The sequence below is a fragment of the Prosthecobacter sp. genome (assembly GCF_044222345.1).
Lineage (GTDB): Bacteria > Verrucomicrobiota > Verrucomicrobiia > Verrucomicrobiales > Verrucomicrobiaceae > Prosthecobacter.
Genome location: NZ_JBGANL010000026.1, coordinates 1 through 55939 on the forward strand (window position 1 = coordinate 1; position 55939 = coordinate 55939).

The 55939-nt window shown below is 60.8% G+C and carries 53 protein-coding genes and 1 pseudogene (1 of these 54 cut by a window edge); 26 read left to right on the forward strand and 28 right to left on the reverse strand.

Annotated features, from left to right (window positions below):
- Positions 1–1293 (forward strand): acetyl-CoA carboxylase biotin carboxylase subunit (accC, locus tag ACILSL_RS14740; protein ID WP_395732807.1); only part of this gene is annotated, 1293 nt, incomplete at its 5' end.
- A 112-nt stretch (positions 1294–1405) separates the two neighbouring features.
- On the opposite strand, the gene lepB is transcribed toward accC, so the two are convergent.
- The 4 genes from lepB to lepA form a co-directional block, all read right to left on the reverse strand.
- On the reverse strand, positions 1406–2626 hold the full coding sequence (gene lepB, locus ACILSL_RS14745) for a signal peptidase I (RefSeq protein ID WP_395732808.1): 1221 nt from the start codon (positions 2624–2626) through the stop codon (positions 1406–1408).
- A 74-nt stretch (positions 2627–2700) separates the two neighbouring features.
- On the reverse strand, positions 2701–3105 hold the full coding sequence (locus ACILSL_RS14750) for an ACT domain-containing protein (protein ID WP_395732809.1): 405 nt from the start codon (positions 3103–3105) through the stop codon (positions 2701–2703).
- A gap of 16 nt (positions 3106–3121) precedes the next feature.
- Entirely contained in the window at positions 3122–4249 is a 1128-nt protein-coding gene (locus ACILSL_RS14755) for a histidine decarboxylase (protein ID WP_395732810.1), read from the reverse strand.
- 49 nt (positions 4250–4298) lie between these two features.
- Positions 4299–6095 (reverse strand): translation elongation factor 4, encoded by a 1797-nt coding sequence (gene lepA, locus ACILSL_RS14760; protein WP_395732811.1) that lies wholly within the window; start codon positions 6093–6095, stop codon positions 4299–4301.
- A 101-nt stretch (positions 6096–6196) separates the two neighbouring features.
- On the opposite strand from lepA, the gene ACILSL_RS14765 reads away from it, so the two are divergent.
- Entirely contained in the window at positions 6197–6502 is a 306-nt protein-coding gene (locus tag ACILSL_RS14765) for a 4a-hydroxytetrahydrobiopterin dehydratase (RefSeq protein WP_395732812.1), read from the forward strand.
- A gap of 7 nt (positions 6503–6509) precedes the next feature.
- Here the strand turns inward: ACILSL_RS14765 and ACILSL_RS14770 are convergent, their stop codons facing one another.
- The gene (locus tag ACILSL_RS14770; protein WP_395732813.1) at positions 6510–9056 is read right to left on the reverse strand and encodes an Amuc_1098 family type IV pilus outer membrane protein; all 2547 of its coding nucleotides are present in this window, start codon (positions 9054–9056) and stop codon (positions 6510–6512) included.
- Between the two features lie 166 nt (positions 9057–9222).
- Between ACILSL_RS14770 and ACILSL_RS14775 the strand changes: the two genes are divergently transcribed.
- The 4 genes from ACILSL_RS14775 to ACILSL_RS14790 all read left to right on the forward strand — a co-directional run bounded on the left by ACILSL_RS14775 (position 9223) and on the right by ACILSL_RS14790 (position 16211).
- Positions 9223–10206: a malate dehydrogenase gene (locus ACILSL_RS14775; protein WP_395732814.1), complete on the forward strand. Its 984-nt coding sequence runs from the start codon at positions 9223–9225 to the stop codon at positions 10204–10206.
- Between the two features lie 93 nt (positions 10207–10299).
- Positions 10300–11712 carry a DUF1501 domain-containing protein gene (locus ACILSL_RS14780; RefSeq protein ID WP_395732815.1) on the forward strand — a complete coding sequence of 471 codons (1413 nt, stop codon included), beginning with the start codon at positions 10300–10302 and terminating at the stop codon, positions 11710–11712.
- Positions 11713–11757: 45 nt separating this feature from the next.
- On the forward strand, positions 11758–14808 hold the full coding sequence (locus ACILSL_RS14785) for a DUF1553 domain-containing protein (protein ID WP_395732816.1): 3051 nt from the start codon (positions 11758–11760) through the stop codon (positions 14806–14808).
- A complete protein-coding gene (locus ACILSL_RS14790) occupies positions 14805–16211 on the forward strand; it encodes a DUF1501 domain-containing protein (protein ID WP_395732817.1) in 1407 nt (468 codons plus the stop codon). Before ACILSL_RS14785 ends, ACILSL_RS14790 begins: the two co-directional genes overlap by 4 nt.
- 130 nt (positions 16212–16341) lie before the next feature.
- Here ACILSL_RS14790 and ACILSL_RS14795 read toward each other — a convergent pair whose 3' ends face one another.
- Positions 16342–17469, reverse strand: a complete 1128-nt coding sequence (locus ACILSL_RS14795; protein WP_395732818.1) for an Lrp/AsnC family transcriptional regulator — start codon at positions 17467–17469, stop codon at positions 16342–16344.
- 102 nt (positions 17470–17571) lie between these two features.
- On the opposite strand from ACILSL_RS14795, the gene ACILSL_RS14800 reads away from it, so the two are divergent.
- Positions 17572–17949: a DUF721 domain-containing protein gene (locus ACILSL_RS14800; protein ID WP_395732819.1), complete on the forward strand. Its 378-nt coding sequence runs from the start codon at positions 17572–17574 to the stop codon at positions 17947–17949.
- Between the two features lie 99 nt (positions 17950–18048).
- Complete coding sequence (locus tag ACILSL_RS14805; protein WP_395732820.1) at positions 18049–19530, forward strand: CbiX/SirB N-terminal domain-containing protein; 1482 nt, start codon at positions 18049–18051, stop codon at positions 19528–19530.
- 272 nt (positions 19531–19802) lie between these two features.
- Here the strand turns inward: ACILSL_RS14805 and tnpA are convergent, their stop codons facing one another.
- A complete protein-coding gene (gene tnpA, locus ACILSL_RS14810) occupies positions 19803–20249 on the reverse strand; it encodes an IS200/IS605 family transposase (protein WP_395732821.1) in 447 nt (148 codons plus the stop codon).
- A 231-nt stretch (positions 20250–20480) separates the two neighbouring features.
- Between tnpA and ACILSL_RS14815 the strand changes: the two genes are divergently transcribed.
- Complete coding sequence (locus tag ACILSL_RS14815) at positions 20481–21716, forward strand: DUF1015 domain-containing protein (RefSeq protein ID WP_395732822.1); 1236 nt, start codon at positions 20481–20483, stop codon at positions 21714–21716.
- A gap of 166 nt (positions 21717–21882) precedes the next feature.
- Here ACILSL_RS14815 and tilS read toward each other — a convergent pair whose 3' ends face one another.
- The gene (tilS, locus tag ACILSL_RS14820) at positions 21883–22845 is read right to left on the reverse strand and encodes a tRNA lysidine(34) synthetase TilS (protein WP_395732823.1); all 963 of its coding nucleotides are present in this window, start codon (positions 22843–22845) and stop codon (positions 21883–21885) included.
- A gap of 110 nt (positions 22846–22955) precedes the next feature.
- Between tilS and cobA the strand changes: the two genes are divergently transcribed.
- From cobA to ACILSL_RS14840, 4 genes are all read left to right on the forward strand, one after another.
- A complete protein-coding gene (gene cobA, locus ACILSL_RS14825; protein ID WP_395732824.1) occupies positions 22956–24482 on the forward strand; it encodes a uroporphyrinogen-III C-methyltransferase in 1527 nt (508 codons plus the stop codon).
- Positions 24483–24547: 65 nt separating this feature from the next.
- Positions 24548–26713, forward strand: a complete 2166-nt coding sequence (locus ACILSL_RS14830) for an ATP-binding protein (RefSeq protein ID WP_395732825.1) — start codon at positions 24548–24550, stop codon at positions 26711–26713.
- A 3-nt stretch (positions 26714–26716) separates the two neighbouring features.
- Positions 26717–27109, forward strand: a complete 393-nt coding sequence (locus tag ACILSL_RS14835; RefSeq protein ID WP_395732826.1) for a response regulator — start codon at positions 26717–26719, stop codon at positions 27107–27109.
- Positions 27106–29517, forward strand: a complete 2412-nt coding sequence (locus ACILSL_RS14840) for a response regulator (protein ID WP_395732827.1) — start codon at positions 27106–27108, stop codon at positions 29515–29517. The genes ACILSL_RS14835 and ACILSL_RS14840 overlap by 4 nt, the downstream gene beginning before the upstream one ends.
- Positions 29518–29580: 63 nt before the next feature.
- Here ACILSL_RS14840 and ACILSL_RS14845 read toward each other — a convergent pair whose 3' ends face one another.
- Entirely contained in the window at positions 29581–30012 is a 432-nt protein-coding gene (locus ACILSL_RS14845; protein WP_395732828.1) for a MarR family winged helix-turn-helix transcriptional regulator, read from the reverse strand.
- Positions 30013–30096: 84 nt separating this feature from the next.
- Between ACILSL_RS14845 and ACILSL_RS14850 the strand changes: the two genes are divergently transcribed.
- Genes ACILSL_RS14850 through ACILSL_RS14865 form a run of 4 tightly spaced genes read left to right on the forward strand, consistent with a single transcriptional unit; the run spans position 30097 to position 31650 of the window.
- Positions 30097–30324 (forward strand): hypothetical protein, encoded by a 228-nt coding sequence (locus ACILSL_RS14850; protein ID WP_395732829.1) that lies wholly within the window; start codon positions 30097–30099, stop codon positions 30322–30324.
- 1 nt (position 30325) lies between these two features.
- On the forward strand, positions 30326–30748 hold the full coding sequence (locus ACILSL_RS14855; RefSeq protein WP_395732830.1) for a hypothetical protein: 423 nt from the start codon (positions 30326–30328) through the stop codon (positions 30746–30748).
- Positions 30745–30942, forward strand: coding sequence for a hypothetical protein (locus ACILSL_RS14860; RefSeq protein ID WP_395732831.1), 198 nt, complete (start codon positions 30745–30747; stop codon positions 30940–30942). The genes ACILSL_RS14855 and ACILSL_RS14860 overlap by 4 nt, the downstream gene beginning before the upstream one ends.
- A 15-nt stretch (positions 30943–30957) precedes the next feature.
- On the forward strand, positions 30958–31650 hold the full coding sequence (locus ACILSL_RS14865; protein WP_395732832.1) for an HPP family protein: 693 nt from the start codon (positions 30958–30960) through the stop codon (positions 31648–31650).
- 6 nt (positions 31651–31656) lie between these two features.
- Here the strand turns inward: ACILSL_RS14865 and ACILSL_RS14870 are convergent, their stop codons facing one another.
- The 4 genes from ACILSL_RS14870 to ACILSL_RS14885 all read right to left on the reverse strand — a co-directional run bounded on the left by ACILSL_RS14870 (position 31657) and on the right by ACILSL_RS14885 (position 34306).
- On the reverse strand, positions 31657–32076 hold the full coding sequence (locus tag ACILSL_RS14870) for an HNH endonuclease (protein ID WP_395732833.1): 420 nt from the start codon (positions 32074–32076) through the stop codon (positions 31657–31659).
- Positions 32077–32080: 4 nt separating this feature from the next.
- On the reverse strand, positions 32081–32302 hold the full coding sequence (locus ACILSL_RS14875; RefSeq protein ID WP_395732834.1) for a hypothetical protein: 222 nt from the start codon (positions 32300–32302) through the stop codon (positions 32081–32083).
- Between the two features lie 75 nt (positions 32303–32377).
- Positions 32378–33061 (reverse strand): hypothetical protein, encoded by a 684-nt coding sequence (locus ACILSL_RS14880; RefSeq protein WP_395732835.1) that lies wholly within the window; start codon positions 33059–33061, stop codon positions 32378–32380.
- Between the two features lie 132 nt (positions 33062–33193).
- Positions 33194–34306: a transporter substrate-binding domain-containing protein gene (locus ACILSL_RS14885; protein ID WP_395732836.1), complete on the reverse strand. Its 1113-nt coding sequence runs from the start codon at positions 34304–34306 to the stop codon at positions 33194–33196.
- 98 nt (positions 34307–34404) lie between these two features.
- Here ACILSL_RS14885 and ACILSL_RS14890 point away from each other — a divergent pair, with 98 nt between their 5' ends.
- Complete coding sequence (locus tag ACILSL_RS14890; protein WP_395732837.1) at positions 34405–35292, forward strand: YgfZ/GcvT domain-containing protein; 888 nt, start codon at positions 34405–34407, stop codon at positions 35290–35292.
- 108 nt (positions 35293–35400) lie between these two features.
- On the opposite strand, the gene ACILSL_RS14895 is transcribed toward ACILSL_RS14890, so the two are convergent.
- On the reverse strand, positions 35401–36711 hold the full coding sequence (locus ACILSL_RS14895; RefSeq protein ID WP_395732838.1) for a hypothetical protein: 1311 nt from the start codon (positions 36709–36711) through the stop codon (positions 35401–35403).
- A gap of 115 nt (positions 36712–36826) precedes the next feature.
- Positions 36827–38122 carry an acetylxylan esterase gene (locus tag ACILSL_RS14900; protein WP_395732839.1) on the reverse strand — a complete coding sequence of 432 codons (1296 nt, stop codon included), beginning with the start codon at positions 38120–38122 and terminating at the stop codon, positions 36827–36829.
- A gap of 103 nt (positions 38123–38225) precedes the next feature.
- On the opposite strand from ACILSL_RS14900, the gene ACILSL_RS14905 reads away from it, so the two are divergent.
- Complete coding sequence (locus ACILSL_RS14905) at positions 38226–39248, forward strand: phosphodiester glycosidase family protein (protein WP_395732840.1); 1023 nt, start codon at positions 38226–38228, stop codon at positions 39246–39248.
- On the opposite strand, the gene ACILSL_RS14910 is transcribed toward ACILSL_RS14905, so the two are convergent.
- From ACILSL_RS14910 to ACILSL_RS14950, 9 genes are all read right to left on the reverse strand, one after another.
- Positions 39232–41055: an FAD-dependent oxidoreductase gene (locus tag ACILSL_RS14910; RefSeq protein WP_395732841.1), complete on the reverse strand. Its 1824-nt coding sequence runs from the start codon at positions 41053–41055 to the stop codon at positions 39232–39234. The two genes, ACILSL_RS14905 and ACILSL_RS14910, sit on opposite strands and share 17 nt — an antisense overlap.
- A 51-nt stretch (positions 41056–41106) precedes the next feature.
- Positions 41107–41559: a DUF2726 domain-containing protein gene (locus ACILSL_RS14915; RefSeq protein WP_395732842.1), complete on the reverse strand. Its 453-nt coding sequence runs from the start codon at positions 41557–41559 to the stop codon at positions 41107–41109.
- Between the two features lie 98 nt (positions 41560–41657).
- The gene (locus ACILSL_RS14920) at positions 41658–42506 is read right to left on the reverse strand and encodes an SMP-30/gluconolactonase/LRE family protein (RefSeq protein ID WP_395732843.1); all 849 of its coding nucleotides are present in this window, start codon (positions 42504–42506) and stop codon (positions 41658–41660) included.
- Positions 42503–43135 (reverse strand): tRNA (adenosine(37)-N6)-threonylcarbamoyltransferase complex dimerization subunit type 1 TsaB, encoded by a 633-nt coding sequence (tsaB, locus tag ACILSL_RS14925; protein WP_395732844.1) that lies wholly within the window; start codon positions 43133–43135, stop codon positions 42503–42505. The genes ACILSL_RS14920 and tsaB overlap by 4 nt, the downstream gene beginning before the upstream one ends.
- 133 nt (positions 43136–43268) lie before the next feature.
- Complete coding sequence (tsaE, locus tag ACILSL_RS14930) at positions 43269–43682, reverse strand: tRNA (adenosine(37)-N6)-threonylcarbamoyltransferase complex ATPase subunit type 1 TsaE (RefSeq protein WP_395732845.1); 414 nt, start codon at positions 43680–43682, stop codon at positions 43269–43271.
- Positions 43679–43957, reverse strand: a complete 279-nt coding sequence (locus ACILSL_RS14935; protein ID WP_395732846.1) for a hypothetical protein — start codon at positions 43955–43957, stop codon at positions 43679–43681. Before ACILSL_RS14935 ends, tsaE begins: the two co-directional genes overlap by 4 nt.
- A 128-nt stretch (positions 43958–44085) precedes the next feature.
- Complete coding sequence (locus ACILSL_RS14940; protein ID WP_395732847.1) at positions 44086–44991, reverse strand: thiamine-monophosphate kinase; 906 nt, start codon at positions 44989–44991, stop codon at positions 44086–44088.
- Positions 44992–45085: 94 nt separating this feature from the next.
- Positions 45086–45403: a hypothetical protein gene (locus ACILSL_RS14945; RefSeq protein ID WP_395732848.1), complete on the reverse strand. Its 318-nt coding sequence runs from the start codon at positions 45401–45403 to the stop codon at positions 45086–45088.
- 80 nt (positions 45404–45483) lie between these two features.
- Positions 45484–46098, reverse strand: a complete 615-nt coding sequence (locus ACILSL_RS14950; RefSeq protein ID WP_395732849.1) for a superoxide dismutase — start codon at positions 46096–46098, stop codon at positions 45484–45486.
- A gap of 304 nt (positions 46099–46402) precedes the next feature.
- On the opposite strand from ACILSL_RS14950, the gene ACILSL_RS14955 reads away from it, so the two are divergent.
- Complete coding sequence (locus tag ACILSL_RS14955; RefSeq protein WP_395732850.1) at positions 46403–46891, forward strand: hypothetical protein; 489 nt, start codon at positions 46403–46405, stop codon at positions 46889–46891.
- A gap of 217 nt (positions 46892–47108) precedes the next feature.
- Positions 47109–47231, forward strand: a complete 123-nt coding sequence (locus tag ACILSL_RS14960; protein ID WP_395732851.1) for a hypothetical protein — start codon at positions 47109–47111, stop codon at positions 47229–47231.
- Positions 47232–47276: 45 nt separating this feature from the next.
- Here the strand turns inward: ACILSL_RS14960 and ACILSL_RS14965 are convergent, their stop codons facing one another.
- Positions 47277–48041, reverse strand: a complete 765-nt coding sequence (locus tag ACILSL_RS14965; protein WP_395732852.1) for a hypothetical protein — start codon at positions 48039–48041, stop codon at positions 47277–47279.
- A 325-nt stretch (positions 48042–48366) separates the two neighbouring features.
- Between ACILSL_RS14965 and ACILSL_RS14970 the strand changes: the two are divergent.
- Positions 48367–49233 (forward strand): annotated as a pseudogene (locus tag ACILSL_RS14970) (UvrB/UvrC motif-containing protein); the annotation flags it as partial.
- A 121-nt stretch (positions 49234–49354) separates the two neighbouring features.
- A complete protein-coding gene (locus ACILSL_RS14975; protein WP_395732853.1) occupies positions 49355–49903 on the forward strand; it encodes a helix-hairpin-helix domain-containing protein in 549 nt (182 codons plus the stop codon).
- A 167-nt stretch (positions 49904–50070) separates the two neighbouring features.
- On the opposite strand, the gene ACILSL_RS14980 is transcribed toward ACILSL_RS14975, so the two are convergent.
- Both ACILSL_RS14980 and ACILSL_RS14985 read right to left on the reverse strand, forming a co-directional pair.
- Positions 50071–50457 (reverse strand): DUF2237 family protein, encoded by a 387-nt coding sequence (locus ACILSL_RS14980; RefSeq protein WP_395732854.1) that lies wholly within the window; start codon positions 50455–50457, stop codon positions 50071–50073.
- Between the two features lie 248 nt (positions 50458–50705).
- Positions 50706–51923, reverse strand: a complete 1218-nt coding sequence (locus tag ACILSL_RS14985) for a polysaccharide lyase 6 family protein (protein ID WP_395732855.1) — start codon at positions 51921–51923, stop codon at positions 50706–50708.
- A gap of 109 nt (positions 51924–52032) precedes the next feature.
- Here ACILSL_RS14985 and ACILSL_RS14990 point away from each other — a divergent pair, with 109 nt between their 5' ends.
- Together ACILSL_RS14990 and ACILSL_RS14995 are read left to right on the forward strand one after the other, a co-directional pair.
- On the forward strand, positions 52033–52404 hold the full coding sequence (locus ACILSL_RS14990; RefSeq protein WP_395732856.1) for a VOC family protein: 372 nt from the start codon (positions 52033–52035) through the stop codon (positions 52402–52404).
- A gap of 88 nt (positions 52405–52492) precedes the next feature.
- Entirely contained in the window at positions 52493–52864 is a 372-nt protein-coding gene (locus tag ACILSL_RS14995; protein WP_395732857.1) for a hypothetical protein, read from the forward strand.
- A gap of 42 nt (positions 52865–52906) precedes the next feature.
- On the opposite strand, the gene ACILSL_RS15000 is transcribed toward ACILSL_RS14995, so the two are convergent.
- Entirely contained in the window at positions 52907–54556 is a 1650-nt protein-coding gene (locus ACILSL_RS15000) for a UxaA family hydrolase (RefSeq protein WP_395732858.1), read from the reverse strand.
- Between the two features lie 88 nt (positions 54557–54644).
- Between ACILSL_RS15000 and ACILSL_RS15005 the strand changes: the two genes are divergently transcribed.
- On the forward strand, positions 54645–55939 hold the 5' portion of the coding sequence (locus tag ACILSL_RS15005) for an ATP-binding cassette domain-containing protein (protein WP_395732859.1). 475 nt of this gene lie beyond the right edge of the window; 1295 of the gene's 1770 nt are visible here — the first part of the coding sequence; the start codon lies at positions 54645–54647; the stop codon falls past the right edge of the window.

Genomic DNA, 55939 nt, shown 5'->3' on the forward strand with positions numbered 1-55939 from the left:
AAAGAACTCGACGTCAAAACCGTCGCTGTTTATTCCGAAGCCGATGTCGATTCGATGCACGTTCACCTGGCCGATGAAGCCATCTGCATTGGCCCAGGCCCCAGCTCCGAGAGCTACCTGAAAATGAGCCGCATCATCAGCGCGGCGGAAATTGCCAACGTGGACGCCATCCACCCCGGCTACGGCTTCCTCTCTGAGAAGGCTGAATTCGCCGAAGTGTGTGCGCAGTGCAAAATCAAGTTCATTGGCCCTTCCGCCCGCGTCATCAGCATGATGGGCGACAAGAACGTGGCGCGTGAAACGGCCCTGAAGGCAGGCATGCCCATCACGCCCGGCTCTGACGGCATCATTCAGACTGAAGAGGAGGCTCTCGAGTGGGCCCGCAAGATCGGCTACCCCGTCATGGTCAAGGCAAGCGCCGGTGGCGGCGGCCGCGGCATGCGCCCGGTGCTCAATGAAGCCACTCTGCGGTCCAGCTTTCAGGCGGCCTCCCTGGAAGCCATGAAGTGCTTTGGCGACGGCTCCATGTACATGGAAAAGCTCGTCGAAAAGCCCCACCACATCGAGTTTCAGGTCGTGGCCGATTCCCATGGCAACGTCGTTCACCTCGGCGAGCGCGACTGCTCCATGCAGCGCCGCAATCAAAAGATCATCGAAGAGTGCCCTTCCCCAAAAATCTCCCCAGAGATGCGCAAGCGCATGGGGGATGCCACGGTGAAGCTCTGCAAGGAGATCGGCTACGAGAACTGCGGCACCATCGAGTTCCTCGTCGATAACACCTGCGAGAACTTCTACTTCATGGAGATGAACACCCGTATCCAGGTGGAGCATCCCATCACGGAAGAAGTGTATGGCTGTGATCTGATCAAGGAGCAGATCCGCATCGCCGCCGGCCTGCCGCTGAGCGAGCACGTGGTGGACGCCCAGCCCCGTGGCCATGCCATCGAGTGCCGCATCAACGCTGAAGATCCGGCCCGCAACTTCGCCCCCAGCCCCGGCAAGATCAATCTCTGGTACACCTCCGGTGGCCGTGGCGTCCGCGTGGACACCCACGTCTATTCCGGCTATTCCGTGCCGCCCTATTATGATTCGATGATCGCCAAGCTCATCGTCACCGGCGCCACGCGCGAGATCGCCATCCGCCGCATGCGCCGTGCACTTGGCGAGTTCACGGTCGAAGGCATCAAGACCACGATCCCGCTGCAAAGCCAGATCATGACCACCTCCGACTTCCAGAACGGCCAGTACGACATCACCTGGGTGGAGAGCTTCCTTCGCCAGGAAGGTCTGTAAGGGTAGAGCGAGCCTCCGGCTTGCGCTCAGGGCACTCGTAGCCCACGCCAGTTCAGAATTCCCACATCAACAGCGGCTTGGATTCCAAGCCGCTGTTTTTTTTGGTAACTCCTTACCGGATCAGCCCCCAGTTCCGCCCCAGCGGGAAGTAGCAGAATAATCCGGGCCCGACGAGATTGCGCTCCGGCACAGCGCCCCAGTAGCGGCTGTCGGAACTGTTGTAGCTGTTGTCGCCCATGGCCCAGTACTCGCGGGCGTTGTCACGGTTGCTCAGCTCGCGCACGGTGCCATTCGAGAGGAAGCCGAAGTTGCCGTAGCCTTTGTACAGGCCTTCCATGGACCCCACACGCTTCATGCCGAACTCTTCCGCAGGCTTGCCGTTCACCCACAGCACGGGCGATTTCACTTCGAGCCGGTCTCCTGGCACCCCGACGAGCCTCTTGATGTAATGCTGCGAGCCCTCTTCCACGCTCACCCGCATGTAGGGGCTGCGGATGTTTTTCGTGGTGAAGACAAACACCTCGCCACGGGTCGGACGGCGGAAGTTGTAGGCGAATTTGTTCACCAGCACATGGTCCCCAGTGTCCAGAGTGCCACGCGCCAGCAGCTGCCCCTCGGTGACATAAGTCCCGCCTGATTCCCCGAGCTTTTGCTCCACCCGCGCATCCGGGGTGATGTTCTGGCCGTCTTCCTTGACGGGAAGATTCAGGTAGCGCTGCATGCCCAGATTAAAGCCATCCGGGTCGGTGGCGAGCTGACGCATGGGTGCCCAGATCCACTGTGTGCCGCCATCTTCAAAATGCAGGCGGCAATGCGCGAAAAAGCCGAGGTAGCTGTGCTCCGTCAGAGGAGGACCGTCCTTACGCAGGAAACCCGAACGAGAGGCCAGGACATTGTAGTAGCTGCGCCCAGCCACCCAGTCCTTGCAGCGGACAAACAGATTGGGCGTCACATCATGCTCCGTATGATTCGCTACCAGACCATACAGCGTCGGCTGCATGGAGCCGGTGGGAATCTTGAACGGCTGCGCGATGTAGCTGCGGATGCCCAGCGCGATGACGATGGCGACAAAGAACACCTCCACATTTTCGCCGATGTCCGAATGCTCCACATGCGGCAGCGCCTTTTCGCAGGCCTTGTTGATCTCATCGTTCAAGGCGCTGATGCGGGCCTTGTCCCTGGCGCGCATGGCGTCTTCCAGGCTGCTGCGCAAAGCCGTGATCTCTTCCAGCTTGGCCGGCGGCAGGATGTCGCGCTTGTAGTTGATGAAGCGCGTCACGCCCTTGTGCAGGAGCTTGGCATGCTTGAGGTAGCGGGGGGTGAGGAAAAACATGGGGGACGAATGCGTGATACTAGGAGGCGGCAGGCAATGCTCAAGTGCTGTGATCGCCCCAAACCGGATTTGATTCAGCTCCGGGGCTCCACCACAATCACATCTTTCAGCACCTCGGCGGCACGCGCATTGTCAGAACAAACGAGGCTGGCGGTGGTGCAGGATGCCTCGCGGCGCAGGATGTGCATGGAGCGCAGGTCCAGCCCGGCGTCCCTCAAACGCAGGGCCACGGCCGCCAGCGCGCCCGGCTTGTCCTCCAGCCGCACCAGCAAGGTGTCCTGGGTGATGACACGGAAACCATGATCGCTGAGCGCCCTCAGCGCCTCGTCATAACGGTCCACGCTGAGCACGACAATGCCGTGGTCCGCCACGCTCTCGACATCGATCTCCTCGATGTTGATGCCTCGTTCGGCAAGGCATGCGGTGAGTCTGGCAGCTATGCCGAGCTCATTGGGCACAAGGACGGCGAGCTGTTTCATGGGGTTCGTTGCAGGTTCACGGTTGCAGTGCGGCGGCGTAGTCAGCGACAAAGGCATCAATGGTCGCCCGGGCCACATGCGGCATGACGATCAAGTGGCCGATGTTTTTGCGTGGCGCGATGATCCACTTCTCCATCATGGACGGCGGCGGCTTGGGAAACACGACGGTGACGGAATTCGGGTGCCGCCAGGAGGCGATGCCATGGGCGCACAATTGCTGCACGGCATATTCCGCATTCCCCAGACATGCTTGCACCATGTTCCGCAATCCGGCTTCCCCCAGCGTGCGCAGGCGGTACCAGAGCAGCAGTGGAGAAAAGGCGCTGCGGGAGCCGGCGATGGTCGTGTCCAGCGCGCCGATGTATTCGATCGACCGCGCGATGCGATCCACATGCGCCTTGCGGGCGATCACCACACCGCAGGGTACCGGAGCCCCCAGCATCTTGTGCCCGCTGATGGAGATGCTGTCCGCACCATCCGCGAAGTTCCATGGCTGCGGGTTGTCGACGAAGGGCAAAATCATGCCGCTGAGCGCCGCATCGGCATGGATGTAGGCATTGGGGATGGCGAGATCGTCCAGGATGGCCCGGATCTGCGCCAGATCATCCACGGCCCCCTTCATCGTGGTGCCGATATTGGCGAAAATGATGGGCGGCACATCGCGGTGAATGCGCAGCGTCTCACGCAGGTCCGCGTAGTCCATCTGCCCGTCCGGCTGGCTCTTGATCATGATGTTGCGCGTGTGCTGAAGGCGCAAAACCTTGGCCACGCTGTAGTGCGTGTCCTCGCTGAAGTAGCAGATGCCATCTGGAAACAGCTCTCGTGCCACGTAAAGGCCGTACATGTTGCCCTCCGTGCCCCCGCTGGTCACGTAGCCCCACCATTCATCCGCAGGTGCGCGGGTGAAGCGGGCAAAGTCCGCCAGCACCTCACGCTCAAACTCCATCGTGTTGAGGCGGTAGTTCGTGCTGTGGAAGGGGTCCCCCACGTTGTTTGCGCTGAATTGCAGAAAGCGGAACAGCTCCGAGTAATCAAACGCCTGGTTCGTCGGATAGCCGACGTTGCGCACACTGAAGGCGCTCAGGCGTTCGTAAAGACCATCAAGCCGCAGCTGGTCTGCGGGACTGAGATTGGAGGGAGTCACAGCGAGGGTATTCTCTCTGAATCCCCTCCGCGATGCAAGCTTCTCCGGCTCAGTCGTTCTTCAACACCTCAATGAAGGCTTCCTGTGGGATATTCACCCGGCCGATGGCTTTCATCTTCTTCTTACCTTCCTTCTGCTTGTCCAGAAGCTTGCGCTTACGGGAAATGTCACCGCCGTAGCATTTGGCGGTCACGTCCTTGCGCATGGCGCTGATGCTCTCACGGGCAATGATCTTGCCACCAATGGCAGCCTGAATGGCGACGACGAAGAGCTGCTGGGGGATAACTTCCTTGAGCTTGGCACAGAGCTGGCGGCCACGGCTCTCAGCCTTGCTGCGGTGAACAATGCAGGAGAAGGCATCCACGGGCTCGCTGGCGATGAGGATGTCCATCTTGACGAGTTCTGCCGGCTGCGTGCCAGCGTGTTCATACTCCATGCTGCCGTAACCACGGGTCATGGACTTGAGCTTGTCATTGAAGTCCACGAGGATTTCGTTCAGCGGCAGGACGGTGTGCAGAAGCACGCGGCGGTCATCGAGGGTCTCCGTGTTGTTCACCACGCCGCGCTTGTCCATGACGAGCTGCATGATGTCACCAATGTTCTCGTTCGGGATCATGACGTTCACCTTCACGATCGGCTCGCGGATCTCCTCGATCTCCGCCTGCGGCGGCAGGAAGGTGGGATTGTCCACCTTGAGCTCGGTGCCGTCGGTCTTCTTCACATCGTAAATGACGGACGGATAGGTGGAGATGACATCCATGTCGAACTCACGGCGCAGGCGCTCCTGAATGATCTCCATGTGCAACAGTCCGAGGAAGCCGCAGCGGAAGCCGAAGCCGAGAGCAGCGGAGCTTTCCGCCATGAAGGTGAAGGCGGCGTCGTTGATCTGGAGCTTGCCGACGGCGAGCTTCAGCGCCTCAAAGTCGTCGGTGCTGACGGGATAGATGCCGCTGAAAACGAGCGGGTGGATCTCCTTGAAGCCGGGCAGAGGCTCGGGGGCAGGCTTGCGGCTCTCAGTGAGCGTGTCGCCGATCTTGACGTCAGCGGTCGTTTTGACGTTGGCAATGATGTAGCCGACGTCACCAGCCTCCAGCTTTTCACAGGGGACCATCTTCGGGCGGAAGGTGCCGAGATCCTTGATTTCGGAATCGTTGCCCGAGGCCATCAGCCTCACCTTTTGCCCACGTGTGATGGTGCCGGAAACGACGCGCACATAACTGACCACCCCGCGATAGGGATCAAAGATTGAATCAAACACCGAGGCCCTCAGGTAGCCATCTCCAGGATCCGTCGGTGGTGGGATGAAGGCGACGACGGCCTCCAAAATGTCCTCAATGCCGATGCCCATCTTCGCACTGGCAGGCACGGCCTCATCCGCAGAGAGCTGCAGGATGTCCTCAAGCTGGCGCTTCACCTTCTCGACATCGGCGCTCGGGAGGTCGATCTTGTTGATGATGGGGACCACATGCAGGTTCTGCTGCATGGCGAGGTTCAAATTCGCGACGGTCTGCGCTTCGACGCCCTGCGAAGCATCCACCAGCAGCAGCGCGCCTTCGCAGGCAGCCAGGGAACGGCTGACTTCATAGCTGAAATCAACGTGTCCGGGTGTGTCGAGCAGGTTGAGCTTGTACATCTGCCCATCCTTCGCCTTGTAGTTCATGCACACCGGGTGCGCCTTGATGGTGATCCCGCGCTCGCGCTCCAGATCCATCGAATCGAGCAGCTGGTCCTGCTGCTGGCGTACGGTGATGGTTTGCGTGAACTCCAGCAGACGGTCAGAGAGCGTGGTCTTCCCATGGTCGATATGGGCGATGATGGAGAAATTGCGGGTGCGGGAGATGGACATTCAGTTGGCTTGGCAGGGAGGGCGGATTATTTAATCCAGCGGCGGGAAGAAAGCAATTCCGATGCTTGATGCCATTGACCTGCCGCCGGATGCTCGCGCCCATGAAACCTGAGCTTTTGAGCGCATCCACCGTCCAGCATCATTTGATCCCCCTCCCCGGCTGGCAGGTGGAAGGCGCGGAACTGGTGAAAGAGTTCCGCTTTACGAGTTACCTGGCCGGCATCGAATTCGTCCGGCGAGTCGCGGTTTTGGCCGAGGAGATGAATCACCATCCGGATCTGCTCGTCGGCTGGCGCAAAGTCACCGTCCGTCTCACCACTCACAGTGTAGGAGGCCTGACCCTGCTGGACTTCTCACTGGCCGGTCAGATCTCAGCGGTCGAAGCCGCCCCCTCAAACCTCACCTGAAACAGAATCACTGCGCCACGGCTGCGGTGTCACGGTTGACCCTGCGGCCGGAAGGATCCACCACCTCGACGGTGACGAAGATGATGACGTTCTTCGTGTCTGTCTGCTTGGTGTTGCTCTTGAAAAGCCTCCCCACAAAAGGAAGATCTCCCAAGATAGGGACCTTGTCCTCAACCATGGTGCGGTTTTCAATTTTGACTCCACCCAGCACCACCGTTGCACCGTCATACACCTTGACCGCCGTTGTCACTTTCTGTACTTTGAAAATCGGCTGCAGAATCATGTTGGTGGTGATCAATTCATCCGGTGAGCTCAGAGGGACGTAGCTTGTGCTACCGAGGACCGATTGGATTGGCAGGACACTCAAGCTCGCAGGCACGAAAATAGGCGAGCCGTAATTCACAAAACCTTCAAATGCAGTCATTTCAGGCGCAATCGTGAGCTCCACAGTGCGACCATCTTCTGAAATCACAGGTTCGACCTCAACTCGCACCCCGGTTTTTCTCATTTCGAAAGCCGTGGGGGTTGTTGGCGTGGCGATCTGCTGCGGCTGAGCCGCACCGACGCGAACACGCCCCCCACCCTGAGGCAGCCTTGGCGGATCAAACTCAGTCGGGTAAATGAACTCCTGCGTCACTTCTGCGATCGCTTTGAGACCGCTCTTGGTTGTCACGCTGGGGGAAGCATTGACATCGATTCCTTTTTTCTGGGAAAGCGCCCGCAGCACAGTTTGAAATTGAGGATCGGTAAAGACTCCGGCAATGGAGAGAACGCCCGGCGCAACGTTCTTGGTTGCCGAGACGGAGCCAGTATTAAGCAGGTTGTCGAGGGAGTTGGCTGACGTCGCATAGTCGCCAGATCTGAGTCCCGAAGTGATAGGCCCGCCTCCATAGGGAAACGGTGCCGTGGTGCCCTGTGGCAATGCACCGGCAAAACCGCCAGCAGCAGGAAGCGCAGGAAATGCCTGGGCGCCGTTGAGGGTGACCGCAGGAATGACGTAGGGCGTGTTGAAAGGATAGTTGCCGGCATTGTCGGGCGTTCCATTTCCTGGTGTGCCGCCGCCAATGAAGACATTGCCATTGGTCCCGGAGCTTCCCATGAGCCAGTCAAAGCCCATCTCTTCAAGGTTCTTCTGGTTCACTTCCAGCATTCGCACATGAATGACGGCCATTTTCGGCGTGGCCTTCGTCGACTGCTCGACAATCATTTCGACCGTCTCCATGTTGGCGATCGTGTTGCGAACGGTCAGCGTGTTGCTTGATGCGCTGTAGTTGGCGCTCGTTCCGTCCGGGAAAGTCACTCCACGCGCTTCAAGAAACTCCTTGGCCCCCAGCCGGCGGATGATCAGCCCCCCGCCTGCGGGAGCCTGCTTGGCAAAAGGATCCGTTAGCGGAGCCGCTGCCGGGTCAGCTCCGGGAGAATTCTGAATGAAATCCGGCGGCACCCGGAAAGTACGCGTGACGATCGCATTGTTGCGCTCGCTGATGGACACAAAGGTCACCGCATGCTCATCCACCTTGTAGGAGACTCCGCACATCTCGCTCACATAGCGCAGCAGCTCCTCCATCGGCACATTGAGAAGATTCAGGCTGACCTGCTTGTCGCGCGCCTCAGGCGGCACACTGAGCACAAAGCTGATCCCTCGGCCCTCGGGATCCAGGTCGCGGCTGCGAACTCGCAGCAGTTCCACCACCTCGGCCAGCGTGGCCCCGTCGAACTCCACCTTGGGAAAGGTGATGGTGCGCAGCTTTTGTGTGATTTTGTCGCTCCCGCTCAGTTGGTTGACGAGTGAGGCCGCACCGGCTCCAAACAGTGAACTGCGATCCACTTCGGTCAGCGGCACCGGGTCTTCCCATGAACGCGTGACCTCACCCAGCATTTTGGCACGATGCTGGTCATAGGCGCTCTTGTAATACTTCTGCTTTTCCCGCTCGACGTTTTCCATGCCACGTCGTGCGGCGCTGTTGGTGGGATCAATCCTCAACACGTCCTGAAAAGTCGTGATGGCCTTGTCCAGATCGCCGATCTGGAGGAAAGAACTGGCCTTGAGCAGCAGTGTCTGCACCGCCCCCACGTTGTCCACGTGTTTGGCTGTCAGCGAAGGCGGAAAGCGGTCTGGATCTGCGAGGCGTTTTTTGAGCGACAGCACCCGCTCGTCTTTCGGCGCCACATCAGGCGCGAGGAGCTGATCCAGCATTTTGCCTGCAGCGGCAAGATCGCCTTTGGCCGCAAATTCCTGGGCCATCAGGCAGCCTGCCACCACGTAGCCGTTGCGTGCGGCCTCCCGTGACTCCTGGGCAAGTGGGACGTTTGGCAGCGCCTTGTAGGTTTCCTGAAACAAGGTCAGCGCTTCCGCCGCCTTTTCCTGATCGATCAACTGGTACCCACGCTCGATTTCAGTGTTCAGCGTGTTGACCTGAATGGCTCGGCGGCGCGCTTCGGCCTGGGCCATGGCCGAAACCGACTGTGCACCGGCAGAAATGACCGCATTTCCACCCAGAATGATCATCAGGCACGCAGCAGCGCCACGAGTGAGCAGGCGGCTGGGGAACACGGATTTAGGATGTTTCGGGAAAGGCTGCAGGAGCATCAAAGTTAGGAAAAATCGAATTTATAACAGGACTCCGTCTTCCGCCCAAGCATTTTCTGCCACGAATCTCAGCCCGCAGTTGCCCTCCCGCCGCATCTTGCTCTGATGACACCCCCATCCCCAATCATCCATGGCCAAAGCACCCATCAAAGTCGCAGTCACCGGCGCCGCCGGTCAAATCGGTTACGCCCTCCTTTTCCGCATCGCCTCTGGCGCCATGTTTGGCCCGGATCAGCCGGTGATCCTCCAGCTCATCGAAGCTCCGTTTGAAAAGCCTCTGGCCGCTCTCGCCGGTGTGGCCATGGAGCTTGACGACTGCGCCTTCCCGCTGCTCAAAGGCATCGTGCAGACCTCCGACCCTGCCGTGGGCTTCAAAGACGCCAACTGGATCTTGCTCGTGGGTGCCAAGCCCCGTGGCCCAGGCATGGAGCGCGCCGATCTGCTCAAGGACAACGGCAAAATCTTCATCGAGCAGGGCAAGATCATCGACGCCGTGGCCGCTGATGACGCCCGCGTGGCCGTCGTTGGCAATCCGGCCAACACGAACTGCATGATCGCCGCCTCCCAGGCCAAGCGCCTCACGCCAGACCGTTTCACCGCCATGGTGCGCCTGGACCAGAACCGCGCCCAGACCCAGCTCGCCCAGAAGGCAGGCGTGGATCTCACGGAAGTGAAGGACATCTTCATCTACGGCAACCACAGCCCGACGATGTTCCCGTCCTTCGCCCACGCCACCATCGGTGGCAAAGCCGCCGCCGACGTCATCAATGACAAGGCCTGGCTCGAAGGTCCTTTCCTGGAAACCGTAGGCAAGCGTGGCGCTGCCATCATCGCCGCCCGTGGCGCTTCCTCCGCCGCCTCCGCTGCGAACGCCCTGGTCGATCACGTCCGCTCCCTCGTCACACCCGGTGCGATCCATTCCATCGCGGTGAAGAGCAACGGCCTCTACGGCTTCGATCCTGAAGTCTGGGCCGGCATGCCGGTGCGCACCACCACCCCGGGCAGCTACGAAGTCATCACCAGCTACGAGATGGACGACTTCGCCAAATCCAAGATCGCCGCCACCAACAAGGAGCTCGTGGACGAGCGTTCCTTTGTGGCAGAGATGCTGTAATTGAGATTCCTCAAGCTTGGAGCGGCACCTTCGCGGGTGCCGCTTTTTTGTGCCTGCGTGAAGAATCCCCCTCCCTGCCCACGTTTAGGCAGCATGTTCTCTTCACGTCGCGACTTCCTCCAGACCACCGGCTGCGGCTTCGGCTACCTCGCCTGGCAGGCCATGGCGCAGAACCAGGCAGCGCTGGCCAATCCGCTCGCGCTGAGAAAACCGCACCATCAGCCGAAGGCCAAGCGCGTCATCTTCCTCTTCATGCAGGGCGGCGTGAGCCAGGTGGATTCCTACGACTACAAGCCCCGCCTCTTTAAAGACGACGGCAAGATCATCGACGTGGCCGATTCCCGCGCCATCGCCAAGACCGGCAAAGGCGCGCTGCAGCGCGTGATGAAACCTCTCTGGGACTTCAAGCAGCATGGCGAAACCGGCCGCTGGGCCTCCAATCTCTTCCCGCACATCAACCAGCATGTGGATGACCTGTGCTTCCTGCATGGCATGCATACCGAAGGCGTGGCGCACGGCCCCGCCACGCTCTTCATGCACACGGGCACCACCAGCAACATCCGCCCGAGCATGGGCTCCTGGGTGACGTACGGACTCGGCGCTGAAAACGAAAATCTGCCGGGCTTCATGACGATCAGCCCGAGCCTTGGCAATGGCGGCCCGCGCAATTACGGCAATGCCTTCCTGCCCGCCGTTTTCCAGGGCACGCCCATCGGCCGCTCCGGCCAGCCTGCCAAGGAATCCAGCATCAAGAACATCACCAACGCCATCTGGACGCCCGAGCAGCAGCGCAAGCAGTTCGGACTTCTCAGCGCGCTGAATGCCGAACAGGCCGCCCACGCCATGCCCGGAGACACGGATATTGATGCAGTCATCCGCAGCTACGAACTCGCCTGGCGCATGCAAAACAAAGCTCCAGGAGCCATGGACATCGGCGATGAGTCGGAAGCCACGCTCAAGCTCTACGGCATCAATGAAAAGCCCACCGACAACTTCGGCCGCCAGTGCCTCATGGCCCGCCGCATGGCCGAGCAGGGCGTGCGCTACATCCAGGTGAACTACGGAGACAATTCCAACAACCCCGCCTGGGACCAGCACTCCAACCTGCCCAAGCACGGCGACCACGCCGCTGCCGTGGACAAGCCCATCGCCGGTCTGCTCCACGATCTCAAACAGCGCGGCCTGCTGGAAGACACCATCGTGTGGTGGGGCGGCGAATTTGGCCGCACACCGTATGCCGAGAAAAACGGCACCGGCCGCGATCACAACCCGCTCGGCTTCACCGTCTGGGTGGCGGGCGGCGGCTTCAAAGCCGGCTACGCCCATGGAGTCACCGACGACCTCGGCCACATGGCCGTGGAGGACAAAGTCCACATGCACGACCTGCATGCCACCATTCTTCACCAGCTCGGCCTTGATCACGAAAAGCTCACCTTCCGTCACGCCGGACGTGATTTCCGCCTCACGGATGTGCATGGGCATGTGGTGAGGGAAGTGATCGCGTAAGCCACTGGCTCTGATAAATCGGCAGCCGAGAGGCGTGTTTCTCTCATGTGCATCCGCCACATCCGTCCTGCCTGCCTCATCCTGCTGCTCTGCGGTATGAGCGTGGCCGACGCGGAAGAAACGAAGCTGCGCTTCAACCGGGACATCCGCCCGATCTTGTCCAACAAATGCTTCCGCTGCCATGGATTTGATGAAAAGGGGCGCAAGGGGGATCTGCGTCTGGACAAGCGCGAGGATGCCATCGCCACTCATAAAGGCACACAGGCCATCGTGCCCGGCAAGCCGGAGCAGAGCGCGTTGTTGCAGCGCATCACAACAACCGACAGCGATGACCTCATGCCGCCGCCGGATTCCAAGCTCTCGCTCAGCGATGAGGAGAAGAACGTGCTTCGACGCTGGATTGCGGAAGGAGCCGAATACGAGGCGCACTGGTCGTTGATCCCGCCCAAGCTGTCTGCTCCAACGCAGCGGTCTGTGGACGACTTCATCCTCGCCCGATTGAAGCAGGAGGGCCTCCAACCAACGCCTGAAGCCTCGCGCGAAACCCTGCTGCGACGGGTCAGCTTTGATCTCACCGGCCTGCCGCCCACGCTGGCAGAGATCGATGCTTTTCTCGCTGATCAAGACCCGCAAGCCTACGGGCACGCTGTGGATCGTCTGCTGGCCTCCCAACACTTCGGTGAACGCATGGCGGTGGAGTGGCTGGACGCGGCGCGCTATGCGGACACGAACGGCTACTTTGGCGACAAGACGCGCAGCCTCTGGCCGTGGCGCGACTGGGTGATCGACGCCTACAACCGCAACCTGCCGTTTGATCAATTCACCATCGAGCAGCTTGCGGGAGATTTGCTGCCAAATGCCACAACAGCCCAGCGCATCGCGACCGGTTTCAATCGCAACCACATGGCCAACAACGAGAGCGGCATCATCGATGAGGAATACCGCGTGGAGTATGTGGCGGACCGACTGGAAACCACGGGCACCACCTGGCTGGGACTCACCATCGGCTGCGCGCGCTGTCATGATCACAAGTACGACCCCATCACGCAGCGTGAGTTCTACCAGCTCTTTGCCTTCTTCAACAACGTGCCTGAGTCCGGGCTGATCAAAGCGGACAACCCACCTCCCGTGCTCAGCGTGCCGTCTCAAGAGCAGGAGAAAGAATTGAAGAGGCTCTCATCGGCTGCACAGCAGGCCGAGCGGGAGCTTCAGCCCTTCACGACGGCTTTGCGGCAGCAGATCACCGAATGGGAAAAAACAGCCGCGACTTCCCTTCCCCCATCTCCCACCGCCCAGCTCAAAGCGCACTTCTCTTTCGATGGCCAGATCGATGCCAGACACTTCGGCACCAGCGACGTATTTCAAGACGGCATCCTGGGGCAGTCAGCCAAGTATGATGCGACGCAGCATGCGGAGTGGACGGGAGCTTTCGACACCGACGCTGCATGGACGGTCGGCCTGTGGCTCATGGCAGATACATCACTGAGCGGCGTCTTTTCCAAGATCGAGCCCGAAGGCAGACGAAGGGGCTTGGAGGTGATCTGGCAGAAGGGCCGCTTTCAGATCAATCTGGTCAGCCAATGGGGGACGGATGCCATCGAACTCGTCACGCAGGAACCGGCATCAGGCAAAAAATGGCATCATCTGGTAGTCAGCCACGACGGCACACGCCGCGCTGAGGGCGTGCGCGTCTTCATCGACGGCCAGCCTGCAGTGACGAAAACCATCACCGCCACCAGCGAGCCCCTGCGCATCGGCAGGCGGGACGCAGGCCTCGGATTCTACGGCCAGCTTGATGAACTGCGCCTGCTGCAACGCCCCGTGACTGCGCAAGAGGCGGAGTCATGGTTTTGGAGCGAGCGCCTGCGCGGAATCGCCGCCAGACCAGCGGCCAAGCGCAGCGCCGCAGACGTGACGCTGCTGCAAGACTGGTTTGTGGAGCATCATGCCAGCCCGCAGACGCTCGCAGCCCACAAGCGAGTGCGTGAAGCCAAAGCCGCCGAAGCCCGCCTGCGTGAAAGCATTCCCACCACGCTGGTGATGGAGGAGCTTCCCAAGCCGCGCGCCGCACACCTGCTCACACGCGGGCAGTATGATCATCCTGCCGAGGAGGTGCTGCCCGGAGTGCCTGCCTCGCTTTCCAGGTGGCCGCAGGAAGCACCGCGCAATCGACTGGGCTTTGCCAGGTGGCTTGTGTCGAAGGAGAACCCGCTGACCGCGCGCGTGGCGGTCAATCGTCTCTGGATGCAATGCTTTGGCGAAGGACTCGTGCGCACAGTGAACGATTTCGGATCGCAGGGCGAGGCTCCCAGCCACCCGGAACTGCTCGACTGGCTGGCGCTGCGATTCATGCAGAGCGGCTGGGATGTGAAGGCGATGCTCAAGCTGATGGTGATGAGCGCGACGTATCGGCAAAGCTCGCATTATTCCGCGCGCGATCCTGCCAACCGCCTGCTGGCACGCGGCCCCTCCTTCCGCCTGAGCGCGGAGATGGTGCGGGATCAGGCGCTGGCTGTCTCCGGCCTGCTGGTGCCGAAGATCGGCGGCCCCAGCGTGAAGCCCTACCAGCCGCCGGGGCTGTGGGAAGCCGTGTCCTACAATGGCGAGGAAACCTATGTGCCCGACGCGGACGCGGGACTGTGGCGGCGCAGTCTCTACACCTTTTGGAAACGGCAGTCACCGCCCCCTGCCCTGCTCACCTTTGACGGCCCCACCCGCGAAAAATGCACCGCGCGCCGTGCGCGTACCAACACGCCACTGCAGTCACTCGTGCTGCTCAATGACGAGACTTACATCGAGGCGGCACGCGTCCTTGCCACGTGGGCACAGTCGTTGAAGGGCTCCGAATCTGAAAAGCTCGCGCTCGCATTCCGACGCGTGACATCCCGCGCAGCAGATCCTGAAGAACTGCAGCAACTGACCGGATTGCTGAGCAGGCAGCGCGCACGATTTACCGCCGACCGCGAAGCCGCAGCGAAGCTCATCGCCGCTGGCGCATCCGCCCACGGCAAAGACCTCAATCCAGTGGAGCTCGCCGCGTGGACGCTCACGCTGCACACGCTTTTCAATCTCGACGAAACCATCACCCGCCGATGAACGCCGCTTTGACACGCAGACAGCTTTTGGGTCGTGCCTCCGCAGGCATTGGCACCGCCGCGCTGGCCTCGCTGCTGGGCGAAGGTCAGGGCTTCGCCGCACCGCACTTTGCGCCGAAGGCCAAACGGGTGATCTACCTCTTCATGCACGGCGGGCCGTCACAGCTTGATCTGTTTGATCACAAGCCCGGCTTGAAAAAACTCCACGGCCAGGAAATGCCGCCTTCGGTGCTGGGAGATCAGCGCCTCACGGGCATGACCAGCGGGCAGAAGAGCAAGCCGATCACTTCCTCGCTCTTCAATTTTCAGCAGCACGGCCAGTCCGGCGCGTGGATGAGCGAGCTGCTGCCAAACATGGGCCGCGTGGCGGATGAGATGTGCATCATCCGCTCCATGAACACGGAGGCGATCAATCACGACCCCGGCGTCACGCTGCTGCAGACAGGACACCAGCAGCCAGGGCGACCCAGCTTTGGCGCCTGGGCCAGCTATGGACTCGGCAGCGAGAATGCGAGCCTGCCCGCTTTCGTGGTGCTCATTTCACGCGGCAGTGCGGCGCGTCCGGCGGACCCGCTGTATGCGCGGCTGTGGGGCTCCGGCTTCCTGCCTTCAAACCATCAAGGCGTGAGCTTTCGCAGCAGCGGCGATCCCGTTTTGTATCTCTCCAATCCACCCGGCATCAGCGCCGCTGCGCGCCGTGATGAACTGAATGTCATCCAGGCGCTCAATCGCAGGCAGCTCGCGCAGCAGCTCGATCCCGAGATCGAGACGCGCATCACGCAGTATGAGATGGCCTATCGCATGCAGACCAGCGTGCCGGATTTGATCAGCCTGAAAGACGAGAGCGCCGCCACCTTTGAGGCCTATGGCCCGCAGTCGCGCGTGCCCGGCAGCTTTGCCGCGAACTGCCTGCTCGCGCGCCGCATGGCGGAAAGCGGCGTGCGTTTCATCCAGCTCTACCATCGCGGCTGGGACCAGCACTACAATCTCCCCAGCGATCTGCGCCTGCAATGCGGCGACATCGACCAGCCCTGCGCCGCGCTCATCAGCGACCTCAAACAACGCGGCCTGCTTGAAGACACGCTCATCGTCTGGGGCGGTGAGTTTGGCCGCACCACTTACTCCCAGGGCAAGCTGGAACCCGCCAACCATGGCCGCGATCATCATGGCCGCTGCTTCACCATGTGGCTGGCGGGTGGTGGCGTGAAGCCCGGCCTGCAGTTCGGCGAGACGGATGACTTCTGCTTCAATGTCGCCCGCGATCCCATGCACGTGCATGATCTGAACGCCACGCTGCTGCACCTGCTGGGCATCGACCACGAGCGCCTCACCTACCGCGCCGAAGGCCGCGACTTCCGCCTCACGGACGTGCATGGGCGCGTGGTAAGGGCGGTGATGGCGTGAGAACGAACAGACTTGTTCTCAGAAAAACAAGAGGAGTGACAAAGCGACCCTGATAACGGGGATCAAGATGATCCCCCTCCTTTCAGGCCTCTTGTGACCACGCTGCAAAGCACAGGGCTTCGCCATTCATTCACACCACCGGCCCCGCCACATCCTTCCACTTCGCGTGCCATTCCTTGAACACGATCGGTGAGATCTCGCTGGGCTTGATTTCGCTGCGGCCGCCCCAGAACACATTCGTATATTCCAGTGGGATGCCTTCTTCGGCCAGGTGCTTGTCGATGGCAGCCTTGTGGGCCAGCACCATCTCTTTGTCCGTGCCGTGGATGACGCCCATGATGTTCACATTGGCAAAGCGGTCGCCGCCTTCGCGCCAGTAGGCGTGGGTCATGATGGTGTGGCGGCCCACTTCGCCGCCGGCCCGTTCTTCCATGCCTTTCGGCACTTTCCAGTGGAAGAGCGCATTGAAGCGCGTCACGCGCACGCCCGTGGCGCTGGGCTTCACGTGCTCCAGGAAGGTGGAGAAGCGGCCGATGACGCCTTTTTTATCGAGCCGCTTGGCGACTTCACAGAATTTCTCAAACGACACCCCCGCCGCCTTGGCGCGGCCTTCCCAGGGATTCGGGCCCACTTCGTCCACACTCAGATCTCCCTTGAGGTGCAGCAGCACATTCCACTCTTCCGCATCCAGTTCCGCGATGTTGGTGGTCATCATCTTCGCGGGTTCATCCGCGCGCTCACCGGGCTCCAGCGTCTTGCGGCGCACATGTCCCACGCCCAGGGCAAAGATGCCGTGCGCCTCCATGGTGTAGTAGCTCTCAGCACCGATGAGGCGGGCCAGCACATCGCAATGCTGGTTGATGTCGTAGCCCTGCGGCACCTTGAGCGTGGTCCAAAGGCGGTAGTCGCTGCCGCTCACCTCGCGGTCGGTGGAGCGCAGCACCACATGCCCGCTGAAAGGGTCCTGCTTGAAGAGGAACTCAAAGGCGGCGTCCAGCTTTTCCGTGGGCACCTTCCAGGCCACCAGCGCGCCTTCGGCCAGCTTGTTCGCCAGCAGGGTCTGCCGCACGCGGCGGATGACGCCAGCCTTCAGCATGGCCTGAATGTGCTCCACCACCGTCTCCAGCGGCAGGCCGCTCAGCTTCGCGATGTCCTGAAACGGCGTGGGGGTGAAGCCCTTGATGCGGTCTTCGCTCACGGCGAGGATTTGCGCATTGATCGGGTCGGTATGGTCGGTGGGAATGGGGGCGGCGGACATGGCGGTTGGATCGGAAAAAAGAACCCTTAGCGGGCGATGCGAGGAATGCGAGATTTGAAATTTGCGATTTAGCACCCGCCAATTGCCGTCTAGGGTGCGCTCATGGACAAACGCAAGCCCACCGCCGCCATGCGCCGGCGCCACAATCTCATCTCGGCATGGCGCGGCGTGGAGGACGGACCGCTGATGGACCTGCCCACACTTCGGGTGGGAGACCTCGCCGCCCAGATCATGGCCAAGGCAGGCATGGCCAACCGCGTGAAGTTGGAGGACATCCTCGCCGCATGGCAGGAGATCGTGGGTGCCTTCCTGTTCAAACTCACCCGCCCGGACACCTTTGAGCGCGGCGTGCTGACCGTGCGCCTGCTCCAGCCCACCGCCCACCACGCGCTGATGCAGGAGAAAGTGAAAATTCTCAAACGCCTCCAGGAGAAGCTGCCCGATGCGAAGATCAAAGACCTGCGCTTCCGCCATGGCTGAATGAGAAATGAGGAAACCCAAATGACGAATTGTTTCCAACAGCGCCTCCTGTGACGTAATCACGGGCCATTCGTCCTTCCATCTCCTACGCCATCCCCTTTGAACTCCCACTCACACGCAGCCCTCATCATCGTCGGTCATGGTTCCACCACGAACCCGGACTCCAGTTCCCCGACGCACCTGCACGCCGACTCCATCCGCCGTCGCGGTCTCTTCCGCGAAGTCGCCTGCTGCTTCTGGAAAGAGGAGCCCAACATGCGCGAGGTGTATGAGATGGTGGACAGCGACGTCATCTACATCGTCCCCAATTTCATCAGCGAAGGCTACTTCTGCCAGCAGGTGCTCCCGCGCGAACTGCGGCTCGACGGCCCCACCACGCAGCGCGATGGCAAAACGATCCACTACTGCGATCCCGTGGGCATCCATCCCAACATGACGCGCCTCCTCCTGCAGCGTGCGGATGAAGTCGCCCCCCATGTGCCACGAGAGCAGACCAGCCTTGTCATCGTCGGCCACGGCACCAGCCTCAACGAAAACTCCACCAAGGCCATTCAGGATCAGGTCGCCCTCATTCGCAGCGGCCACTACGGCTTCGCCGAAGTCATCGACGCCTACATGGAGGAGGCCCCCTTTGTGAAGGACTGGGCCACGCTCACCACCGCGCCGAATGTCGTCGTCGTCCCCTTCTTCATCGCCGATGGCCTTCACAGCTTTCAAGACATCCCCGTCCTCCTCGGCATGCGCGAGGACGTCGGTGCCGCCCTCAGCGAGAGCGGCGTCTTCCACCAGAACCCGCACCAGCTTCAGGGCCGCAGCATCTACTACAGCGGTGCCATCGGCACCGAGCCCCTCATGGCAGACGTCATCCTCGATCAGGTCCATGACTTTGATGCCAAGCACCAGGTGCAGAACCCCAAAGGCATGCCGAATGACGAGGTGAAATCCTCCCTCGCCTACTGGCTGAACTCCGGCCTCGATGAAATCGGCGAGATCCTCATCACCACCCAGCCCGATGGCACCTACTCGCTCTGCCACATCGCAGATCGCGGCAAAGACGACCTGCAGGTCCACCACGAAGCGCACGATGCCCTTTTCATCGCCCGCAGCGATGCCAGCGGCACCTTCCGCCCGCTGCACTCCGCCCCCACCTTGAATCGCGGCTGGCGGCTCGATCTCGCCGACCTCGACGAACTGCGCCTCGCCCTGGATTTCTTCTACCCCGCCGCCATCGGCATGGCACGCGCGCTTGAGCAGGAAAAACTCACCACCGTCCCCCTGCGCGATCTCCTCGGCCGCCAGACCGGCATGTACCGCTTCGTCAACACCATCAGCGACGATCAGGCCCACGCACTCATCGGCAGGACCTGCGCGAATACGAAGTGCCTCCGCCGCATCCTCTGGCCCCTCACCGCCACCCAGCCCATGGCCGGAGCCGCCGCCCCCAAAACCCAGCCCAATCACGCGCCCAACGCCATGCCCCTGCTCTGCATTGAAGCATGCACGCACGTGGTGTCAGCAGCGCGCAAAGTGGCGCGGGAGAACTATGAGGCGAAGGAGAAAGAAAAGGCCGAAGCGGGGTGATCACACCCGCCAGCGCCCTCCGCATGACAAGCCCGGCCTTATGGAGGACACGGAATGAACGGAAACCGGAAAACACAGGGCTGCTATCGGCATTTGCTTTGGATGGCGGAGCCATCCAAGCCTGTAGCGAGGGGTTGAGCGAAGCGACACCCCTCGTAGGCAATACCCAGAGCACCTCCTCGGTGCACGCATCGCGTAGCGATGCCAGCACTGGCGGCCAATCCCCGTACATTCACGCACACGCAGGCGGTATGCCCACAGGCCCTCTCTCCTCAATCCAGGTACTTCGGGTCAAAGCTCACGCCCGACTTCCTGAGCATGATTTCCAGCGCCTCCCGGAAACTGCGTGTGCGGTGGTGTTCCTCCTGGCCACGCACATACGCGATCACCTCAGGCAGCGCGGAGGCACTCACGGTAAAGGCCGCGTAGCCGTCCTGCCAGGCAAAGTCCGCCACGCGCATTTCCTCGTGCATCCATGCAGAAGACGCCTTCTTCAGCTCCTGGAGCACCTTGGAGAGCATGTGCGTGGGCTTGAGCGAAACGACGAGGTGCACGTGATCCGCCACGCCGCCGGTTTCATGCGAATGCGCATCCATGCCGCGCAGGGTGCCGCCCAGGTATTCAAACAAGCGCGGACGCCATTCACGCGAGAGCCACGGCGTGCGGTTTTTCGTGGAGAAAACGATGTGGTAATGCAGGCTGGTGTAGGTGTTGGGCATGGCATGCGGAGCGTGGCCGGGGGCCGCTTTGACACACGACAGGCGGAGGCACTGGCCGCACAATGACCTGTGTGCGCAGGCCGAGGTTTTGCTCCGGCCAAATTTACAATTCTCAGTTTTCAGTTCTCAATTTACAATCTCCTGCCGATCTTCCCCTCCTAGGCCTGCCCAGCCTCATTGCCGCCCCGCCTCCGCGATTGACAAGCGCCCCCCCTCGCTCTATCCCGCCCCATGCGCATCCGCTCATTCAAAGGTCTCGTCCCCACCCAGAAAAACGCCCCCGAAGTCGCCGCCGTCCCCTACGACGTGGTGAACCGTGAGGAAGCCGCCGCCCTGGCCCAGGGCAAGCCCTTCAGCCTCCTGCACGTGGACCGCGCCGAAATCGATCTCGATCCCGAAATCGACCCCTATTCCGCCCCCGTTTACGCCAAGGCCCGCGAAAATTTCGACCGCCTGCAAAAGGACGGCATCCTGGTGCGCGAGGACAAGCCCTGCATGTACCTCTACCGCCAGGTCATCGACGGCCACAGCCAGACCGGCCTCGTCACCGTCTGCCACACTGAGGACTACGAGAAGGACATCATCAAGAAGCACGAAAAGACCCGCCAGGATAAAGAGGACGATCGCACCAACCTCGTCGATGCCCTCAACGCCAACACCGGCCCCATCTTCCTCACCTACCGCCAGCGTCCCGGCATCAGCGCCCTCATTGAAAGCTTCATGAAGGACGAGAAGCCCATCAACGACTTCACCGCCCCCGATGGCGTGCGTCATCAGCTCTGGCGCCTCTCGCTGGGCCTCTGCGTGTCCCTGACCGGCCTGTTTGAGAGCCAGGTGCCCTGCGCCTACGTGGCAGACGGCCACCACCGCGCCGCCAGCGCCTTCCGCGTCAGCAAGCTCCGCCGCGAAGCCAACCCGAATCACACCGGCCAGGAAAACTACAACTGGTTCCTCAGCGTCCTCTTCCCCGGCAACGAGCTCAAAATCCTGCCCTACAACCGCGCCGTCAAAGACCTCAACTGCAACGACCGCGAGGAATTCCTCAAGAAAGTCGGCGAAGTCTTCACGATCAAGCCCACCACGCTCAAATCCCCCACCAAGCCCGGCCAGTGCTGCATGTACCTCAAGGACCAGTGGTATGAGCTCAATTGGGAGCCCGCCAAAGACGCCAGCCCCATCGACCAGCTCGACGTCAGCATCCTGCAGGACCGCCTGCTCAAGCCCATCCTCGGCATCGACGATCCGCGCACCAGCAAGCGCATCGACTTCATCGGCGGCATCCGCGGCACCGCCGAACTGGAAAAACTGGTGAACGGCAAGGAGCACACCGTCGCCTTCTCCATGTACCCCACCACCGTCGAGCAGCTCATGGCCATCTCCGACGTCGGCCAGATCATGCCACCGAAAAGCACCTGGTTTGAGCCCAAGCTCCGCAGCGGCTTGTTCGTGCACACGCTGGAGGGGTAAGCACCCCACGCAAGGTAGGGAGGCTTGTCCTCAAGCCTCCGCCGGGCGTCTCCAGGCGTTCTTCACCGCATGCGTGTTCGTAGGATGGGTGTGGCGACAGCCCGCCCGTCCATCAGCGCACAGCAGACACCATGGCCTCAGAGCGGCCTAAAACTCTGCACCATTTTCACTCCACCCACATCCGCTTCGCCTTCCGCCGCAGGTGCCTGTCCCCCGGCAGATTGATCTTCGCCACACCATCCGGCGCCAGCATGCCCAGGGCCGCTTCAATCACATCATGATCAATGCCCGGCAGTTCCCACGCCTCCCGCAGCCACAGCGCAAACACCCGTGACGACACCGCCGGATGCAGCGCCATCAGCTCCGGCGTAACCACCAGCGAGCGATCCTCTTTCACCCGCCCCTCCGCCATCAAAAACGCCAGGGCCTGACGCTGCAGCGCATCATCGTCCTGCTCGGCCAGCGAGCCCAGCCGCAGCACCTGCGGCACCACATCCCGGGCAAAAATGTCGTTCAGCAGCGGCAGCGCCTCATGCCGCAGCCGGTTGCGGCGGTGCTTCGGCGAGGTGTTGCTCGAATCCTCCCGATACTTGAAGCGCTTGGATTTCAGATACGCATCGATCTCGCTGCGCCGTGCTTGCAGCAGCGGGCGCACCAGATGCAGGCCCGAGTCCAGCCGCTGCACCGCATGGATGCCCGCCAGCCCCGCCAGCCCCGTGCCACGGCACAGATTCGCAAGAATCGTCTCCGCCTGATCCTCGGCATGATGCGCCAGCAGCACGACCCACACGTCGTACTTCTCCGCCATGCGCAGCAGAAAGGCGTACCTTGCATCGCGCGCCGCCGTCTCCGTCGAGACACGGCTTTTCTCCGCCAGCGCCGCCACATCCTCCGTCTCGATCTCGCACTTCAGCCCCAGCTTCTTCGCCAGACGCCGCACAAACGCCGCATCGTCGATCGATTCCTTGCCGCGCAGGCCATGGTTCAAATGGCAGAGAATGAGCTGGGTGAACCCCGCCTCCCGCAGCAGGTGCAGCAGCGCCACCGAGTCCCGCCCGCCCGAAATCGCCAGGAGCACAGGTTCGGCAGGATCACAGGCAGCAGGCAGATTTAAGAGGATGGCAGGCACGGTTGGCATCCTGAATGATTTAGCCTCGACCACCGATCAGTAAAAGGGAATCCGTCATCCATCCTTGCAGTAAGCCGTGGTTTCGACACCTTGCACACCCCTTTCCCACCATGGCCACCAAGAAAACCACCCCTGGCATCTGTTACCTCGTCGGCGCCGGTCCCGGCGATCCCGGACTTCTCACGCTCAAGGGAAAGGAATGCATCGAGGCCGCCGACGTTCTCGTTTACGACTACCTCTGCAACCCCGAGCACCTGCGCTACGCCAAGGACGGCGCGGCCAGCATCTACGTCGGCAAGAAGGCCGGCGACCACACGCTCTCCCAGGAGGAAATCAACAAGCTCATCGTCAAGCTCACCACCGAGGGCAAAACCGTCACGCGCCTCAAGGGAGGAGATCCCGTGCTCTTTGGCCGTGGCGCCGAAGAAGCCGCCGAGCTCCATGAAGCCGGCGTGAAGTTTGAAATCGTCCCCGGCATCACCTCCGCCATCGCAGGCCCGGCCTACGCAGGCATCCCAGTCACGCACCGCTCCCACGCCTCCCAGCTCACCATCTTCACCGGCCACGAAGACCCCACCAAGCCCGACACCTCGCTGAACTACGCCAAGCTGGCCCAGGCAGACGGCACCAAGGTCTTCCTCATGGGCGTGGAGCGCATCGAGGAAATCACCCGCGAATTCCTCAAGCACGGCGCCAATCCGGAAACCCCCGTCGCCCTCGTCCGCTGGGCCACGCACAGCCACCAACAGACCCTCGTGGGCACGCTCAGCGACATCGCCGCCAAGGTGAAGGCCGCAGGCTTCAAAGCCCCCGCCGTCGCCATCGTCGGCGACGTCGTCACCGAGCGCCCGCAGTTGAACTGGTTTGAAGACCGCCCGCTCTTTGGCAAACGGATCGTCGTCACCCGCACCCGCGCGCAGGCCAGCGCGCTCAGCAAGCAGCTCTCCGTGCTCGGCGCCAACGTCATCGAGATTCCCACCATCCGCATCGCCCCCGTGGAAGACCAGCTCTCCTTCGGCGAGCTCGTGCAGGACTGCCACACCTACGACTGGATCATCTTCACCAGCCCGAACGGCGTGGACGCCTTCTTCACCATGTTCGACAAGCTCTACAACGACGCTCGTAGCATCGGCGGCGTGCGCATCGCCTGCATCGGACCCGGCACCGCCGAAAAGGTGAAGGCCCGCCACCTCGCCGTGGATCTCATGCCGGACAAAGGCCACTACGTGGCCGAAGGCCTCGTCAAAGCCTTCAAAGACCACCAGGACATGGAAAACGTGAAGGTGCTCTGGGTCCGCGCCCAGGAAGCGCGCGAAGTCATCGCCAACGAACTCGCCGGCATGGGGGCCATCGTCGATGAATGCGAAGCCTACCGCACCATCGCAGAGACCGAGGACAACCTCGACGCCCTCGCCCGCCTCAAGGAAGAAGGCGCGGACATGATCACCTTCACCAGCGCCTCCACCGTCGAGCACTTCCTCAACCTCAAGGTCGCCCTCCCCGAAGGCATCAAGATCGCCAGCATCGGCCCCGTCACCAGCGCCGCCATCAAAGCCCGCGGCCTCAAGGTCGATGTCGAAGCCAAGGAAAACAGCATCCCCGGCCTCGTCGCGGCGGTGGAGAAGTTTTGGAGATAAAACAACGCTGGCATTCTACGGGAAGCTTCGCATAGGGGAGGCAGGCCATTCGGCTTGCCCCCTCGATGAGTGATTCCGTCAATCCATCCTCAAGCCACTTAGGGAGCCCTAGCAGCATCCAGGCACTGCAGGAGCACCAGCTCGAAATCGAGCGGCTCAAGCGCCTGTATGCCGCGCTCAGCCAGATCAACCACGCGATCGTGAGGAAACCGCAGCGCGAGGAGCTTTTCAAAAAAATCTGCACCGTGCTGGTCGGGCATGGCGGCTTCCTCATGGCCTGGATCGGCTGGAATGACCCGGAAACAAAGCGCCTCATGCCGGTGGCAGAGTGCGGCGACACCGGCGGCTATCTCCACAACATCCAGATCTACACCGATGAGCGGCCGGAAGGCCTGGGCCCCTCAGGCACGGCGTTTCGTGAAGGCAGGCCCTACATCTGCAATGACCTGCTGAATGATCCCTCCACCCTGCCCTGGCGTGCGGAGGCCGGCCGCCGCAACCTGCACGCATCCGCCGTGTTTCCCATCCGGCAAAAGGGCGTGGTGTGTGGCACGCTCAATGTCTATGCGGCAGAGCCCGGCTTCTTCCAGGACCAGGAAATCGCGCTGCTGGAAGAGGCGGCCATGGACGTCTCCTTCGCGCTGGAAAACCTGGAGCGTGAGGCACTGCGGCAGCAGGCCCAGGAGGAGGCGGAAAACGAAAGGCTCTTCATGGAAACCATGATCGAGAGCATGCCGGGCATCGTGTATTTTTACAGCGAGCAGGGCAAATTTTTGCGCTGGAACCAGAACTTCTCCACCGTCTCCGGGTACAGCAGCGCGGAGATCGCGCAGATGCACCCGCTGGATTTTTTTGGCGACTCGCACAAGACGCAGGTCGCGCACCGCATCGCCCAGACTTTTGAGACGGGGACTTCCGCTGTCGAAGCCCCCTTCATGTGCCGGGACGGCAGCAGCAGGCCGTATTTTTTCACCGGGCGGCGCGTGGTTTTCAAGGGCACCACCTGCCTGGTGGGCATGGGCATTGACATCTCGGAGCGCCATGCCGCGGAGCAGGCTCTGCAAAAGAGCGAGCAGCGCTATCGCAGCACGCTGGACAACATCCTCGAAGGCTGCCAGCTGCTCGACTTCGAATGGCGCTACCTCTACCTCAACGACGCGGCGTCCATCCAGAACCGGCGGCCGAAAGCCGGGCTGCTCGGCAGCCGCATGCAGGACGCCTGGCCCGGCATCGAGCAGTCCAGGGTGTTTGCCCTGATCCGGCGCTGCCTGGAGGAGCGGCTGCCGTTTCATGAGGAAACCGAGTTCATTTTTCCTGACGGCGAACGCGGCTGGTTCGATGTGCGCGGCCAGCCGGTTCCCGAAGGCGTCTTCCTGCTTTCCATCGACATCACCGAGCGCCACCAGGCCGAGATGGCGCTGCGCGAGCTCAACGACAGCCTGGAGGCCAAGGTAGCCACGCGCACCACCGAACTGGAGGCCGCACGCGTGCGCGCCGAGGCGGCGGACCGGCTCAAATCAGCCTTCCTCGCGACCATGTCGCATGAATTGCGCACCCCGCTGAATTCCATCATCGGTTTCACCGGCATTTTGCTGCAAGGCCTCGCCGGCCCCCTGAATCCTGAACAGGGCAGGCAGCTCGGCATGGTGCGCACCAGCGCACGCCACCTGCTTGAGCTGATCAACGACGTGCTCGATCTCTCCAAAATCGAAGCCGGCCAGCTCGAACTGCGCGCCATACCGTTTGACCTGAAGGGCTCCATCGAGCGCGTCACAGCCACAGTGAGGCCGCAGACCGAGGCCAAGGGACTCACGCTCACCACCATCCTGCCCCCGGAGCTGGGCTCCATGGTCAGCGATCAGCGCCGCGTGGATCAGATCCTCCTCAATCTCCTGAACAACGCCATCAAGTTCACCGATCAAGGCCACGTGACTCTCACCGCCGAGCCAGTTCTGGAGTTCCAACCCGCGCCGGATCTGCCGCAGCAGCCTGCCGTGCGGCTTTCGGTCACGGACACTGGCATCGGCATCAAGCCGGAGGATCTCTCCAAGCTGTTTCAGCCCTTCCGCCAGATCGACAGCGGCCTCACCCGCCAGCATGAGGGCACGGGGCTTGGCCTCGCCATCTGCCGCCGCCTCACCACGCTGCTCGGCGGAGAAATATCCGCCGCAAGTGAATGGACCAAAGGCAGCACCTTCTCCGTCATCCTCCCGCTGCAAGCACCCGCCTGATCCATGAGCCGCACCATTCTGTTGATCGAGGACAACGAGCAAAACCGCTATCTGACCACGTTCCTGCTGGAGCAGCACGGCCACCGGGTCGTGTCTGCCCCGGACGGCCTGCGCGGCATCGAGCTCGCCCGCACCCTTGTGCCTCATCTCATCCTGCTCGACATCCAGTTGCCCACCATGGACGGCTACGCCGTTGCCCAGGCCTTGCGTGGCATCGACTCATTGCGTGACATTCCCATCATCGCCGTCACCTCCTACGCCATGACCGGGGACCGCGAGAAGGCGCTCGCCGCCGGGTGCAATGGTTACATTGAAAAACCGATCAACCCCGACACCTTCGTCGCGGAAATAGAACGCTTCATCCCGTCGCAAACTCCACCTCCAGGATCCCCATGACCCGCGCTCTGATCGTCGATGACAAAGAGGAGAATCTCTACTATCTGGAAGCCTTGCTCAAAGGGAACGGCTGCGAAGTCATCACTGCACGCCACGGTGCCGAAGCCCTGGTAAAATCGCGGCAGACTCCTCCAGACGTCGTCATCTCAGACCTTCTCATGCCCGTGATGGACGGCTACACGCTGCTCCGCCACTGGAAGGCCGACGCACAGCTCAAACACATCCCTTTCATCGTCTATACGGCCACCTACACCGAGGCGGAGGATGAGCGGCTGGCGCTCAACATGGGCGCAGATGCCTTCATCCTCAAGCCCGCCGAGCCGGAGGACTTCATTGCCCGCCTGAAAGAAGTGCAGAGCCATGACTCGGCGGCCCAACCGCCCATGTCCCGCGCTCCCGCAGGTGATGAAAAAGCCCTCCTCAAAGTTTACAGCGAGACGCTCATCCGCAAGCTCGAAGAGAAGACCCTGCAGCTGGAGGAGGCCAACCGCACCCTTCAGAAAGACATTTCCAACAGCAGGCAGATGGAGACCCAGATACGCCATGCAAGCAATCTCCTCCACGCCATGGCAGACGGCATACCCGACGCGGTCTTCGTCAAAGACTTGCAGGGCCGTTATCTGCTTTTCAACAAGGGTGCCTCCCAATTGGTCGGGCGGAAAGTCGAAGAAGTGCTGGGTCAGGACGACACGTCCATCTTCAGCCCGGAAGACGCCCGTGCTGTGATGGAAAGCGACCGCCAAGTGATGCTCTCCGGCCGGACCGGGATGGTGGAGGAAGTGCTCACCGCCGCCGGTGTGACACGCACTTATCTGGTATCCAAAGCCCCGTACCGCGACAGCCAGGGAAACATCATCGGCCTCATCGGCATCTCCCGTGACATCACTGAGCGCAAACAGGCGGAGAATAAGATTCGCGAGCAGGCCACCCTTCTGGACAAGGCGCAGGACGCCATCCTGGTGCGTGATCTGGGACACCGGATTCTCTACTGGAACTGCAGCGCCGAACGGCTCTATGGCTGGACGGCGCAGGAGGCCATGGGGCGTTCCATCAAAGAACTGCTCTACCAGGATCCAGCCCCATTCCTGGCCGCCACCAGCGAGGTGCTGGAGAAAGGCGAGTGGGTCGGCGAGATTCAGCAGTTCAACAGGGATGGCCAGACTCTCATCATCGAAGGCCGCTGGACTCTCGTGCGCAATGACCAGGGTCTGCCTCACAGCATCCTCGCCATCAACACGGACATCACCGAGCGCAAAAAACTCGAGCAGCAGTTCCTGCGCACCCAGCGCATGGAAAGCATCGGCACACTCGCCGGCGGCATCGCGCATGATCTCAACAACGTGCTGGCTCCCATCCTGATGTCCATTGAGCTCCTGCGGCTCCAGGAAACAGACCCACGCAGACTCGACATCCTCAGGACCATCGAAACCAGCGCCAAACGCGGGGCGGACATGGTCAGGCAGGTGCTCTCGTTTGCACGTGGTGTCGAAGGCAGGCAGGTGGAGGTGCAGATCGGACACCTGCTGAGCGAAATTGAAAAAATAGCCAACGAGACCTTCCTCAAAAGCATCCGCGTCCGTTGTGTCATTCCCACCGGACTGTGGACCGTGGTCGGAGACCCCACCCAGCTCCACCAGGTGCTGTTAAATCTTTGTGTGAATGCACGCGACGCCATGCCACACGGCGGATGCCTCTCGCTCTCCGCCAGGAACCTGCAGGTGGATGACCAGTACGCGAGCATGAATCCCGAGGCCACCCCCGGCCCGCATGTCGTCATTGATGTCGAAGACAACGGCAATGGCATGCCGCCGGAGGTCATCGAACGAATCTTCGAACCTTTCTACACCACCAAAGAACTGGGCAAAGGCACCGGACTGGGACTTTCCACCACCCTGGCCATCATCAAGGGACATCGCGGCTTCATTCGCGTCCAGAGCGATCCGGGCATCGGCACCAAGTTCTCCATCTTTCTGCCGGCCCGCACGGCGGAAGGCCAGAGCCTTGCCATCGCAGAAAACGAGCTGCCACGCGGCAATGACGAAATGGTGCTCGTGATTGATGACGAGGCCTCTGTGCAGCAGATCACACGGCAGACCCTGGAACTCTTCGGCTACCGCGTACTCATCGCTGCCGATGGCGCCGAGGCCGCAGGCATCTATGCCATGCGCAAAAATGAAATCGACGTCGTGCTCACGGACATGATGATGCCGGTCATGGACGGCTCGGCCGTCATCCAGGTGCTGCTGCGCATCAATCCGCAGGCGCGCATCATCGCCGCCAGCGGCGTCAGCACAGACGGCATGGTGTCAAAAGCCGTCAGCTCAGGAGTCAAATTTTTCCTCCCCAAACCCTACACCGCAGAAACGCTGCTCAAAACACTGCGCAAGGCCTTGGACGGCCCTGTTTGAGAAAAGCCACGCGTCATCACCGTCAGGAAGCGCAGGAAAGGCATCAAGTCGCAGCGCACTCTCTCAAGCCCCCGCTTCCCCCTGCCCCAGTCGCTGCAGCAGACTGCTCAATTCCGGTCCAATCAGCCGCAGTTGTTCTCGGTGCATGGACGAAAGCTCCTCCAGCATGCTCTCTCCATGCGGGGTGAGGCTGATGTGCACCTGCCGCCGGTCTTCGGCTGAGGCATCACGCTCCACCAGATTCTCCAGCACCAGCCGGTCGATCAACCCGACGGCGCTGTGGTGCTTGATCTGCAAGCGTTCCGCCAGCTCCCCCACCGTCACACGGTCGCGTCCTGGAAATCCCTTGATCGCCAGCAGCGCCTGATGCTGCTGCGGCGTCAGCCCCGCCTCCCCTGCCGCATCTTCACTGAAACGAAGAAACTTCCTCAGCGCGAAGCGAAACGCCGCGAGGTTTTCATACTGCGATTTGGAGAACGATTGGCGTCTGGGCATGCCTTCGTGTGCAGCATTTTTGGGGCCATCCTTGTTTGACATATATCGCATTACGATACTTATTCCCAAAATGCCAGCCCAACCATGCCTGACAGCCGATATTGCGTCCCAAAGCCCGGGCACAAACGTCAGGCTGGCCGATTTCACCACCTGCCCACGGGTGCTTCTCATATCTTCGGCAGCCCTCGTCGTGGGCGCCATCACACAGGCGTCCCCTCACCCTTCCCCACCATGCTGCTCATCACCAAAGCACTGCTGATCAAGCTCCTCATCGCCGCGAGTGCCGGCGGTGTCATTTACGCCCTCTGCTGACATGCCACGTTTCCACTATTTCCGCGATGCCTTGTTCCTGACCGCCTGCGTGGCCTACGGCATCAATCGCTGCTTCATCAAGCCTCACTCGCTGCCGGGCTTCATGATGTTTCACTTCAATGACCTCTGGCTCATCCCCTGCGCACTGCCGCCCGTGCTCTGGCTGCACCGCCGTCTGGGGCTGCGTGCGCAGGATACGCCGCCGCAGCCGCTCGAAATTGCCGGGCACCTCGTGTTCTGGTCACTGCTCTTCGAATGGATCATTCCCAAACTTACCCACGCATCAGGGGATCCAGTCGATGTGGCCGCATACGCCCTGGGCGCCCTTGGCGCCGGCTTGTGGTGGAACCGTCAGCCCGTGTTTGCAGCCACCCCCATCAGCCTCTCCGCCTCCTGCCACTCCTCAATCCCTCCTTCCCGATGAAACCACCTTCTCCCACCGCTGTGACTCCTGCAGAAAGTACTTCAGAGGACGCAGGCGCAAAGGCTTTGCTCGCCTGGCTGCCCCATCTCGCCAAAGCGCAGGAGATCGAAGACGAGCCCGCAAGCTTTGCCAGCCCGCCTTGTTATCTCGCCCAGTTTGCAGACGTGGACTTCGCTGACGAAACCGCCAAATAAAAACGCCCTCCGTCAGTGCCCATTCCCAAATTGCGCCAATGGCTCGGCATCGAGCTCATCGAAGTCAGCATCACTGAAAAAGCCGTCTCCGCCTTCGGCGGCGGACTCGCCATTTTGACGCTGATTGCCATTTCCACCTACGCCCTCCCCGCAGGGGGCGCGGCCGCACTCATCACCTCCATGGGAGCCAGCGCCGTCCTGCTCTTTGGCGTGCCTCACGGCCAGCTTTCCCAGCCGTGGCCGGTCATCGCAGGGCATGGTATCTCCGCGCTCATTGGCGTCACCTGCGCGCAGTGCATTCCTCACCCCGCCATCGCCGCCGCCTGTGCCGTAGGCCTCGCCATCGGGGCCATGCAGCAGCTCAAATGCATCCACCCTCCCGGCGGAGCCACCGCCTTCACCGCCGTCATGGGCGGCAGCGCCATCCACCAGCTCGGCTTCAGCTTCGTGCTCTTTCCCGTCCTCACCAATGCTCTCGTCATGGTGCTGCTGGCCGTGCTCATCAACTACGCCTTCCACTGGCGGCGCTACCCCAACGCATTCCACCATCCCGCACAGAAGCCCAGCGCACCCCAGGATGAATCCCTTCCCACTCACGAAGAAATCATCGCCGCCATCCGCTCACTCGACTCCTTCGTGGACATCAGCGAAGACGATCTCCTCCGGCTGCTCGAATTGCTGAAGTCGCATCCGGGAAAGATCAGATGAGGCGCTTCACAAGTGACCAGGTGGCGGATGTCTTCGCAGCTTCTTTTCGAACGCACGAATGACCTGATGCTCAGAGCTGTTCAGATTCAATGCTTCGATCGTTGTCCTGCCGATGGCGGTGATGCCGTTTATGCGACATGCCATCCAGCGAAAGTGATGATTCCACGAATGCTCGCGGGGATGAAACAGCCGCATGATACGGCCACTTTGAGGATCACGGGCATTTTGCCGTGCGCCTTTGCGCAGCGAGCAGTGGATGCAGGCCAGTGCGAGATTGTCCATGCTGGAATCACCACCTGCCACCTGCGGTACGATATGATCCACATGAAACGTGGCCGCCTGGCCTATCTGTGAGAGTCCGCAGTATTCACAGCGGTGCTTTGCCCTGCGGGCGACACGCCTTCGCAGACTGATAGGAACAGCCATGCGTTTAAGCCTTCAACGCTTTGACCTGCGCTCCCAGTTTTAGGATCGACAAAGTCGTTGCCATCTGGACCAGCCCCTCGGCCTCCTTCTTTTCACCAGCAGAGAGTTTGCCTCTGCGGCCTTGTTCATCGAGCAGGAACTGTAACCGTGCATCGAGCGCCTTCGGGAAACGCAGCTTGGCCAGTTTGGCCGGCATGGGCACAGTCAGTTGAACGGTTTGGTTCATGATGGAGAGGTTACCGCATTCGCCACAAGTCGCAACGCCTTCGTTTAGGCAGAAACTTAGCTTTAGATTTCGCACTCACTCTTTCCGTGTCATCACCGTCACCACCAGAATAAAAAAGCACATCACCACAGAAAAAAGCGGAAACTGCAGCGCCGCAGGCAGGCTGTAAACGAGGACAAGCGCCGGTATCCAGATGAGCCAGTTCGTGATGAGCACCGTCGGGCAGGTGCGCGTCCAGAATTCACGGTTCAGTGTCGGCCGCATGCGTGCCCAGGAGCCGCCCAGTTCCACCCAGCGCAGGGCGATGACATAGGTCGGCACAAACCAGATCGGGCTCATGATGAATTGGTCCACCAGCACCTTCTTCACCAGCGTGCCCGCATCATGCGCATCCCCAAACATCCAGGTCTGGAAATGATAGAACAAATCAATCTCCATGCCGCGATACCCCCAGAACAGCATGAGCAGCAGCAGACGCTTTCCTCCCCCGTCCTTCGGCAGCGTGCCCATGATCCGCTGAATACCCGTGGGCATCAGCGCCGCGGCAAACATGGTGGAAACACACGAAAAGGCAAAGGACCAGTGCGTCTTGAACGCGCCTACCTCCTCCCAAAAACCCGCCAGCGCCGGCACCTGATAGTAGCTGACCACCAGAGCCACGGCGAACGCATTCAGCACCAGGCATGGCACACGGTTCTGCCGAAACACCGCCATGATGGTGGCAAATATTCCAGGTGAGGATGTGGGAGAGGCGGGCATACGAGGCTCAATCCTTCATGTCTGCGGAACGTCAAAATGGCAAGCTGCTTGATCACACAGCCTGATCAGTGGCCAGCAAAAGAGCGACAGCTTTTGGCCGTCGCTCTTTCGTGAATTCCAAAGGATCAGACCTTACTTGTCCTCGCCGAAGTACTTCTTCCGCAGCTCGTTGCCGACGCCTTGTTCGGTGAGTTTCAGGAGGCCTTGATTCAGCTTCTCACGCATTGTGCTGTCCTGCTGCAGGGCGAAGGAGTAGTTCTGGCGCTGAAACACAGGACCGACCATCTGCAGTTTTTCGTCATTCAGTTTGCCGGCTTCGTATTGCAGCACGGGTGCATCGTAAACAACGGCATCCACATCTTTACCCTTCAAGGCGGCCACGCACTCGGTGACGGTGGCATAGGGCACCACTTTCGCCCCCTTGGTGGAGAGCCAGGTTTCGGTCGTGCTCCCCTTGACGGTGGCCACTTTGCGCCCGGGCAGATCACCAGGGCCATTGATGTCGCCCTTGAGGGTGTTGACGGTCAGCGTGGTGGTGAAGGAAGCGGTGAGCAAGGAGACCAGCACAATGCTCAGCAGCATCCAAACGATGGCCACGATACGACCACCGACGCCAACAGGGCCTTTGTTGTCAGCGCCACCGACGAGCAGCGTGCTGATCGTCCACCAGAAGGACTCCAACATGCCCTTCTTGTAATCTTCCGGCCATTGGTCGCCGTTCAAGGGATGCTCAAAGCGCCAGACAAGATGGGAGATGATGAGCATCGTCACCATGAGCAGGGCGAAAGCACCGACGAGCTCGATGTTAAAGAGATTGCCGATGAGTGAGAAGATGTTGTCCGCAAAGCTGCCGCTCCCGCCATTGACCAGCACCTGCAGACCTGATTCATAGAAGGGCTGGGTGAAGTCGATGACCTCTTCACGCATGGCCGTGACGCTGATCGCACCCACCCCCACATCCGCCGTTTTGTTCTTCAGCTCCTCGATGATGTCAGCCGCGGTGTTCACCACCTTGACCTCGTACTCCAGCTTCGTCTCGCGTGCCAGCTGGTCCCACAGCTCCGCAGCATAGCCCAGGCGGCGGCCATCTTTGTCGAACGAAAAGGGTTCAAGATTGCGGGTGACGACGCGGATTTTAGCCGTTGGGCTGGTGGCTGCGGGCGCAGCAGCCGGAGCCTGCGCAGCGGCCCCCGGGACAAAACTTAAAATAGAAACCGTAGAAAGGAACAGTAAAAGAGTACGCATGAGAGGAACATCGACACTGCCGCACCACCGGGATGAGTCAATACAATCCCTCGACTTTGCCAGCTTGCGACGCCGCACAGTCTGCTCATTCATAAGGCATGACCGCAGATTTCCTCCAGCAGATCACCACCCACGGTGCCGCCGTGAATCTTTCGTCACGCGCCAAGCTCCGCCTCACCGGTACCGACCGCATTCGCTATCTGAACGGCCAGGTCACCAACGATATGCGCCAGGTCAAGCCCGATGAATCGCTCTACGCTTGCGTAACTGACGTCAAAGGCCGCATCGCCGCAGATGTGTTTGTGCATGCCCAGGACGACTCACTCCTGCTGGATGCCGAACCTGACCTCCGCGAGCCCCTCGGCATGCGACTGGAGCGCTACATCGTGGCCGATGACGTCGAACTGGCTGATGTCACCGAGGAGTGGCAGCTCTGGCATGTCTGGGGTGATGCGGGCACTCTTGCCCGCTTCGAAAGCGCTCCTTACGCGGAAGATCGTCCGCACCACCTCCTGCACTCCACCCGCTTCGGCACACCTGGCCTGGACATCTGGCTTCCCGCAGCGGCACACGCTCCCACTTTCGAATCACTCCCCATCTTGAGTGAGGCCGACCTCGAAACCTGGCGCATCCTGCAAAAAATCCCCCGCTGGCCGCACGAACTGAACGCCGAAACATTCCCGCCGGAAGCAGGCCTCGAAGCCAGGGCCATGAATTTCACCAAAGGTTGCTACATCGGTCAGGAGGTGCTCTCACGCATCAAAACTACCGGGAAGATGCCCCGTGAGATGATCGCATTTGAATCGAACCTCGAAGTGAATGCAGGAGATGAACTCTGGATTGAAAAGGCCGTCGGCAAAGTCACCAGCGCGACAAAACATCCCGCCACCGGCCAGACCATCGGTCTCGCCATGATTCGGCAGGGATCAGCGCCGGACGCCATGCATGTCGGTAGCAGCACAGGGCCGCTGCTCACATGCCGCTGACCATGGCAGCCGCCACACGTTGCAGGCAGTCGCACCCATAAAAAAAGCGCATGGTCCGGAGACCATGCGCCTGGAATTGTTTCAGGAAGAAACGCTCAATGCGAAGGATTACTCTTCGCAGCAGCCGTCGTCGCAGCCGCAGTCTGCAGCGCCGTCGTCATCGTCGTCGTCGCCTTCTTCTTCCATTTCTTCGTCTTCTTCGTCACCGTCTTCTTCATCGGACTCGCCGTCGCCGTCGTCGTCGGTGTCTTCTTCGTCGCTGGTGCCGTCGTTGTCGTCATCCTCATCTTCTTCATCGTCAATGCCGTCGCCATCGGCGTCGTCATCGCAGTCGGCCGCTTCGTCAGCGAGGGAGTCGTCGTCCTCCTCGTCATCTTCCTCTTCCTCCTCTTCTTCGATCTCTTCTTCGTCCTCCTCGTCCACTTCCGTGGCGGACTCTTCCTCGTAGCTTTCCACCGACTCCTCATAGGTGGAGACTTCGGTCACGCTGATGGAGGTGCTGATCGAGGTGCTTTCGTAGTAGCTGCCGTAGTTGGCGATGCTGGAGTCATAGTAGTTCCAGCCGTCATAGTAGCCCCAGGCCGAACCACCGAAGATGGAACCCAGCACACTGATGATCGGCGTCAGCTTGCCCCAGGAGGACTGGTAGTAGGCAGGATAGTAAGAACGGGAGATGTTGCCATAGGCACCCAGGGTGTTCTTCAGGCGACCGGTCTGATACTGATACTTGGCATAGGTGCCGCGATCAGTTCCCTGAATGCCCAGGATCTTCGAGGCAAGGCTGATCAAGTCCGCGATCATGCGGGACTGATAGGATTTCGGTTTCGCGGAGGCAGCAGCCTGCTTCAGGTTGCCGATCAGCTCTTCCATCTTCGGACCTGCCTGCTGAATTTCAGCGAGTTCAGCGTCCGTAAGCTTGCCTTTTTTGCCACCTTTTTTCAGGGCGGCAACGGAAGGACCAAAATGGGTGAGATACATCTCATAAGCGGCATTCAGCGACTTCACACCACGGCCCACTTGGGATTTCGGATGTGCTTCACGAATGATGCTCCAGGTGGTGGCCAGTTGGGTGACGCCCTCACCGGTCTGGTCCAGGCCTTTGAGCATCTCCGGGCTCTTGTCCGCAATGCCTTTTTCCAACAGATCAAGCCCCTTTGCCGTGGACTTCAACGCAGAATAATAAGGCACTGACTGCTTGGACTTCGGGCTGATGTCCTTGGAGTTTTTAACAATGAAGGCAACGGAGGCCTTCATATCTTTCACCAGCGAGGCAGGCGTAGGCGCGGCACCCTTCTTGTTGTGGGTGGCCTTTCCTTTGGCTTTGGCCTCCTGGCCGTTCAAAGGCATGCCAGAAATACCGAGAAGGCTTAGACTGGCAACAAACGCAATGGATTTAATGAGTGTGGGTCGTGAATTCATGGACGAAGGCCTTTAGACTATCTTAAGCAAACCTTTATTCCACGACTTTTCGTATTTTCCTTGAAAGAAATCCCATCACTAAGCGGATGCTGCGGCAGCTCAGGCCGCCACATCATCACTTGAGCCTGTTCTCTCGCACATGCTTCAGCGCCGCCTCCCGCATGAACTTGCTGGCCGCTGGCGTGTTGGTATGCCCTGCGAGAATGTCGTTGTGGATCTCCTTTGGAACCGTCAGGGAGTTGTAGGCCGCATACACGCTGGTTGGCGGGCAGGTCGTGTCGATGAAGCCCACCGTCACCACCGCACCCTGGCACTTCGCCCGGGTGGCGAAGTTCACGTTGTCAAAATAGCGCGACGCCTGCAGGGCGGCGGCGTTTGGTTTGCCCTCGGCATCATTGGGTACGATCTTGGGCCAGCCGCTGATGCGATTGGCCTGGCTGCCGGTGTGGTCACAGCCCGCCGGCACCCCGGCGCAGATGAATGAGACCCGCTTATCCAGTCCCGCTGCCGCAAAAGCCTGGAAGCCCCCCTGGCTGCTGCCGTACACAATCAGCGTCTTTCCATCCCACTCGGGCTGCGCGGTGAGGAAGTCGATCGCACGGATCAGGCGCAGGAACATGCCTTTGAAGTAGATCTTTTCACGGTCCTGATTGTGCTCAAAGCGGTAGTCCTTCAGCTCCCCTGCCGCCAGTGCGTCATAAAACTCCTTCGGCTTCCCATTGGGCAGACCATGTGCATTGATGTCCATGGAAAGCATGCCGCCTTCGTTCAGCGCCCAAGACACGGCACCAAGAGTCGAACTACGCACACCGGCCCCATGCACATGCAGGATCGCCGGGAGAGACTTTGCCTTGGCCTGCAGCGGTTTGCCAAAATAACCGCTCACCGGCTTGCCCAGGCAGTCGATCTGCACATCAAAGGCCGCAACCCCCTTAGGCGCACCCGTTGTCACGGGGGTGAGCGTCGCCTTCGCCGGCACTTGCGCCAGCGCCGCCTTCTGGGCATCCCAGAACGCATCAAAATCCTCCGGCACCGGCATGCTGGGCTTGAGCAGCAGCGGATCATAGCCCGCCCCCGCCATGGTCGAGGCCTTGTCACTCGTGGCACGCAGAAGCAGGAAGCCGGGTTCGTCCAGCTTGCCGATAAGTGTTGCCTTGCCGTTCTTCACATTCAGCGTCTGCGGCGGCTGAGGCTGCACGCCATCTTTGGAAAGCACGCACACCACCTTCCCATCCGCCAAGGGCTTGCCGTCTTGCAGAGCCTCGATCGTGAAGGTGGCCGTCTCTCCCACCTTGTACTGAGCATCAGGATGATCGGTGCTGGCCTTCAGTGTCAGTGCCGGAGCAGGAGTCTGCGCCTGCAGATCGAGGGAAATAAGAAGCCACAATGCGGAGAACAGTTTCAATTTCATACCCCCGAAACTCGAACAGGGCCGGGCCCGAATCAATCTTCATTCATCGGCACGACATCGGCTCTTGATCGAACCTGACTGTTCTCCATGCTGCCACACCCCCATGCTTAGAAAACGCGGATGCCTCAAGCTGCTTCTGCTGCTCGCCCTTGCCGGCGCGCTGCTGGCATGGCTTGCCGGTGAGGTCTTTTTCAATCTGAACAGCAATCTCGTCGCCGTCAGCGTGCGTGATTCCAAAGCGCCGCTCCAGATTCTCACCAAGCGCGGCGAGTGGAAACCCGCCGTCGCTCTCACTGCCGGAGATCTCGACGCCGCCCTCATCGAGCGCCATCGCGAGACCGGCATGCGCTGGGCCACTCTCAAGGTTCGGCGCACAGGCGGCACACTGGCCAGCATCGCCCAGCGCGTTTTCGGGGCGGAGGTCCAGGTCGTCACCCTCTCCGCCGATCGCTTCGACTTCATGACCACCTTCCAGCCCAAGTTTGCCCTCACCACCGCGCGTGAACGCATGGAGGATGGCAATCTCTGGTTTGCCATCACCGCCAATTTCCGCGATCCCAAAGGCCGCCCCATGGGCTGGGTTTACCATGAAGGCCGTCAGGTCAATCAACCCTTCGGCGACTGGAGCGGCTGTTTCTTTGTCAAAGACGGCCGCCCCTGGTGCGGGCCGAAGTCACTCCTCAACGAAGTCCCCGGTCTCATCCAGGAAGGTTGCCAGGTCTATCCCTCCGTGATGAAAAACCACACCACTTTCTCCTACGTGGACCTGAAACCCGATGAGTTTTTCGACGGCTCCAAAATCAGCTACCGCTCCCTCGCCGGCATGCGTCAGGACGGCACCATCGTCTTCGTCCTCTCGGGCGATGGCGGCGTCATGAACGTCAGCGAAGTCACCGAAATCGCCCGCAAGCTCAATGTCCAGCACGCCACCCTCCTCGACGGCGGCCGCGCCCTGCAATACTCCATCCGCACCGACGACGGCCCCTGGCACTTCCACGCCTTGAACACCGAACTCCCCTTCAAGCACAAGTGGCTCGAACGCCAGCGCTCCCCCGTTTACATCGGCGTCCGCCGCAAGGCCCCGGTGATTATCGATGGTGCGTCTAGTTTCACGGTGCCGCCTTGAGCCGCTTCTGCCAGTCTGGATTCTGCCTCTTGTAGGCCTGAAACGCAGCGTGCTCCGTGGTCGAAATTTTGCCGTCTTTGCTGGTGTCGATGAACGGGAACAGCCACTCCCATCCCGGCTTGGCTTCGCTCCAGGCTTCCTTGGACTCCCACTCACCGGTTTCCACGCCTGCATGTCGCACTGCAGGTCCGGTCCACGCCAGTATCTGGCCGCGTTCCAGAAGGCGGATGCGGAGCTTCGTTGCATCAATTTGTTGCACCGGCACACCTTCATGGATCGCCTGCGCGGCAGCGACGCCAGCTGACTCACCCAGCACACAGAACACCGGCTCCATGCGCGCTGAGGCGTAGGCGATGTAGCTGGCCGAGAAGCACACCGGCACCAGCAGATTGCTGCAAACATCTGCCTTGGGCGTGATCGCCCGATACGGAATAGGATAAGGATGCCCCGTGCCCTGCGAACCACCAACGAACATGTTGCCCTCCGTTGCCACGCCCATCTTCCCGGTGCCAGGATCTGCCACGGCGTAACGACGCACCGGATAGATGTCCACGCCGTACAGTGCCAAGCCCACGCTGTCCTCCACCCGGGTCTGGTTCCACACATCCGCCAGCGTCAGCACATAAGGCCCCTGCATGCGCCGAGAGATTCGGACATAAAGCTGATTCGGCCAGCCCTCGGTGTCGGCATGCATCGTTTTGTCCAGGCCAAGCGCCGCAGTCTCGGCGCGAAACTTCTCCGGCACCCGTGCGTCCGTGCTCAAAAAGTGATGCAGTCCGCTGAGGTAATCCTTGTGCTGCCTCCAGATGCGAGACTTTGCCTCCCAATTCCCATCCTGATAGTAACGGCTCACTCCCAGCGGCGCGATCGTCACCAAGGAATCCCGCTTGTAGTTGTACTCCCCGCTGTTGAGCCAGCCTGGAAAAATGTCGCGCAGTTTTTTGAGCAGCTTCCCTTCGTCCTCAATGCTGCGCACCAGGTGCTCCACGTAGCGCCCCACCACTTCAAAATCCTTCGCGTCATAACCCGCCGGCTTTCCAAACGCGATGCGCTTCGCCGGATCGCGGGTCACATAAAAACGGTAGTTGTAAGCCTGCGTGTAATCATCCGCAGCGCCCTTTGGCAATCCATGATCTGCATCCACCAGCGGCAGCAGGCCGCTCTTTGCATCGCCTTGCACCACGTAGGGGTCAATGGGTGTCCAGTTCGTCGTCGGCCCCACGCCTGCCAGCTCTTCATTGAATGCCTCCTTCGCCTCCCGCCCCACGGCATACGGCACCTTCGCAGCAGCCATCACATCCCCCTCATAGCTGGCATCGATGAACACCTTCGCTTCGACCACCGCCGCATCGGATTGCGCCGCCTTGGGGGCAGGCACGCCGTTCTTGTCCGGAGGTGCCAGCTCCAGCACCAGTTTCGTGATCGACTTGCCCGTCTTTTCCATCTTTTGCACACGATGCTCAAACAGCACCGAAATCTTCTCCTCCTCAAGCCAAGCAGCGAAGGCCTGCCGGATGGCAGGGGGCTGTTTCCCCAGCTTGAAAACACGACTCGTCGTCAGCCCACCCACCGCCTGGGGTGCCGCACAGTCCTGCATCGGCTTGATCCCCGCACCGAGAATGCCGCCCACCCAGCGGCTGGGCTCCACGATGAGGACTGAACATCCCTCCTGCCTTGCCGTCACCGCAGCCACGATGCCTGCGGGCGTTGCGCCGTAAACGCACACATCCACCTTCTGCGGAGTGACTTCAGCATGCGCGGCACTCAGGGCCAGCAGGGCGGACAGGAAGGAAAGAGGACGCAGCATGCCCCTATCTGGCCACAGCTTGAGAGTCTGTCATGCGGCAATCTTTTGCGATCATACCCTCTCCAACGTTTTCCAGCGATGATTCCAGGCTTTGGTAAGTTCTTCGACGAGGCGTTCGAGTTGATCGAGTTCCTGCACGGGCAGACGCAGCAGAGGCACGCCGGTGGAAGCAAATAGCATGTTAACGAACATATCGCGCTTCCTAGCCTCAGCACGATCATGGCTGGGATCATCCAGTTCGATGCCGAGCATGGGCAGCCAGTCATCATTACGGCAAATCAGAAAGTCGATGTGCTTCTGGCTAATCATCTGGAAAGCCCCGTTTGTCTTTTCATGCTCAAACACATCGGCCAGCCGGGGTTTGATCTGAATGCGGCAGCGTTCCCCGGTGATCTGCATGAGGCAGCTGTGAAACTTGGCCTCCGTGGGCGTCAGCAGGGGCTTGGCCGTGTATTCATACGGCATTGCAACACGCATGTCGGGATCGGGAGCAATGAGCTTCATAGAAATGGCTATTATGGAATTTATAACCATATCTCCACACCTCACAAGCCTTGTCGCACATTTCTCCGCGTCCCAGGAGGACTCGCATCAAAACGCACTCACCCGCCAAAGGCGCTGGACGGCACTCCCTGCGCACCGGGGCGGCAGACGAAGAGGCGTCCGGCGAGGGGTTCGATGAGGTCGGGCTTCTTGCCGGTGGTGATGTAGAGATCGCGCAAATCAGGGCCACCAAAGGCACAGGCGGTCGTTTCGACGCAGGGGAAGTCGATCTGCATCTCCACTTTCCGCGAGGCGGGGTCAAAGCAGACCACCTTGGCACCGTGGCAGAAGGCGATCCAGAGACGGTCTTCACTGTCGATGGTCATGCCATCGGGAGAGGAGGGGTCGGCGCTGGTATCCCATACCACGCGCTCGTTGGAGATGGCGCTGGTGGCGTTGTCGAAATCAAAGGCGCGCACTTTCTGGCTAGGCGTGTCGATGTAGTACATCGTGTTTGCAGCACGGTTCCAAATGATGCCGTTGGAGTTGGTGACGGGACCAAATTTCTTTTCCACCCGGAGGTCGGTATGCAGGCAGTAAAGGGAGGCATCAGGGCGCTTCTGGAGGCAGATGGTGCCTGCCCAGAGGCGGCCGGCGGGGTCGCACTTGCCGTCGTTGAAGCGGTTGTCAGGGAGGTTGGGCTCGGGATCGGCGATGGGGGTGCTGATGCCGGAGGCTTCGTCGAGGAAGAAAAAGCCGTTGTCTCCGGCCCAGACGAGGCCGCCGCTGGCGCGGGGAACGACGGTGCCGACACGCTGGCCGACGTCCCAGATCTTTTCTTCACCCGTTGAAGGGGTGAGTGAGATGATCTTATAGGTCTCAATATCAACATACAACAGGCGGTCGCGGTGCCAGATCGGGCCTTCGCCCCATTCGGAAACATGGTTGGAGATGAGTTCGGGAGTCATGGAGTGGGGCGCTTGGGAAGAGTGATGAAAGCTTCGGCGAGATAATGGGGGATGAGGGGCTGGGCGATGAGAGTGGCGAGTTCGTCGGCGGGCAAGGACTGGACGATTTGAGCGAGCTTGGCGGCGTCTGGTTTGGCGGAGAGCAGGGACAAACCGAGCGGAGGCTTGGCGTCAAACGTGTACACTATTTCGCAATCGGCGGCGCGAACGCGCGCTTCATCGGCGGAGACGATGTCGAGGTTGGGCAGCAGGCGGCCATTTTCGACGCGGGCGAGATAAAAACTCTGGCGGCGGGCATCGCCGATGATGTGGTAACTGGCGGGAGCATCCAGGTCTGGCGCGGTGAGGGAGGACCAGCCGACGCACCAGACATTGCGGGAGAGGGCGATGCCCTGAGCGGCGGCGATGGCGATGCGAACGCCGGTGTAGGAGCCAGGGCCGTTGCCGATGACGATGCCGGTGAGCTTGTCTCCAACGACGGCGAGGGCTTCGCGGAGCGGGGCGAAGACCTGGGCGTTGTGGGAGCGCTCGGACTGGAAGGTGGCGCGGAAGAGCACGTCATCGCCCCGCACGACGGCGATGCTGCCGTGGGCGGTGGAGAGGTCTAGGGCGAGAAGTGTGGCGGGCATTAGGAAGCCAGTTTGGACAGGATTAACAAGATGGCAGAATTAACAGGATTTTCTCAAAGGGATTCACTCTCATTCATTCAATGCCGAGATTTCAAATCACGACGACCAAATCCTGTCAGATTCAGCCTCATGTTCACGAGGCACGCTCAACCATGGTGCGGGAGCCGTCGGGCTGGGGTTCGATGTGGAACCAGCGGGTGTGGGGTGGGAGGAGGTCGGGGAACATGTCGGCCCATTCGACGATGATGACGCCGGGTTCGGTGAGGAACTCGTCCCAGCCGATGCCGATGACTTCGGCGGCGGTGTCCATGCGGTAGAAGTCGAAATGGAAGATGGGGAGGCGGCCGTCGAGGTATTCGTGGACGAGGGTGAAGGTGGGGCTGGTGACGGCGGCCTGCGAGTTCATGCCGGCGACGATGCCACGGGTGATCTGGGTCTTGCCCGCGCCGAGGGTGCCGCAGAGGGCGATGACGTCTCCGGCACCAAGTGTCGGAGCGAGTTGCATGCCCCAGGCGAGGGCGTCTTCGGCGGTGTGGAGGATGGTCATTCGTGGAGCAATTTAAGCACGCTGGGGCCGTTTTGGTGAAATACGCGGTAAATGTGAACAGACAGCGTGAGACATAGCACAAGAGCCACCGTCCGTGCCAGCCCCCCGCCTCGCCGAAACACTGCCAGGATGGGAATCAGGCTCAGGCCAAAAAACGCATCCGACACCAGGCGTTCGGTGAGCGGATCATATTTAGGAGGATGGGGGACCTGGGTCGTGCCGACGATCATCCCCACCCACTGTAGCAGCAGCGCCAGCGCGAGCAGCCTGCGCATGCGCAGGGATTTTGAGGCTTCATCCATAGGGACACCGTGTGATGCCATGCACCGCAGAGATTGGAAAGACGCAGAGGTCTGATTCAAGAGTGTTTCTCTCAGCGGTGCCTTGATTTTTCAACGTCATTTCATGCGTCCGCGCTCAGGGCGAAGTGGTCCCAGCCGGTGCTTTCGAAGTCGGGGGGGCGGCCTTCACCGGGGGGGACGAGTTTGCCGATGATGGTGAGGGGGAGCTTGGGGAAGGCGGTCTGCCATTTGGCTTTGAGGGATCTCACGCTGCGTGGGTTGACGGCGAGGAGGAGCTCGTAGTCTTCGCCATCACCCCAGGCCTGGTCGAAGGTGCAGCCGGGGTTGCAGGGCAAGGAGGCGACATTGACCTGATAATGGGTACCGCTGGCGAGAGCGAGACGGGGGAGGTCTTTGGCGAGGCCGTCACTGATGTCCATCATGGCGTGCGGATGGGCGTTTTCGGAAAGCCAGCGGCCTTCTTCGAGGCGGGGCTGGAATTTGAGGTGCTTGCCGTTGATGGAGCCGCCGAGGCGGCCGGTGACGAGGATGACATCTCCCGCCTTGCCTTCGCTGCGGGAGAGCCAGCGTTTGGAGGGAACGGTGCCGCTCATGGAGATGGAGAGCATGAGGACGAGGCCGCGAGAGGTTTCGCCGCCGACGATGTTGATGCCGTACTCCTTGGCGATGGCGCGCATGCCGCGATAGATGTCGGAGAGGAATTCGACCTGCATGCTGGGCGGAGCCACGAGTGTGATCATGGCGTGGCGCGGGGTGCCGCCCATGGCGGCGAAGTCGCTGACGACGCGGGCGATGGCCTTGCGGCCGATGAGCTTGGGCGGGGTTTCGAGCGTGAAATGGACGTCCTGCACGAGGGCGTCGGTTTTGAGGAGGGTGTGTTCGTCCTTGGTGCTGCGCACCACGGCGCAGTCATCCCCTGCCCCGGCGATGACATCGCTGTCGAGCTTTACACCGCGCATGAGTTTGCGGATGAGGTTGTCTTCTCCGATGTCGGCTAGGGTGGGCATCAGAGAGGAATGACGAAGGCCGAATGACGAAGGCAGGCGGAATGCTTTGAGCGGGTCGTCGGGAGGTGGCTCATATGGTTTTCAGTCGTCATGGCTACTGCTTTACGACCACGTTGGTGCCATCAAAATGGAGGAGGCGGTTTTTGAGGCCGCGGAGGGCCTGCTTGTGGATGTAAACCTCGGTGCCGCCGATCTGATGGCGATGCTCTGTGGGGGCGTGGGCGCCGCTGATCCAGGTGAGCTGGCACCATTCATGGCCGCTGAGCTCGCCCTGGCTGCAACGCACGTAGTCGAGATGCAGCACGTCGCCGGGATGGCCGATGCTCTCGAGGTTGTGCTTGGACTCCAGGTAGTCCGCGAAGTCCTGCGAATAGATCAGGCCGGAGCGGAGGCGGTGGAGGACCATGGACATGAGTTTGAAAGCGACAAAGCGCGGGACGGACAGGCCGTTCCGCGCTTTGTGGGAAGACAGGAGTGTCAGGAAGCGAGGAATCAGCCGAGGGCGGCGGTGTAGTTGGCAGCGACGGCGCTCCAGTTCACGGCGTTCCACCAGGCGGCGATGTAGTCGGGGCGCTTGTTCTGATACTTGAGGTAGTAGGCGTGCTCCCAGACGTCGCAGCCGAGGATGGGGGTGCCGCTGCCGTCCATGAGGGGGTTGTCCTGGTTCGGGGTGGAGGTGATGGCGAGCTTGCCGTCCTTCACGATGAGCCAGGCCCAGCCGGAGCCGAAGCGGGTCACGCCTGCCTTGCCGAAGGCTTCCTTGAAGGCGTCGAAGCTGCCGAAGGTGGCGGTGATGGCGTCACCGAGGGCACCGGTCGGAGCACCACCGGCGTTGGGGCCCATGATGTTCCAGAAGAGGGTGTGGTTGAAGTGACCGCCGCCGTTGTTGCGGATGGGGGCCTGGATGTCTGCAGGAATCTTGGAGATGTTTTTGCAGAGGTCTTCGATGGACAGCGCTTCGAGGTCGGCCTTGCCGGCGAGGGCGTTGTTCAGATTGGTGACGTAAGCATTGTGATGCTTGCCGTGATGGATCTCCATCGTCTGCTGGTCGATGTGGGGTTCGAGCGCGTTGGTGGGATACGGCAGGGGGGGGAGGGTATGGGCCATGGTGTTGGGGTGGGGTTGAGGTTCTTGGGTAAGTATCGTGGATACGGGCGCGGGCAAGAGGAAGGTTGTATGGGGAGGGGTGAAAGGGGCGCGGGGTGAAGGGGAAAAATTGTAAACTGGGAACTGAAAACTGAGAATTTTAAATTGGCCGGAGGGTGGAGTGGGATGGGGGCTTTTTGGGAGCTGGAGGACGGGCGATGCTGCACACGGAGTGTGCGGACCACTCCACGATGGGCGGGCGGTTGAGGGAATGGCGAAATAGGAGAGGCTGGGCGGACGTTCGTATGCTCACCACCCCTCCCTCATGAAAAGTGCAATCATCCTCCGCTTCGCTCTTGGCCTGATTTTGACTTCCGTCCTGCCCTCCTGCGGGTTTGCGTTTCGATCTGCGTGGAAAAAAGCGCCGGACACGGGCGGGGTGGAGGGGAAATGGGAAGGCACCTGGCTCAGTGATGCCACCGGACACCAAGGTACGCTGCGCTGCGTGGTCGAAAAACCTACCCATCGTGGTATCGTGATCGGTGCGGCTGGCGAAGATGTCGGACCCGCACCTGCTGACCGTGTTTTCTTCTACCATGCCACGTGGAAGAAAATCCTCAGTGGCAGCTACAAGTCCATCCATAAGGTGAAAAAACAAAAAGACGGAACCTACACTTTCAAAGGCGAGCACAAGATGCCCAACTGGGCCGGGGGCTTGTACCACTACGAAGGCACCGTCAAGGGGGATGAGTTCAAGGCCTGCTACCAATGCGCCATGGACAAAGGCACGTATACGATGAAACGCGTGCGGTGAGCAACCAAGCGGCCGGACGCGGGGTTCATTCCACGTCACTTTCGTGACATCCCCCCATGAAGGGTTTCACAGCTTTCGCGCCGAGCTCATCCTGGCTGTGTTTCCTGGGGTGGAGGGGCACATGGGTTCGGACCAGCGGCTGAGTTACACGGTGCTGGGGCACCGGGTGAACCTGGCGTCAAGACTGTGAAGCATCGCGCAGGCGGGGGAGATCATCATGGATGATGAGACCTACACCGACTCCCAGTCCATCATCCAGGCCGAGCCCATGCCCCCCATGCAGCTCAAGGGCATGTCCGAGCCCGTGCATCCCTGGCGGGTCACCGCCATGTCAGGCTAGAAAGGTCAGGCAGTGCGTGCACTCCTGTCTGTAGTTTCTCAGAGGTCACCGCGCAGAAGACTGTGACGGCCACCATTTGCGCAAGCCTTGACTGGACACCACCCCTCCAAACCGCAGCCTCTTCACCAGATCATACGTCCGCGCCGCAAAGTCAGGCGGCAGCAGCCCCTGCTCCTCCAATCCCAGCACTTCGTTGCTATAGCCCATCATGCAGCCTTCAAACATCCCCAAAAGGAGAACGAGATCCTTGGTCGGCAGCTCCGCCTCCAATCCTTTTAGCAGCTCTCTGGTTCGCACCGCCCCAATGGGATCCTCCACACTCCCGCGTTTTCGATGCCAGTCTTCACCAGCAGCAATGATCATGCGTATGCGTTCCGCCAGGTCCGCCATCATCTCCTCGCGAGAGGCCCAGCGCGACTCCGCTGTCGCATGCCAGAAATTGAGGCCTTCCAGAGTGGCCTGCGAAAAAACTTCGTTACGTCGCAGCACTACTTCGCCGCCGTCCAGATTGAAGACACCCTTCACGCAGCCATATCTGTAGTAGGTGGTGCTCTCAAACAAAACCAACGCCGAGATATACCGGTCCATGTCTTTCAGCCGCAGGATTTCCGTGGGCTCCACCTCAGCAGGCTTGTAGCGGCTTTTGATCTCTGCACCAGAGAGATGCTCGCACTGCAGCACCTTGAAGCGGCCATCGGGCCGCAGCCACTTGCCAGCCGTCTCCACCACCTGCGGCCACACGCGCTTTAGGCTGGCATCATGCTGCAGCCTCTCCAGAGATTCGAGATGGTCATCGAGTGAAATCATCATCACCAGCCCATGAGTGTAGCGCAAAAATATGGGCGGGACGATGGCATTGTTTGCGGAAAAGCAGCAAGGCTGCTTGGCTGGCCGCGCAAGGACCGCCTCATCATCCATGAGCCGCAGCAGACCAGGAACCACGCCCAGTCCCTGGCATCGCCCTTCAACACAGCAATTTTCAGTTCCCAGTTTTCATTTCTCAGTTTTCAGTCTGCCATCCCAACGCCATCTGCATTCGTTTATCATTCTCAGCCCCTAGATGCCTCCGCCGATCCCCAAGCCCAATCTCATCGCCAAGCTGCGCGACGTGCCCCACGTCCCCGGCGTGTACATCATGCGGGACAGGATCAACAATGTGATCTATGTGGGCAAGGCGCGGGACCTGCGGAAGCGGCTGGCGAATTACTTCACGCCGGCGCGATCAAAACTGGCGGACCGCAAGACGCGGGCGCTGATCGCGAGCATCTGGGATTTTGACCTGCATGAGGTGCGCAATGAGACGGAGGCGCTGGTGCTGGAGGGGAAGCTGATCAAGGAATTCCGCCCGCGCTACAACGTGAGCTTTCGGGATGACAAACGCTACTATCTGGTGCGGGTGCACTTTGGTGATGCGATCCCGCGGCTTTCCACGACTCGGCTGAGGAAGGAGGATGGGGCGCGCTACTTTGGACCCTTTCCGCATGGGATGGCGCTGCGGACGACGCTGAACTGGCTGAACAAGAAATTTGGCCTGCGGGTGTGCCGCCCGCTGAAGCCGGGTGAGGCGGACTACAAGCACTGCAGCAACGACATCATCAAGAACTGCTCCGCGCCGTGCATCCTGCGCATCTCGCTGGAGGACTACAAGAAGCGGGTGGAGCAGGCGTGTGAGTTTCTGGAGGGGAAGTCGAAGGATCTGGTGACGGCGCTGGAGGAGGAGATGCTGCATGCGGCGGCACGGATGGACTTTGAAAAGGCGGCGGAGCTGCGGGACATGGTGGAGGATTTTAAAAAGACGCTGATCCCAACGCGCACGTTTGAGCGCGGGGCGCGGGCGCGAGTCATTCGGAGCATCAACCCGATGGCGGATGTGCAGGAGCTGAAGGAGCTGCTGCACCTGGAAAAGGCGCCGCTGGTGATGGAGTGCTTTGACATCGCGAACATCGGCACGGCGCACTGTGTGGCGAGCATGGTGCGCTTTAAAAACGGGGTGCCGGACAATTCGAACTACCGGCGGTACCGGATCAAATCGGTGAGCGGTCAGAATGATTTCATCAGCATGGCGGAGGTGATCCGCCGGCGCTTTTCGCGCATCCTGCTGGAGGGCCGAAAGGCGGCTGCGGATGTGGCGCATTTTGCTGGAGGGCCGAAAGGCGGCTGCGGATGTGGCGGAGTTTTCCCAGGAGGCTCCGGCGGAGGCGCTGGAGCGAGTGGCTGCAACGAATACGAAATTTGTGACGCTGCCGGATCTGGTGATCGTGGATGGCGGCAAAGGGCAACTCGGAGTGGCGGTGGCAGAGCTGCAAAAACTGGGACTGCATTCGCTGCCGATCATCGGTCTGGCGAAGGAGCACGAGGAGGTCTATCGGCCGGGGGAAAGTCATCCGGTGATCATTCCGCATGAGCGCGGGGCGCTGAAGCTGCTGCAGCGGATCCGTGATGAGGCGCACCGGTGGGCGAATGGCTACCACCAACTGCTGCTGGGGAAACGTGTGGCGGAGAGTGTGCTGGATGACTGCCCGGGGATCAGCAAGACGCGCAAGGCGGCGCTGCTGAAAGCGTTTGGCTCGGTGACGCGGCTGCGGAAGGCGACGGTGGAGGAGATGGCGGAGGTGCCGGGGATCAGCAAGGTGCTGGCGCAGGGGGTGAAGGAGTTTCTGGCGAGCCGGTGAGAGGAGAATGGGGCTGGCCGAAAAAGGGGGAAAGAGGTGGAAAAATCAGAAGGGGGAAGCTGGCCGCAAAAAAGCTCAAAAGGGGCGCAAAAAGTCAGAATGGGGTTTTGATTTTTTTGCGTTTTTTGGCCATGCGTCTTGGTTTCGATGATGGACGAAGGGGCTTGTCACTCGTCATCCATGACTTCGCCGGGATCATCGAGGGCATGGGCTTTGAGGTCTTCGAGATCGACCCATTCGAGGGCGGATTCGTGGGTGGCGGAAAGGGCGACGGGCGGGGCGCAACCGGCATCGAGGGCTTCCTTCCAACGGGTGACGCAGAGGCACCAGCGATCGCCGGGTTTGAGGCCGGGGAAATCCCACTGGGGAGCGGGGGTGGAGAGATCGTTGCCGCTGAGGTAGGAGAAATTGAGGAACTCCTCGGTGGCCTCAATGCAGACGGTGTGGAGGCCGACGTCACCGGGGCCGGTGCGGCAGTAGCCGTCGCGGTAGAAGCCGGTCATGGGTTTGCGGCAGCAGCAGGTGAGTGGTTTGAGGAGGACGTTGGTGCGCATGTGGGAAAGGATTAATGCGGCATCATGGGAGAGCCAAATACTTCCCATGCGGATGGCTGTGAATCTGCGTGGGTGAGGTGGAGGCGCGACGGAGTGCCTGACCGCACGCGGAGAGTGCGGACCACGCCGCGAGGGGATGTCACGGCGCGAGGGGCACTTCGCTGACCATGGGCTTCGACGGCGGCGGGCTGGGACAGCCCGCCCTACCTTGCTCTGGGTGTGCGCAGGGTTTTGCCTCTGCGGGATGATTACTTTTTCCAGGAAGGGCCGGTGGGTTCCGACTGGAACTTTTCTGGCTGACCGCTTTTTTTGTCACTGTTATTCTTCGTTGTCACTCCATGGACAGCGCATTTGATCTCAAAGGCTTCGCCCTTGCTGGTGTCGATGTAATTGTAGCTGATCCGTGTTTCAACAGGCGGGAGCGTGGCCTTTTTGTCACCGCTCATGCCGATGAGAACATTGTGTGCGCAGTTGACGAAGCTGTTCTGCGTAATCTCCGCATGCTTGACCTGAAAATAACCGTTCGCAGGTGAATCGGGAATGCCAAGCATGATGCATAATGCACTGCGTTCCTTGTCCCCTGTGAGGTTCTCGAAGTGATTGCCTTCCACAATGTGGTATTCGCCGATCACTCTAACGCCGCCAGCACCTTTTGCCCCTGTACCATCAAAAACATTTTCTGAGACAATGCACTTGTTTCCATGGCGGAGGGTGAGGGTGCCGGAGACGGCTTTGAAGGTGTTGTGGCGGTAGAGATTGCCGCAGGATTTGTTGGAGATGCACTCGGCTTCGCCATCGCATTTCTCAAAGAGGTTGTGCTCGACGATGCAGGCTGCGGTTTGCATGGAGGTCTTGCTGTCGCCGAGGCGGATGGTTTCGCCGCCGTTCTTGCCGAGCCGCTGACGCGGGCCGAAGTGATTGTGATCGATCTGATGATGGCCCTGGTCTTTGGCTTCGTTGGAGAGCCAGACGACGAGGGTGGTACCCTGGGTGGTCTTGCCGGCGATGTAGCAGTGGTCCACGCGATTGCGTGCGCCGTAGATGGAGACGAACTGGGAGGAGTCTGCGGAGGTGAGCTGGGTGTCGTTGGTGACGGCGCAATTCGTGATGCGGGAGTCGGAGGCGAGCTGCTTGGAGTCTTTGCGGAGTTCGATGACCTGCGGGCCGGTGGGGTTTTGAAACCAGAGGCCGTCCACGATGATGTGGGTGCCGCCGACGGAGAGGCGGGAGGTGCCGGTGAAGATGACTTTGCCGGGGGTTTGGGCTTTGATGGTGACGGGGTGCTCTGCGGTGCCTGTGGCGGCGAGCTTGAGCTGGGCATCTGTCCAGGTGCCGTCTTGGAGGATGAGGGTGTCTCCTGCGGTGATGTTTTGGGCGGCCTCTGCGAATGCGGCGGCATCGGCGACGGGGATGTCTTTGGCCAAAGCGGGTGTGGCGAGAAGGAGAGAGAGGAGGAGATGACGCATGGAGGCAGCGAGATTAAGGATGGCAGCCAACCCGGCGGCAAGCATCATTTCGGCATCCAGTCGCCCGCTGTCATTTGCTTTTGCGGGGCGGGCTGACATCCTTGCCGCCATGAAGCCCAATCTCGTCTGGTTTGACATTCCGGCCACTGACCTCGCGCGTGCGATGCGATTCTACTCCGGGGTGCTGGGGCGGGAACTGAAGGAGGAAAACTTTGGTGGTGTGCCGACGGCGATGCTGCCGACGGCGGATGGGGGGCAGCAGGGGTGCGTGGTGGTGGTGAAGGATTTCAAGCCTTCGGCGGATGGCATCATGATTTACTTTGATGTGAACGGGCGGTTGAAGGAGGCGGTGGCTGCGGTGAGGGCGAATGGGGGGACGGTGCAGACGGATGTGCACTCGATTGGGGAGTATGGTTTCCGAGCAGAGGTGCTGGATTCGGAGGGGAACTGCATCGCGCTGCATGCGGAGGCGGAGGGGTGAAATATTTCATGATTCACCTTCAGTTTGCAGCCCAGTCGTCCAGTCTTCACAAACCCATCAATGAGCCGACACAACCAGTTGTCACATCATGTTTAAATTTCTAACCCGGTTAAGACACAAGTTTTTCAAGAAGAAGAGCAAGGCTTTCCGCGAGTCAAATTACGGATGCATGTATGGCTGGTTTATTGAACGCGACGGGCAGAGGATCGGCGAATTGGATTACTTGCGCTGGGACATAAGCTCCCAGTTTTGGTTTGATTATCGGGTGACCTGGCGCAGCCCCGAAGATGCTGTCAACGGAGGCAGTGCCTGGCTTGATGCCAAGCTGGTTTTGAGAAATCGCCGTTATACTGATGTTATTGTGGACCTTTTTCTGGCCTCGTCAGAAAAGCCAGGCGGCGTGATTGCCATCCGAAGCGCGTATGTTCCCGAAGAACGTTTTTTGGCTGACGGAGTGTAACGTCTTCCCGCATGGCGCGTCTGGTTGTCCTTGCTTGCTGCTTTACAACGAGACGCCGCGTTTCCAGGGGAGGAAGTCGTCCTGGCCGAGGGCGACGGCTTTAGGGATGTATTCGCCGCTGGCGGTGGAGATGACGAGTTCGAGCATTTCTTCGCCCATTTGTTCGACGGTTTTTTCGCCGGAGATGATGGGGCCGGTGTCGAAGTCGATGAGGTCGGGCATGCGGCGGGCGAGGTCGCTGTTGGTGGCGATTTTCAGGGTGGGGCAGATGGGGTTGCCGGTGGGGGTGCCGAGGCCGGTGGTGAAGAGCATCATGTTGCAGCCGCCACCGGCGAGGGCGGTGGTGCTTTCGACGTCGTTGCCGGGGGTGCAGTAGAGGGTGAGGCCGCCGTGCTGACGGATGGGCTCGGCGTAGTCGAGGACATCGACGATGGGGGCGGTGCCGCCTTTCTTGGCTGCACCGGCGGATTTGATGCCGTCGGTGATCAGGCCATCGCGGATGTTGCCGGGGCTGGGGTTGGCATCGAAGCCGGAGCCGCAGGCCTGGGCGCTGGCTTCGTAGGCGCGCATGAGGCCGACGAATTTGTCGGCGAGGGCGGCGGTGACGCAGCGGTCGCTGAGGCTTTGCTCGACGCCGCAGAGTTCGGGGAATTCGCTGAGGACGGGGGCACCGCCGAGGGCGGCGAGGAGATCGGCGGTGTGGCCGATGGCGGGGTTGGCAGAGATGCCGGAGAAGCCATCACTGCCGCCGCATTCCACCGCCATGATGAGATTGCTGAGGGAGCAGGGCTCGCGGGTTTGTTCGTTGGCGGTGGCGAGGTGGAGGAAGGTGTCGCGGATTGCGGAGGCCATCATGTCGCGCTCGGATTTGCTCTTCTGCTGTTCGTAGATGAGGAGGGGCTTTTCCAATTTGGGGTAGAGAGCGGCCATCTCGCTTTCGAGCAGGCTGACCTGGGCGTGCTGGCAGCCGAGGCTGAGGATGGTGGCGCCGGCGACGTTGGAGCTGTGGATGTAGCCGGCGAGGAGGCGGCAGAGGGCCTGAGCATCCTGGCGGGTGCCGCCGCAGCCGAGGCCGTGCTCGAGGAATTTCACGCCGTCGATGTTTTTGAAAACGCGGGCGGCGGTGGCGGAAGTTTCGGCTTCGAGAGCGGCGGCTTCGATTTGATCGCGTGAGGCACCGGCGCGGTGGAGATCGACGAGGCGCTGGGCGAAGCGCTCGTAGGGGGAGGTTTTGCCGTAGCCGAGGCTGCGGGTGAGGGCCTCGCGCATGAAGGCGAGGTTGCGGTTTTCACAGAAGACGAGGGGGATGACGAGCCAGTAGTTGGCGGTGCCGGCAGGACCGACGGAGCGCTTGAAGCCGTTGAAGGTGCGGGTCTTCCACTTGGAGACGTCAGGAGGCGTCCAGGTGTAGTCGCGCTGCTTGCCGCTGAAGGCGGAAGAGGCATGGACGACGTTGTGGGTGTGGATCAGAGCGCCGGTGGCAATGGGCTGGGTGGCTTTGCCGACGGTGACGCCGTACATGGTGACGATATCGCCGACGGCGAAATCATGGGCGGCGAATTTTTGCTTGGCGGGGATCTTTTCGCGGAGGGTCCAGGAGCGGCCGTTCAGGGAAAGGGCGGTGCCGGCGGAGAGATCGGAAAGGGCGACGATGGCGTCGTCGGCAGGGTGGACTTGGAGGATGGAGGCCATGATGGGGCAGGAATAAAGCGTTGGCGGGCGAAGGGAAGGCAGAATTTTGAACTTTGCTCTTTCTGCCATACAGGGTTAGATCGGGAATATGCTCGAAATCAACAATCTCTCCCACGTTGTACCCGGAAAAGGCAAGGAGCCGCTGCGCGTGCTGGAACAGGTCAGCTTCATGGCTCCTGGCGGGCATGTGCTGGCGCTGATCGGGCCCTCTGGCAGCGGCAAGACGACGCTGCTGCGCATTCTCGCGGGTCTGACGGAGCCTGAGGCGGGAACGATCACTTTCGGAAAGCGCGATCTCATCAAGCAGCCGCTGTATGCGAATCAGCTGGGCTGGGTGCCAGCGGGGGACGATAATTTGATCGAGCACCTGACGGTGCGTGAAAACCTGATCAGCGCGGCGATGCTGCGCGGAGCGGGACGGAATCGGGATGAAGTGATCTCCCGCGTCTCGCATGTGCTGGTGGTCGTGGGGCTGGAGAACATCGCGACGGAGCGCACCTCGGCGCTGGCGCTGCCGCAGCGCCGCCGGCTGAAACTCGGCCTGGCACTGGTGGCGGACCCGGTGATCGTGCTGTGTGATGACTTCACGGTGGGGATGGATGTGAGGAGCGAGCGTGAGTTTGAGGCGCTGCTGAGACTGGTGGCCACGGACCGGCCTGACCGCATCGTGATTCACGCCACGGACTCGCTGGCGAATCTGGGGGCGTATGACACGGTGGTGGTGATGCATGAGGGCTATGTGGCTTTCCACGGTCCTGCCCGCGCCGTACCGCACTACTTTACAGTACCGACCTATGATGAAGTGTATGCACGCCTGGCGAAGCGCCCCGCGCAGCGCTGGGGTGACTCCTGGATGAAGCACCGCGATGCGTACTATGCGGCCTTCAAGCTGGGTGGCGGCGTGGCGGAAAAGCTTTCTGCGGCCGAGGAAGACCCGGGCGATGAGGACCGCACGATCCTCATGAAGCAGAAGGGCGACACGGAGGAAGAAGAGGTCAAGAAGTCTGCTGAAGTCGAGGCAAGGCCGATCATTCCGCTGCCGGGCATTTTCAGCCAGGCACAGCATTTGGTGAAACGCCGCTGGTCGCTGCTGAGGCGGACGCCCCGGGAGTGGATCGTGCATGCCTCGCTGCTGGTGGGGGCGCCGGCGATCGCGGCCCTGCTGCTGCTGCCCAATTTAAAAGGACTCAAGGAAATGCGCGGAGGCAGCACCGCGGTCGAGGTGGTCTGGCCGGCGGCGCATGCGGTCTCGATGATCGTCCTGATTCAGATCCTGCTGGTGATGTTCATGGCACTGAGGCTCGGTGCGCGGGAGATCGCCGGACGACGTGCGATTTATGAACGGGAGCGCATCGGTGGTGTGGCCCCCTCCGCATGGCTGAT

Bases quoted from the DNA above. Each gene is read 5' to 3' on its own strand.
- ACILSL_RS14850 (WP_395732829.1), top strand. From the start codon at position 30,097: ATGCCTGACAGCCGATATTGCGTCCCAAAGCCCGGGCACAAACGTCAG.
- ACILSL_RS14830 (WP_395732825.1), top strand. From the start codon at position 24,548: ATGAGTGATTCCGTCAATCCATCCTCAAGCCACTTAGGGAGCCCTAGC.
- ACILSL_RS14900 (WP_395732839.1), bottom strand. From the start codon at position 38,122: ATGAAATTGAAACTGTTCTCCGCATTGTGGCTTCTTATTTCCCTCGAT.
- tsaB (WP_395732844.1), bottom strand. From the start codon at position 43,135: ATGCCCGCCACACTTCTCGCCCTAGACCTCTCCACCGCCCACGGCAGC.
- ACILSL_RS14835 (WP_395732826.1), top strand. From the start codon at position 26,717: ATGAGCCGCACCATTCTGTTGATCGAGGACAACGAGCAAAACCGCTAT.
- ACILSL_RS14785 (WP_395732816.1), top strand. From the start codon at position 11,758: ATGTGCATCCGCCACATCCGTCCTGCCTGCCTCATCCTGCTGCTCTGC.
- ACILSL_RS14845 (WP_395732828.1), bottom strand. From the start codon at position 30,012: ATGCCCAGACGCCAATCGTTCTCCAAATCGCAGTATGAAAACCTCGCG.
- ACILSL_RS14995 (WP_395732857.1), top strand. From the start codon at position 52,493: ATGTTTAAATTTCTAACCCGGTTAAGACACAAGTTTTTCAAGAAGAAG.
- ACILSL_RS14985 (WP_395732855.1), bottom strand. From the start codon at position 51,923: ATGCGTCATCTCCTCCTCTCTCTCCTTCTCGCCACACCCGCTTTGGCC.
- ACILSL_RS14935 (WP_395732846.1), bottom strand. From the start codon at position 43,957: ATGCGCAGGCTGCTCGCGCTGGCGCTGCTGCTACAGTGGGTGGGGATG.
- ACILSL_RS14795 (WP_395732818.1), bottom strand. From the start codon at position 17,469: ATGTCCGCCGCCCCCATTCCCACCGACCATACCGACCCGATCAATGCG.
- ACILSL_RS14750 (WP_395732809.1), bottom strand. From the start codon at position 3,105: ATGAAACAGCTCGCCGTCCTTGTGCCCAATGAGCTCGGCATAGCTGCC.
- ACILSL_RS14990 (WP_395732856.1), top strand. From the start codon at position 52,033: ATGAAGCCCAATCTCGTCTGGTTTGACATTCCGGCCACTGACCTCGCG.
- ACILSL_RS14765 (WP_395732812.1), top strand. From the start codon at position 6,197: ATGAAACCTGAGCTTTTGAGCGCATCCACCGTCCAGCATCATTTGATC.
- ACILSL_RS14940 (WP_395732847.1), bottom strand. From the start codon at position 44,991: ATGCCCACCCTAGCCGACATCGGAGAAGACAACCTCATCCGCAAACTC.
- ACILSL_RS14885 (WP_395732836.1), bottom strand. From the start codon at position 34,306: ATGCGTACTCTTTTACTGTTCCTTTCTACGGTTTCTATTTTAAGTTTT.
- ACILSL_RS14855 (WP_395732830.1), top strand. From the start codon at position 30,326: ATGCCACGTTTCCACTATTTCCGCGATGCCTTGTTCCTGACCGCCTGC.
- ACILSL_RS14895 (WP_395732838.1), bottom strand. From the start codon at position 36,711: ATGAATTCACGACCCACACTCATTAAATCCATTGCGTTTGTTGCCAGT.
- ACILSL_RS14955 (WP_395732850.1), top strand. From the start codon at position 46,403: ATGAAAAGTGCAATCATCCTCCGCTTCGCTCTTGGCCTGATTTTGACT.
- ACILSL_RS14960 (WP_395732851.1), top strand. From the start codon at position 47,109: ATGGATGATGAGACCTACACCGACTCCCAGTCCATCATCCAGGCCGAG.
- ACILSL_RS14950 (WP_395732849.1), bottom strand. From the start codon at position 46,098: ATGGCCCATACCCTCCCCCCCCTGCCGTATCCCACCAACGCGCTCGAA.
- lepA (WP_395732811.1), bottom strand. From the start codon at position 6,095: ATGTCCATCTCCCGCACCCGCAATTTCTCCATCATCGCCCATATCGAC.
- ACILSL_RS15000 (WP_395732858.1), bottom strand. From the start codon at position 54,556: ATGGCCTCCATCCTCCAAGTCCACCCTGCCGACGACGCCATCGTCGCC.
- ACILSL_RS14840 (WP_395732827.1), top strand. From the start codon at position 27,106: ATGACCCGCGCTCTGATCGTCGATGACAAAGAGGAGAATCTCTACTAT.
- ACILSL_RS14945 (WP_395732848.1), bottom strand. From the start codon at position 45,403: ATGTCCATGGTCCTCCACCGCCTCCGCTCCGGCCTGATCTATTCGCAG.
- ACILSL_RS14815 (WP_395732822.1), top strand. From the start codon at position 20,481: ATGCGCATCCGCTCATTCAAAGGTCTCGTCCCCACCCAGAAAAACGCC.
- ACILSL_RS14790 (WP_395732817.1), top strand. From the start codon at position 14,805: ATGAACGCCGCTTTGACACGCAGACAGCTTTTGGGTCGTGCCTCCGCA.
- ACILSL_RS14980 (WP_395732854.1), bottom strand. From the start codon at position 50,457: ATGCGCACCAACGTCCTCCTCAAACCACTCACCTGCTGCTGCCGCAAA.
- ACILSL_RS14780 (WP_395732815.1), top strand. From the start codon at position 10,300: ATGTTCTCTTCACGTCGCGACTTCCTCCAGACCACCGGCTGCGGCTTC.
- tnpA (WP_395732821.1), bottom strand. From the start codon at position 20,249: ATGCCCAACACCTACACCAGCCTGCATTACCACATCGTTTTCTCCACG.
- ACILSL_RS14915 (WP_395732842.1), bottom strand. From the start codon at position 41,559: ATGAAGCTCATTGCTCCCGATCCCGACATGCGTGTTGCAATGCCGTAT.
- ACILSL_RS14905 (WP_395732840.1), top strand. From the start codon at position 38,226: ATGCTTAGAAAACGCGGATGCCTCAAGCTGCTTCTGCTGCTCGCCCTT.
- ACILSL_RS14965 (WP_395732852.1), bottom strand. From the start codon at position 48,041: ATGATGATTTCACTCGATGACCATCTCGAATCTCTGGAGAGGCTGCAG.
- ACILSL_RS14870 (WP_395732833.1), bottom strand. From the start codon at position 32,076: ATGGCTGTTCCTATCAGTCTGCGAAGGCGTGTCGCCCGCAGGGCAAAG.
- ACILSL_RS14975 (WP_395732853.1), top strand. From the start codon at position 49,355: ATGTGGCGCATTTTGCTGGAGGGCCGAAAGGCGGCTGCGGATGTGGCG.
- lepB (WP_395732808.1), bottom strand. From the start codon at position 2,626: ATGTTTTTCCTCACCCCCCGCTACCTCAAGCATGCCAAGCTCCTGCAC.
- tsaE (WP_395732845.1), bottom strand. From the start codon at position 43,682: ATGACCATCCTCCACACCGCCGAAGACGCCCTCGCCTGGGGCATGCAA.
- cobA (WP_395732824.1), top strand. From the start codon at position 22,956: ATGGCCACCAAGAAAACCACCCCTGGCATCTGTTACCTCGTCGGCGCC.
- ACILSL_RS14860 (WP_395732831.1), top strand. From the start codon at position 30,745: ATGAAACCACCTTCTCCCACCGCTGTGACTCCTGCAGAAAGTACTTCA.
- ACILSL_RS14875 (WP_395732834.1), bottom strand. From the start codon at position 32,302: ATGAACCAAACCGTTCAACTGACTGTGCCCATGCCGGCCAAACTGGCC.
- ACILSL_RS14910 (WP_395732841.1), bottom strand. From the start codon at position 41,055: ATGCTGCGTCCTCTTTCCTTCCTGTCCGCCCTGCTGGCCCTGAGTGCC.
- ACILSL_RS14890 (WP_395732837.1), top strand. From the start codon at position 34,405: ATGACCGCAGATTTCCTCCAGCAGATCACCACCCACGGTGCCGCCGTG.
- ACILSL_RS14775 (WP_395732814.1), top strand. From the start codon at position 9,223: ATGGCCAAAGCACCCATCAAAGTCGCAGTCACCGGCGCCGCCGGTCAA.
- ACILSL_RS14920 (WP_395732843.1), bottom strand. From the start codon at position 42,506: ATGACTCCCGAACTCATCTCCAACCATGTTTCCGAATGGGGCGAAGGC.
- ACILSL_RS14880 (WP_395732835.1), bottom strand. From the start codon at position 33,061: ATGCCCGCCTCTCCCACATCCTCACCTGGAATATTTGCCACCATCATG.
- ACILSL_RS14800 (WP_395732819.1), top strand. From the start codon at position 17,572: ATGGACAAACGCAAGCCCACCGCCGCCATGCGCCGGCGCCACAATCTC.